55 protein-coding genes, 4 tRNA genes and 2 pseudogenes (2 of these 61 running past the window's edge) are annotated in these 54,391 nt (G+C 63.5%); 47 read left to right on the top strand and 14 right to left on the bottom strand.

Translation table 11 applies throughout. The features are described 5' to 3' along the window. From aruF to J7655_RS13630, 14 genes are all read left to right on the top strand, one after another. Window positions 1-813, top strand: partial view of an arginine/ornithine succinyltransferase subunit alpha gene (gene aruF, locus J7655_RS13695; RefSeq protein ID WP_230924918.1) — the 3' portion only. Its footprint begins 204 nt before the window's first position; only the last 813 of its 1,017 coding nucleotides appear in the window; its start codon lies beyond the left edge, outside the window; it ends in the stop codon at window positions 811-813. A gap of 82 nt (window positions 814-895) precedes the next feature. Continuing rightward, entirely contained in the window at window positions 896-1,912 is a 1,017-nt protein-coding gene (astA, locus tag J7655_RS13690; protein ID WP_230924917.1) for an arginine N-succinyltransferase, read from the top strand. Between the two features lie 62 nt (window positions 1,913-1,974). Continuing rightward, window positions 1,975-3,438, top strand: coding sequence for a succinylglutamate-semialdehyde dehydrogenase (astD, locus tag J7655_RS13685; protein WP_230924916.1), 1,464 nt, complete (start codon window positions 1,975-1,977; stop codon window positions 3,436-3,438). Next, complete coding sequence (astB, locus tag J7655_RS13680; RefSeq protein ID WP_230924915.1) at window positions 3,438-4,784, top strand: N-succinylarginine dihydrolase; 1,347 nt, start codon at window positions 3,438-3,440, stop codon at window positions 4,782-4,784. Before astD ends, astB begins: the two co-directional genes overlap by 1 nt. A gap of 26 nt (window positions 4,785-4,810) precedes the next feature. Further along, the gene (locus tag J7655_RS13675) at window positions 4,811-5,089 is read left to right on the top strand and encodes a topoisomerase II (RefSeq protein WP_230924914.1); all 279 of its coding nucleotides are present in this window, start codon (window positions 4,811-4,813) and stop codon (window positions 5,087-5,089) included. A gap of 64 nt (window positions 5,090-5,153) precedes the next feature. Next, window positions 5,154-6,167, top strand: a complete 1,014-nt coding sequence (astE, locus tag J7655_RS13670) for a succinylglutamate desuccinylase (RefSeq protein ID WP_230924913.1) — start codon at window positions 5,154-5,156, stop codon at window positions 6,165-6,167. Window positions 6,168-6,319: 152 nt separating this feature from the next. After that, on the top strand, window positions 6,320-7,324 hold the full coding sequence (ltaE, locus tag J7655_RS13665; protein ID WP_230924912.1) for a low-specificity L-threonine aldolase: 1,005 nt from the start codon (window positions 6,320-6,322) through the stop codon (window positions 7,322-7,324). 123 nt (window positions 7,325-7,447) lie between these two features. Continuing rightward, window positions 7,448-10,072, top strand: a complete 2,625-nt coding sequence (alaS, locus tag J7655_RS13660) for an alanine--tRNA ligase (protein WP_230924911.1) — start codon at window positions 7,448-7,450, stop codon at window positions 10,070-10,072. A 102-nt stretch (window positions 10,073-10,174) separates the two neighbouring features. Then, entirely contained in the window at window positions 10,175-11,413 is a 1,239-nt protein-coding gene (locus J7655_RS13655) for an aspartate kinase (RefSeq protein WP_230924910.1), read from the top strand. 190 nt (window positions 11,414-11,603) lie between these two features. Further along, the gene (gene csrA, locus J7655_RS13650) at window positions 11,604-11,789 is read left to right on the top strand and encodes a carbon storage regulator CsrA (protein WP_069517029.1); all 186 of its coding nucleotides are present in this window, start codon (window positions 11,604-11,606) and stop codon (window positions 11,787-11,789) included. Window positions 11,790-11,850: 61 nt separating this feature from the next. After that, window positions 11,851-11,941 (top strand) — tRNA-Ser (locus J7655_RS13645). A 73-nt stretch (window positions 11,942-12,014) separates the two neighbouring features. Then, window positions 12,015-12,091: transfer RNA gene (locus tag J7655_RS13640), tRNA-Arg, on the top strand. 213 nt (window positions 12,092-12,304) lie between these two features. Beyond that, window positions 12,305-12,381, top strand: a tRNA-Arg gene (locus J7655_RS13635). Window positions 12,382-12,451: 70 nt separating this feature from the next. Next, window positions 12,452-12,528, top strand: a tRNA-Arg gene (locus tag J7655_RS13630). 44 nt (window positions 12,529-12,572) lie between these two features. Here the strand turns inward: J7655_RS13630 and J7655_RS13625 are convergent. Then, window positions 12,573-13,067, bottom strand: coding sequence for a DUF4124 domain-containing protein (locus tag J7655_RS13625; RefSeq protein WP_230924909.1), 495 nt, complete (start codon window positions 13,065-13,067; stop codon window positions 12,573-12,575). A 321-nt stretch (window positions 13,068-13,388) separates the two neighbouring features. On the opposite strand from J7655_RS13625, the gene mgtE reads away from it, so the two are divergent. Beyond that, a complete protein-coding gene (mgtE, locus tag J7655_RS13620; protein ID WP_230924908.1) occupies window positions 13,389-14,831 on the top strand; it encodes a magnesium transporter in 1,443 nt (480 codons plus the stop codon). Here the strand turns inward: mgtE and J7655_RS13615 are convergent, their stop codons facing one another. Next, a complete protein-coding gene (locus tag J7655_RS13615; RefSeq protein ID WP_230924907.1) occupies window positions 14,832-15,293 on the bottom strand; it encodes a nuclear transport factor 2 family protein in 462 nt (153 codons plus the stop codon). Window positions 15,294-15,307: 14 nt separating this feature from the next. Beyond that, on the bottom strand, window positions 15,308-16,030 hold the full coding sequence (locus J7655_RS13610; RefSeq protein ID WP_230924906.1) for an SDR family oxidoreductase: 723 nt from the start codon (window positions 16,028-16,030) through the stop codon (window positions 15,308-15,310). 169 nt (window positions 16,031-16,199) lie between these two features. On the opposite strand from J7655_RS13610, the gene J7655_RS13605 reads away from it, so the two are divergent. The 4 genes from J7655_RS13605 to J7655_RS13590 all read left to right on the top strand — a co-directional run bounded on the left by J7655_RS13605 (window position 16,200) and on the right by J7655_RS13590 (window position 20,505). Next, complete coding sequence (locus J7655_RS13605; RefSeq protein ID WP_420850952.1) at window positions 16,200-17,096, top strand: AraC family transcriptional regulator; 897 nt, start codon at window positions 16,200-16,202, stop codon at window positions 17,094-17,096. Window positions 17,097-17,296: 200 nt separating this feature from the next. Continuing rightward, complete coding sequence (locus J7655_RS13600) at window positions 17,297-17,554, top strand: OadG family protein (RefSeq protein WP_230924904.1); 258 nt, start codon at window positions 17,297-17,299, stop codon at window positions 17,552-17,554. 23 nt (window positions 17,555-17,577) lie between these two features. Continuing rightward, a complete protein-coding gene (oadA, locus tag J7655_RS13595; protein ID WP_230924903.1) occupies window positions 17,578-19,356 on the top strand; it encodes a sodium-extruding oxaloacetate decarboxylase subunit alpha in 1,779 nt (592 codons plus the stop codon). A gap of 12 nt (window positions 19,357-19,368) precedes the next feature. Further along, window positions 19,369-20,505: a sodium ion-translocating decarboxylase subunit beta gene (locus J7655_RS13590; protein ID WP_230924902.1), complete on the top strand. Its 1,137-nt coding sequence runs from the start codon at window positions 19,369-19,371 to the stop codon at window positions 20,503-20,505. Between the two features lie 82 nt (window positions 20,506-20,587). On the opposite strand, the gene J7655_RS13585 is transcribed toward J7655_RS13590, so the two are convergent. Further along, window positions 20,588-20,914 carry an Arc family DNA-binding protein gene (locus tag J7655_RS13585; protein ID WP_147811074.1) on the bottom strand — a complete coding sequence of 109 codons (327 nt, stop codon included), beginning with the start codon at window positions 20,912-20,914 and terminating at the stop codon, window positions 20,588-20,590. 381 nt (window positions 20,915-21,295) lie between these two features. On the opposite strand from J7655_RS13585, the pseudogene phnC reads away from it, so the two are divergent. The 13 genes and pseudogenes from phnC to phnP all read left to right on the top strand — a co-directional run bounded on the left by phnC (window position 21,296) and on the right by phnP (window position 31,929). Further along, window positions 21,296-22,119, top strand: a pseudogene (gene phnC / locus J7655_RS13580) (phosphonate ABC transporter ATP-binding protein). A gap of 57 nt (window positions 22,120-22,176) precedes the next feature. Continuing rightward, window positions 22,177-23,178 (top strand): phosphonate ABC transporter substrate-binding protein, encoded by a 1,002-nt coding sequence (gene phnD / locus J7655_RS13575; protein ID WP_230924901.1) that lies wholly within the window; start codon window positions 22,177-22,179, stop codon window positions 23,176-23,178. A gap of 63 nt (window positions 23,179-23,241) precedes the next feature. Further along, window positions 23,242-24,033, top strand: coding sequence for a phosphonate ABC transporter, permease protein PhnE (gene phnE, locus J7655_RS13570; RefSeq protein ID WP_230924900.1), 792 nt, complete (start codon window positions 23,242-23,244; stop codon window positions 24,031-24,033). Window positions 24,034-24,053: 20 nt separating this feature from the next. Further along, window positions 24,054-24,776, top strand: coding sequence for a phosphonate metabolism transcriptional regulator PhnF (gene phnF / locus J7655_RS13565; RefSeq protein ID WP_230924899.1), 723 nt, complete (start codon window positions 24,054-24,056; stop codon window positions 24,774-24,776). Between the two features lie 11 nt (window positions 24,777-24,787). Then, window positions 24,788-25,237, top strand: a complete 450-nt coding sequence (gene phnG, locus J7655_RS13560) for a phosphonate C-P lyase system protein PhnG (protein ID WP_230924898.1) — start codon at window positions 24,788-24,790, stop codon at window positions 25,235-25,237. After that, window positions 25,237-25,848, top strand: coding sequence for a phosphonate C-P lyase system protein PhnH (phnH, locus tag J7655_RS13555; RefSeq protein ID WP_230924897.1), 612 nt, complete (start codon window positions 25,237-25,239; stop codon window positions 25,846-25,848). The genes phnG and phnH overlap by 1 nt, the downstream gene beginning before the upstream one ends. After that, window positions 25,848-26,924, top strand: a complete 1,077-nt coding sequence (locus J7655_RS13550; RefSeq protein ID WP_230924896.1) for a carbon-phosphorus lyase complex subunit — start codon at window positions 25,848-25,850, stop codon at window positions 26,922-26,924. The genes phnH and J7655_RS13550 overlap by 1 nt, the downstream gene beginning before the upstream one ends. Then, window positions 26,924-27,793 carry an alpha-D-ribose 1-methylphosphonate 5-phosphate C-P-lyase PhnJ gene (locus tag J7655_RS13545; RefSeq protein ID WP_230924895.1) on the top strand — a complete coding sequence of 290 codons (870 nt, stop codon included), beginning with the start codon at window positions 26,924-26,926 and terminating at the stop codon, window positions 27,791-27,793. Before J7655_RS13550 ends, J7655_RS13545 begins: the two co-directional genes overlap by 1 nt. Further along, window positions 27,790-28,599: a phosphonate C-P lyase system protein PhnK gene (gene phnK / locus J7655_RS13540; RefSeq protein ID WP_230924894.1), complete on the top strand. Its 810-nt coding sequence runs from the start codon at window positions 27,790-27,792 to the stop codon at window positions 28,597-28,599. The genes J7655_RS13545 and phnK overlap by 4 nt, the downstream gene beginning before the upstream one ends. 82 nt (window positions 28,600-28,681) lie before the next feature. Beyond that, window positions 28,682-29,398, top strand: a complete 717-nt coding sequence (phnL, locus tag J7655_RS13535) for a phosphonate C-P lyase system protein PhnL (protein ID WP_230924893.1) — start codon at window positions 28,682-28,684, stop codon at window positions 29,396-29,398. Then, a complete protein-coding gene (locus J7655_RS13530; protein ID WP_230924892.1) occupies window positions 29,388-30,533 on the top strand; it encodes an alpha-D-ribose 1-methylphosphonate 5-triphosphate diphosphatase in 1,146 nt (381 codons plus the stop codon). Before phnL ends, J7655_RS13530 begins: the two co-directional genes overlap by 11 nt. Next, the gene (gene phnN, locus J7655_RS13525) at window positions 30,533-31,189 is read left to right on the top strand and encodes a phosphonate metabolism protein/1,5-bisphosphokinase (PRPP-forming) PhnN (RefSeq protein ID WP_230924891.1); all 657 of its coding nucleotides are present in this window, start codon (window positions 30,533-30,535) and stop codon (window positions 31,187-31,189) included. Before J7655_RS13530 ends, phnN begins: the two co-directional genes overlap by 1 nt. Further along, a complete protein-coding gene (gene phnP, locus J7655_RS13520) occupies window positions 31,180-31,929 on the top strand; it encodes a phosphonate metabolism protein PhnP (RefSeq protein ID WP_230924890.1) in 750 nt (249 codons plus the stop codon). The genes phnN and phnP overlap by 10 nt, the downstream gene beginning before the upstream one ends. Before the next feature lie 57 nt (window positions 31,930-31,986). On the opposite strand, the gene J7655_RS13515 is transcribed toward phnP, so the two are convergent. The 3 genes from J7655_RS13515 to J7655_RS13505 all read right to left on the bottom strand — a co-directional run bounded on the left by J7655_RS13515 (window position 31,987) and on the right by J7655_RS13505 (window position 35,086). Then, on the bottom strand, window positions 31,987-32,604 hold the full coding sequence (locus J7655_RS13515) for an NAD(P)H-dependent oxidoreductase (protein ID WP_230924889.1): 618 nt from the start codon (window positions 32,602-32,604) through the stop codon (window positions 31,987-31,989). Beyond that, window positions 32,597-33,991: a class II fumarate hydratase gene (locus tag J7655_RS13510; RefSeq protein ID WP_230924888.1), complete on the bottom strand. Its 1,395-nt coding sequence runs from the start codon at window positions 33,989-33,991 to the stop codon at window positions 32,597-32,599. Before J7655_RS13510 ends, J7655_RS13515 begins: the two co-directional genes overlap by 8 nt. 84 nt (window positions 33,992-34,075) lie before the next feature. Further along, complete coding sequence (locus J7655_RS13505; protein WP_230924887.1) at window positions 34,076-35,086, bottom strand: DUF2804 domain-containing protein; 1,011 nt, start codon at window positions 35,084-35,086, stop codon at window positions 34,076-34,078. A 266-nt stretch (window positions 35,087-35,352) separates the two neighbouring features. Between J7655_RS13505 and J7655_RS13500 the strand changes: the two genes are divergently transcribed. The 5 genes from J7655_RS13500 (at window position 35,353) to J7655_RS13480 (ending at window position 39,709) form a co-directional block, all read left to right on the top strand. Further along, window positions 35,353-35,850, top strand: a complete 498-nt coding sequence (locus tag J7655_RS13500) for a DUF2059 domain-containing protein (RefSeq protein WP_230924886.1) — start codon at window positions 35,353-35,355, stop codon at window positions 35,848-35,850. An 11-nt stretch (window positions 35,851-35,861) separates the two neighbouring features. After that, window positions 35,862-36,155, top strand: a complete 294-nt coding sequence (locus tag J7655_RS13495; RefSeq protein ID WP_003461815.1) for a BolA family protein — start codon at window positions 35,862-35,864, stop codon at window positions 36,153-36,155. A gap of 205 nt (window positions 36,156-36,360) precedes the next feature. Beyond that, on the top strand, window positions 36,361-37,299 hold the full coding sequence (gene trhO, locus J7655_RS13490) for an oxygen-dependent tRNA uridine(34) hydroxylase TrhO (protein ID WP_230924885.1): 939 nt from the start codon (window positions 36,361-36,363) through the stop codon (window positions 37,297-37,299). 3 nt (window positions 37,300-37,302) lie between these two features. Beyond that, window positions 37,303-37,935: a DsbA family protein gene (locus J7655_RS13485; protein WP_230924884.1), complete on the top strand. Its 633-nt coding sequence runs from the start codon at window positions 37,303-37,305 to the stop codon at window positions 37,933-37,935. Then, window positions 37,928-39,709 (top strand): ABC transporter ATP-binding protein, encoded by a 1,782-nt coding sequence (locus J7655_RS13480; RefSeq protein WP_230924883.1) that lies wholly within the window; start codon window positions 37,928-37,930, stop codon window positions 39,707-39,709. The genes J7655_RS13485 and J7655_RS13480 overlap by 8 nt, the downstream gene beginning before the upstream one ends. A gap of 198 nt (window positions 39,710-39,907) precedes the next feature. On the opposite strand, the gene J7655_RS13475 is transcribed toward J7655_RS13480, so the two are convergent. Next, window positions 39,908-40,771 (bottom strand): LysR family transcriptional regulator, encoded by an 864-nt coding sequence (locus J7655_RS13475; RefSeq protein ID WP_230924882.1) that lies wholly within the window; start codon window positions 40,769-40,771, stop codon window positions 39,908-39,910. A gap of 95 nt (window positions 40,772-40,866) precedes the next feature. Here J7655_RS13475 and J7655_RS13470 point away from each other — a divergent pair, with 95 nt between their 5' ends. The 9 genes and pseudogenes from J7655_RS13470 (at window position 40,867) to J7655_RS21105 (ending at window position 50,039) form a co-directional block, all read left to right on the top strand. After that, window positions 40,867-41,604 (top strand): CTP synthase C-terminal region-related (seleno)protein, encoded by a 738-nt coding sequence (locus tag J7655_RS13470; RefSeq protein ID WP_230924881.1) that lies wholly within the window; start codon window positions 40,867-40,869, stop codon window positions 41,602-41,604. Beyond that, window positions 41,601-41,927 (top strand): antibiotic biosynthesis monooxygenase family protein, encoded by a 327-nt coding sequence (locus J7655_RS13465; RefSeq protein ID WP_230924880.1) that lies wholly within the window; start codon window positions 41,601-41,603, stop codon window positions 41,925-41,927. The genes J7655_RS13470 and J7655_RS13465 overlap by 4 nt, the downstream gene beginning before the upstream one ends. 224 nt (window positions 41,928-42,151) lie before the next feature. Next, window positions 42,152-43,234 (top strand): 4-hydroxyphenylpyruvate dioxygenase, encoded by a 1,083-nt coding sequence (gene hppD, locus J7655_RS13460; RefSeq protein ID WP_230924879.1) that lies wholly within the window; start codon window positions 42,152-42,154, stop codon window positions 43,232-43,234. A gap of 4 nt (window positions 43,235-43,238) precedes the next feature. Continuing rightward, entirely contained in the window at window positions 43,239-44,378 is a 1,140-nt protein-coding gene (locus J7655_RS13455; protein WP_230924878.1) for a homogentisate 1,2-dioxygenase, read from the top strand. Between the two features lie 83 nt (window positions 44,379-44,461). Then, on the top strand, window positions 44,462-45,445 hold the full coding sequence (locus J7655_RS13450; RefSeq protein WP_230924877.1) for a fumarylacetoacetate hydrolase family protein: 984 nt from the start codon (window positions 44,462-44,464) through the stop codon (window positions 45,443-45,445). Between the two features lie 90 nt (window positions 45,446-45,535). Beyond that, window positions 45,536-46,186, top strand: coding sequence for a maleylacetoacetate isomerase (gene maiA / locus J7655_RS13445; RefSeq protein ID WP_230924876.1), 651 nt, complete (start codon window positions 45,536-45,538; stop codon window positions 46,184-46,186). A gap of 89 nt (window positions 46,187-46,275) precedes the next feature. After that, entirely contained in the window at window positions 46,276-47,736 is a 1,461-nt protein-coding gene (locus J7655_RS13440) for a sodium-dependent transporter (RefSeq protein ID WP_230924875.1), read from the top strand. A 353-nt stretch (window positions 47,737-48,089) separates the two neighbouring features. Next, window positions 48,090-49,181 (top strand): annotated as a pseudogene (locus J7655_RS21110) (HAMP domain-containing protein); the annotation flags it as partial. Continuing rightward, a complete protein-coding gene (locus J7655_RS21105) occupies window positions 49,167-50,039 on the top strand; it encodes a methyl-accepting chemotaxis protein (protein WP_420850951.1) in 873 nt (290 codons plus the stop codon). The pseudogene J7655_RS21110 and the gene J7655_RS21105, both read left to right, overlap by 15 nt. Before the next feature lie 114 nt (window positions 50,040-50,153). Here the strand turns inward: J7655_RS21105 and J7655_RS13430 are convergent, their stop codons facing one another. Then, window positions 50,154-50,570 (bottom strand): VOC family protein, encoded by a 417-nt coding sequence (locus J7655_RS13430; RefSeq protein WP_230924873.1) that lies wholly within the window; start codon window positions 50,568-50,570, stop codon window positions 50,154-50,156. A 60-nt stretch (window positions 50,571-50,630) separates the two neighbouring features. Between J7655_RS13430 and J7655_RS13425 the strand changes: the two genes are divergently transcribed. Then, window positions 50,631-50,933 (top strand): putative quinol monooxygenase, encoded by a 303-nt coding sequence (locus J7655_RS13425; RefSeq protein ID WP_230924872.1) that lies wholly within the window; start codon window positions 50,631-50,633, stop codon window positions 50,931-50,933. 48 nt (window positions 50,934-50,981) lie between these two features. Here the strand turns inward: J7655_RS13425 and tsaA are convergent, their stop codons facing one another. From tsaA to J7655_RS13400, 5 genes are all read right to left on the bottom strand, one after another. After that, window positions 50,982-51,686, bottom strand: coding sequence for a tRNA (N6-threonylcarbamoyladenosine(37)-N6)-methyltransferase TrmO (gene tsaA, locus J7655_RS13420; RefSeq protein ID WP_230924871.1), 705 nt, complete (start codon window positions 51,684-51,686; stop codon window positions 50,982-50,984). A gap of 10 nt (window positions 51,687-51,696) precedes the next feature. Then, complete coding sequence (locus J7655_RS13415; RefSeq protein WP_074860706.1) at window positions 51,697-51,903, bottom strand: hypothetical protein; 207 nt, start codon at window positions 51,901-51,903, stop codon at window positions 51,697-51,699. A 43-nt stretch (window positions 51,904-51,946) separates the two neighbouring features. Beyond that, a complete protein-coding gene (locus J7655_RS13410) occupies window positions 51,947-52,657 on the bottom strand; it encodes an RNA pseudouridine synthase (protein ID WP_230924870.1) in 711 nt (236 codons plus the stop codon). A gap of 102 nt (window positions 52,658-52,759) precedes the next feature. Then, the gene (rimO, locus tag J7655_RS13405; protein WP_147811104.1) at window positions 52,760-54,082 is read right to left on the bottom strand and encodes a 30S ribosomal protein S12 methylthiotransferase RimO; all 1,323 of its coding nucleotides are present in this window, start codon (window positions 54,080-54,082) and stop codon (window positions 52,760-52,762) included. A 96-nt stretch (window positions 54,083-54,178) separates the two neighbouring features. Further along, on the bottom strand, window positions 54,179-54,391 hold the end of the coding sequence (locus J7655_RS13400) for a cytochrome b (protein ID WP_230924869.1). Its footprint extends 336 nt past the window's final position; only the last 213 of its 549 coding nucleotides appear in the window; its start codon lies off the right edge, out of view; its stop codon occupies window positions 54,179-54,181.

Below are 54,391 nucleotides of genomic sequence, written 5' to 3'. Positions count from 1 at the left end.
GGGCGGCTCGTCGGTTGCTCCGGCATCGTCGCCTCGGCTGGTTATTCCGAGCCGTTCTACAGCTTTCGCAACGAAACCTTCGTGCATCATTCGCGCGAGCTGAAGATCCATAACAAGATTCACGTCTTGTCGCTGTGTCATGACCTCACCGGCAACAGCCTGCTCACCAGTTTCTATGTCGAGCGACCGCTGGTCTCGACCGTGTTCGCCGAACTCAACTCGCGCGGTCGTCTGCTGTTCATGGCCAGTCATCCTGAGCGTTTCGCCGATGCCGTGGTGGTGGAAATCGTCGGCCATAGCGACGAGAACGGTGATTCGCCGTTCTGGGATGCGGTGGGGCGCAATTTCTTCGACATGAACTATGCCGAGGCCGAGCGTCTGTGTGGGCTGAAGAGTCGCACCTTCCTCGCCGAGTTGATGCCGCATTATCCGATCTATGTGCCGCTGCTCTCGGACGAGGCGCAGGAGGCCATGGGCCAGGTGCACCCGCGTGCGCAGATCACCTTCGACATCCTCATGCGCGAAGGCTTCGAGACCGATCACTACATCGACATCTTCGACGGTGGCCCGACCCTGCATGCGCGTACTTCGGGTATCCGCAGCATCGCGCAGAGCCGTCTGGTGCCGGTGAGAATCGGCGAGGCCGAAGCCGGTGGTCGTCAGTATCTGGTCAGCAACGGCCAACTGCAGGATTTTCGCGCCATCGTCGCCGATCTCGACTGGGTGCCGGGCAAGCCCGTGACCCTCAGCGTCGAAGCCGCCGAAGTGCTCGGCGTGGGCGAAGGCGGCAGTGTCAGGTTGGTGGCGGTTTGAATCCAGGCGACACGCTGCACGTTACAAGCCTTTGTGGCTGCTGACCTGTGGCTTGTGGCTAATAGCTGATCCGGAGGATCACATGATTGTTCGTCCCGTGCGCAGTGCCGACTTGCCGGCGCTGATCGATCTGGCTCGCAGCACCGGCGCCGGCCTGACCACCTTGCCGGCCAACGAAGAGCGTCTGGCGCAGCGGGTTGGCTGGGCGGAAAAGGCGTTTCGCGGTGAGGCTGTGCGTGCCGATGCCGACTACCTGTTCGTGCTCGAAGACGATGCCGGCAAGGTGGTGGGCATTTCTGCCGTGGCTGGTGCTGTCGGCCTGCGTGAGCCCTGGTACAACTACCGGGTCGGTTTGACCGTGACCGCCTCGCAGGAACTGGATATCCATCGGACGATTCCGACCCTGTTCATGGCCAATGACCTGACCGGCAACTCCGAGTTGTGCTCGCTGTTCCTGCATGCCGATCATCGCAGCGGGCTCAATGGTCGCCTGCTGTCCAAGGCGCGTTTTCTGTTCATCGCCGAGTTTCGTGAACTGTTTGGCGACAAGGTGATCGCTGAGATGCGCGGCATGTCCGACGAGCGTGGCCGTTCACCGTTCTGGGAAAGCCTCGGCCGGCATTTCTTCAAGATGGAATTTTCCCAGGCCGACTACCTCACCGGCGTTGGCAACAAGGCCTTCATCGCCGAGCTGATGCCCAAGTTCCCGCTCTATACCTGCTTCCTCTCCGACGATGCGCGGGCGGTGATCGGTCGCGTGCACCCGGACACCGAGCCGGCGCTGGCCATGCTCAAGGCCGAGGGCTTCAGTTATCAGGGCTACGTCGACATCTTCGATGCCGGCCCGGCCATCGAGGCACAAACCGCGAAGATTCGCGCCGTGCGTGATAGCCAGCATCTGGTGCTGGCCATCGGCACGCCGGGCGATGACGCCGAGCCGTTTCTGGTGCACAACCGCAAGCGGCAGGACTGCCGCATCACGGCTGCGCCGGCGCGCCTTGCGGCTGGCACCCTGGTGGTCGCCCCGGAGACAGCCAAGCGTCTGCGCCTGACCGTCGGCGATGTGGTGCGTGCCGTGCCGCTGGCGGCACACGGCTGAATCATGAGTTTTGCGCGGCGGCCCGAGTGGCTGTCGTTGAATGCTGGGAGTGGTAGAACAAGATGAACACTCATTACATCGCCGGGCAGTGGCAGCCGGGGCAGGGCGAGCTGCTGCAATCGCTCGACCCGGTTGCTCAGAGCGTGCTGTGGCAGGGCCAGAGCGCCACGGCGGCGCAGGTCGATGCGGCCGTTGCCGCTGCACGTGGCGCCTTCTCGCAGTGGGCTGCCTACTCGCTGGATGGCCGTATCGCCGTACTGGAGCGTTTCGCCGCCTGCCTGAAGGCGCGTGCCGACGAAGTGGCCCGAACCATTGGCGAGGAGACCGGCAAGCCGCTGTGGGAAGCGGCCACCGAAGTGAACAGCATGGTCGGCAAGGTGGCCATTTCCATCCAGAGCTACCGTGAACGCACCGGTGAAAAGAGCGGCCCATTGGGCGACGCCACCGCTGTGTTGCGGCACAAACCACATGGCGTGGTGGCGGTATTCGGCCCCTACAACTTCCCCGGTCACCTGCCCAACGGCCATATCGTGCCGGCACTGCTGGCGGGCAATTGCGTGCTGTTCAAACCCAGCGAGCTGACGCCGAAGGTGGCCGAGCTGACCGTGCAATGCTGGATCGAGGCCGGGCTGCCGGCAGGCGTACTCAGCCTGCTGCAGGGCGGTCGTGAAACCGGCATCGCCCTGGCTGGCCACCCTGGTATCGACGGGGTGTTCTTCACGGGTTCCAGTCGCACCGGCAACCTGTTGCACGCCCAGTTCGCCGGGCGCCCGGACAAGATCCTGGCGCTGGAGATGGGCGGCAACAACCCGCTGATCGTCGATCAGGTGGCTGATGTCGACGCTGCCGTGTACACCATCATCCAGTCTGCGTTTATCTCGGCTGGTCAGCGCTGTACCTGCGCACGGCGCCTGCTGGTGCCGCAAGGGGCGTGGGGTGATGCGCTGCTGGCGCGCCTGGTGCAGGTCGCCGGACAGCTCAGGGTGGGGCGTTTCGATGAGCAGCCGGCGCCGTTCATGGGTTCGGTGATTTCCCTGCAGGCCGCCGCGCAGTTGATGCAGGCGCAGCAGCAGTTGCTCGCCAAGGGCGCCACGGCCTTGCTGGCGATGACCCAACCGCAGGCAGGTGCTGCGCTGCTGACGCCCGGCATCCTCGATGTCACGGCCGTGCATGAGCGTGCCGATGAGGAGTTTTTCGGCCCGCTGTTGCAGGTGATCCGCTACGACCATTTCGAGTCGGCCATCGCCGAAGCCAACGCCACGGTTTACGGGCTGGCGGCGGGGCTGTTGTCCGACTCGCGGGCGCGCTTCGAGCAGTTCTGGCTGCATAGCCGTGCTGGCATCGTCAACTGGAACAAGCAGCTCACCGGCGCTGCCAGCACCGCGCCGTTCGGTGGTATCGGCGCGTCCGGCAACCACCGCGCCAGCGCCTACTACGCAGCGGATTACTGTGCCTACCCGGTGGCCGGGCTGGAAAGCGAAAGCCTGGTCCTGCCCGCGACCCTGACGCCGGGAGTGACCCTGTGATGACTGCCTATGAAATGAATTTCGATGGCCTGGTCGGGCCGACGCATAACTACGGCGGCCTGTCCTACGGCAACGTCGCCTCGCAGAGCAACAGCCAGGCCGTGTCGAACCCCCAGGAAGCGGCCAGGCAGGGTTTGGCGAAGATGAAAGCGTTGATGGACATGGGCTTCAAGCAGGGCGTATTGGCCCCGCAGGAGCGTCCCGCCGTCGCTGAGCTGCGTCGCCTGGGGTTTGCCGGCAGCGATGCCGAGGTGATCCAGCGCGCCGCCCGCGAGGCCATGCCGCTGCTCGTGGCGAGTTGCTCGGCCTCGAGCATGTGGACAGCCAACGCCTGCACCGTCAGCCCCAGCGCCGATACGGCCGATAGGCGCGTGCATTTCACCGCCGCCAACCTCAATTGCAAGTTCCACCGCAGCATCGAGCACCCGACCACCAGCCGCGTGTTGCAGGCGATGTTCGCCAGTCAGGCGCACTTTGCCCATCATCCGGCGCTGCCGGCGGTGATGCAGTTCGGTGACGAAGGGGCGGCCAACCACACGCGCTTCTGCAAGGGTTATGGCGATGCCGGCGTGGAGTTTTTCGTCTACGGGCGCAGCGCCTTCGATACCCGCTACCCGGCGCCGGCGCGCTATCCCGCGCGACAGACTTTGGAGGCCAGCCAGGCCGTCGCCCGCTTGCACGGGCTGAGCGAAGCGGGTGTGGTCTATGCCCAGCAGAACCCGGCAGTGATCGATCAGGGCGTGTTCCACAACGACGTGATCGCCGTGGGTAACGGTGAGGTGCTGTTCTATCACCAGGACGCCTTCCTGAATACTGACAAGGTTTTGGCCGAACTGGGCGACAAGCTGGCGCGGCGTGGCGGTAATTTCCAGGCGGTGTGCGTGCCGGGCTCGGCTGTCAGCGTGCAGGATGCGGTGCGCTCCTATCTGTTCAACAGCCAGCTGCTGACGCGTGCCGATGGCAGCATGTTGCTGATCGTGCCGGAAGAGTGCCGCAACAACGCCAGCGTCTGGCGTTACCTGCAGCAATTGACCGCCAGCGGCGGGCCTATCCGCGAGGTGCGTGTGTTTGACCTCAAGCAGAGCATGCAGAACGGCGGTGGCCCGGCCTGCCTGCGACTGCGCGTGGCACTCAATGAGCAGGAGCTGGCGGCGGTCAATCCAGGCGTGGTGATAAGCGACGCGTTGCACGACACCCTGGTAGCCTGGGTCGACAAGCACTACCGCGATCGTTTGAGCGAAGCCGACCTGGCTGACCCGCAATTGCTCAATGAATGCCGCACGGCATTGGATGAACTGACACAGATCCTTAAACTGGGCTCGGTCTATCCTTTCCAGATAGCCTGAACCTGACCGCGATTCCCGGAGATTGTATGAGCGACGCGCTGCAACTGATTCTTGAAGACACCGACGGCACCCAACTGGAAACGTCCTGCACCCGCTTTGCCGTGGTCTGGCAGGGCAAGGAATTGTGGGTACAGGCCGTTGGCGATCAGTTGCTGATCGGCGTCGATGTCGAGGAGGGCGATACCGAGTACGCCAACCTGCTGCTGCGTCCGCAGGCCACCAACCTGGTCAGCCTGCAACTGGAGATGGAGCCGGTGGAGCAGGACGAGGATGATCATGTTCACGGCCCGGACTGCAACCACTGATCAGGCCCTGTAGGGTGGGCCGCCCGGCCCACCCCACCAAGAGGCTGCGAACCAAGGAGTGCCCATGCTTGCCCTTGGCAAACTGCTTGAGCTGACCCTGGCCGGCCACGAGCCGTCGGCGAAGATTCAACTGACCCCCGATGGCACGCGCTTGCGCTGGCTCGATGAAGGCGCGCTGGAGGTGACCCCGCCAGCTGCGCGCGACAATGGCCTAGACCTGCTGCTGTCGGCCGGTATCCACGGTAACGAAACCGCGCCTATCGAGCTGCTCGACCGGCTGCTGCGCGGTATCGCGCGCAACGAGCTGCACCCGGCAGCGCGCATTCTTTTTCTGTTCGGCAACCCCGAGGCCATGCGCCGGGGCGAGCGTTACGTCGAACAGGACCTCAATCGCCTGTTCAGCGGTCGTCATGAGCAGTCCAGCGGTTTCGAGGCCATCCGTGCCTGCGACCTGGAACACCTGTGCGTCAACTTCTTTGGCAAGGATAGCGGCCGCACACGCCTGCACTACGACCTGCATACCGCCATTCGCGCCTCGAAGATCGAGCAGTTCGCCCTCTATCCGTGGCAGGAAGGTCGCGCCCACTCGCGCCGCGAGCTGCAGCGTCTGCGCGCTGCCGGTATCGAGGCAGTGCTGCTGCAGAACAAGGCATCGACCACCTTCAGTGCCTACACCTATGCGAAACTCGGCGCCGAGGCCTTCACCCTGGAGCTGGGCAAGGCGCGTGCCTTCGGCCAGAACGAGCTGGTCAATCTCGACCTGTTGGAAAACACGCTGCAGGCGTTGATCGAAGGGCGTGAAGTGATCCCTGCTGAGCCGGCGCTCGACGGCATGCAGTTGTTCGCTGTGTCGCGCGAAGTGATCAAGCACAGCGACAGCTTCCAGTTGCACCTGCCGGCGGATATCGAGAACTTCACCGAGCTGGCGCCCGGCTACCTGCTCGCCGAGGATATCGCCGATACCCGCTGGATCGTGGAGGAGCGGGGCGCGCGGATCATTTTCCCCAATCCCAAGGTCAAGAACGGCCTGCGCGCCGCCATCCTGATCGTGCCCGACGATGGCGCCGGTCTGGCGTAGCCCGGATGCAATCCGGGGATGACCGGCACATTTTCCCCGGATTGCATCCGGGCTACGGTGTCGACAAGTGGCTTTATCGCGCAACTGTATCTTTCACCGCCCGAGCGACCTCATTAGCATGAGCCTTTCGCCAATTGCCGGGAAAGCCTGTCATGCACCTGATCGACCTGCGTAGCGACACCGTCACTCAACCTACCGCCGCCATGCGCGAGGCCATGCTGACGGCTGAACTGGGCGATGACGTGTATGGCGAAGACCCCACGGCCAATCATCTGGAATCCTGGCTGGCCAATGAGCTGGGTTTCGCGGCGGCGCTATTCGTGCCCACCGGCACCATGAGCAACCTACTCGGCCTGATGGCCCACTGCGAGCGCGGTGACGAGTACATCGTCGGCCAGCAGGCGCACACCTATAAATACGAAGGTGGCGGTGCCGCCGTGCTCGGTTCCATCCAGCCACAGCCAATCGAAGGCGAGGTCGACGGCTCGCTGGATCTGGCCAAGGTCGAAGCGGCGATCAAACAGGACGACTTTCACTTCGCCCGTACTCGCCTGCTGGCCCTGGAAAACACCATGCAGGGCAAGGTGCTGCCGCTCGATTATCTGGCCGCTGCGCGTGAGCTGACGCACCGTCGTGGCTTGAGCCTGCATCTGGATGGCGCCCGCCTGTACAACGCGGCAGTCAAGCTTGGGGTGCCGGCTCGCGAAATCACCCGGCACTTCGACTCGGTGTCGGTGTGCCTGTCCAAGGGGCTCGGCGCACCGGTCGGCTCGGTGCTCTGTGGCAGCGCGGCGCTGATCGCCAAGGCGCGCCGTCTGCGCAAGATGGTCGGTGGCGGCATGCGTCAGGCTGGCGTTCTGGCGGCGGCGGGGCTGTATGCGCTGCAGTATCAGGTCGAGCGCCTAGCAGAGGATCACGCCAAGGCCGCGCATCTGGGCGAGGCGCTCAGTGAGCTGGGCTACAGCGTCGAGCCGGTACAGACCAATATGGTCTATGTGCAGCTCGGTGAGCGTGCTGGCGCGATCAAGGCCTTTATGGCTGAGCGCGGCATCGCCGTCACGGCGGCGCCGCGCCTGCGCCTGGTGACCCACCTGGGTGTGGGCAGCGCAGGTATCGAGCAGGTGATCGAGGCATTCGCCGCTTTCCGCTCTCATTGAGCAAGATGCCGACAGTTCATAGCTGTCGGCTATCAACAAGGTACTAGCCGCAGGCGACAGGCCCGATATAATGCGGCCCTTTGCCGGCTTTTGCCGTGGCCGCCTGATTCCGTGGATATCCCTATGAAAAGCGCAGAAATCCGTGAAGCCTTCCTGAGCTTCTTCGAAGAAAAAGGGCACACCCGTGTCGCTTCCAGCTCGCTGATTCCGGCGAACGACCCGACCCTGCTGTTCACCAATGCGGGCATGAACCAGTTCAAGGACTGCTTCCTGGGCCTGGAGAAGCGCGCCTACACCCGCGCCACCACCAGCCAGAAGTGCGTGCGTGCCGGCGGCAAGCACAACGACCTGGAAAACGTCGGCTACACCGCACGTCACCACACTTTCTTCGAAATGCTGGGCAACTTCAGCTTCGGCGACTATTTCAAGCGTGATGCCATCCATTACGCCTGGGAATTCCTGACCTCCGACAAGTGGCTGAACCTGCCCAAGGAAAAGCTCTGGGTCACCGTCTACGCCACCGATGACGAAGCCTACGACATCTGGAACAAGGAAATTGGTGTTCCACCCGAGCGCATGATCCGCATCGGCGACAACAAGGGCGCGCCATACGCTTCCGACAACTTCTGGGCGATGGGCGACACCGGCCCGTGCGGCCCTTGCACCGAGATTTTCTTCGACCACGGCGAGCACATTTGGGGTGGCCCACCCGGCAGCCCGGAAGAAGATGGCGACCGCTACATCGAGATCTGGAACAACGTGTTCATGCAGTTCAACCGCACTGCAGACGGCGTGCTGCACCCGCTGCCGGCACCGAGCGTGGACACCGGCATGGGCCTGGAGCGCATCAGCGCCGTGCTGCAGCACGTCAACTCGAACTACGAGATCGACCTGTTCCAGAGCCTGCTGAACGCTTCGGCCAAGGCCATCGGCTGCGCCAACGAAGGCCAGGCTTCGCTGAAGGTGGTGGCGGATCACATCCGCTCCTGCGGCTTCCTGATTGCCGACGGCGTCACGCCGTCCAACGAAGGTCGTGGCTACGTGCTGCGCCGCATCGTTCGTCGCGCCTGCCGTCACGGTAACAAGCTGGGCGCCAAGGGCAGCTTCTTCTACCAGATCGTCGCCGCGCTGGTGGCTGAGATGGGCGAAGCCTTCCCCGAACTCAAGCAGCAGCAGGCGCACATCGAACGCGTGCTGAAGACCGAAGAAGAGCAGTTCGCCAAGACCCTGGAGCAGGGCCTGAAGATCCTCGAGCAGGATCTGGCCGAGCTCAAGGGCAATGTCATTCCTGGCGACGTGGTGTTCAAGCTGTACGATACCTACGGTTTCCCGGTTGACCTGACCGCCGATATCGCCCGCGAGCGTGAGCTGTCGGTGGACGAAGAAGGTTTCGAGCGCGAGATGGAAGCGCAGCGCGAGCGCGCCCGTTCCGCCAGTGCCTTCGGCATGGATTACAACTCGCTGGTCAAGGTCGACGCCGACACCCGCTTCCTCGGTTACGAAGGCACCAGCGGCAGCGGCAAGATCATCGCCCTGTTCAAGGCTGGCACTGCCGTCGACAGCCTCGCCGAAGGCGAGGAGGGCGTGGTGGTGCTGGATCAGACCCCGTTCTACGCTGAGTCCGGTGGTCAGGTTGGCGACTGCGGCTACCTGGAAAGTGCTGGCGTACGCTTCGACGTACGCGACACCACCAAGGCCGGTGGCGCCTTCCTGCACCATGGTGTAGTGGCCAAGGGCGGCCTGAGTGTCGGCACCAGCGTCAAGGCTGAAGCCGAAGCCGGCGTGCGCCAGGCTACCGCGCTGAACCACTCTGCTACCCACCTGTTGCACGCCGCGTTGCGTCAGGTGCTGGGCGAGCACGTGCAGCAGAAGGGCTCGCTGGTCGACAGTCAGCGCCTGCGTTTCGACTTCAGCCACTTCGAGGCGATCAAGCCCGAGCAGATCAAACAGCTGGAAGACATCGTCAACGCCGAGATTCGCAAGAACTCCGAGGTCGAGACCGAAGAAACCGATATCGAAACCGCCAAGGCCAAGGGCGCCATGGCGCTGTTCGGCGAGAAGTACGGTGATCAGGTGCGTGTGCTGAGCATGGGCGACGACTTCTCCGTCGAGCTGTGCGGCGGTACCCACGTATCGCGTACCGGCGACATCGGCCTGTTCAAGATCACCAGCGAAGGCGGCGTGGCCGCTGGCGTACGGCGTATCGAAGCGGTCACCGGCGCGCAAGCGCTGGCCTGGCTCAATGGCGCCGAGGAGCAGCTCAAGGAAGCCGCCTCTCTGGTCAAGGGCAGCCGCGACAACGTGCTGGACAAGCTCTCGGCGCTGATTGAGCGCAACCGTCAGCTGGAAAAGGAGCTGGAGCAGCTCAAGGCCAAGGCCGCCAGCGCGGCCGGTAACGACCTGGCCGGCTCGGCCGTGGACGTGAAGGGCACCAAGGTGCTGGCTGCGCGTCTCGATGGCATGGATGGCAAGGCGCTGCTGGCGCTGGTCGATCAACTGAAGAACAAGCTGGGCAGCGCTGTGATTCTGCTCGGCGGCGTGTTCGACGAGAAGGTGGTGCTGGTCGCCGGTGTGACCCAGGATCTGACCGCCAAGCTCAAGGCAGGTGACCTGATGCGTCAGGCCGCTGCGGTCGTGGGCGGCAAGGGCGGTGGTCGCCCGGACATGGCTCAGGGCGGCGGCGTCGATGCCAGCAAACTGGATGAAGCCCTGGCCCTGGCCGCCACCCTGGTCGAGCAGGCTTCGTAACGAGCGAGAAAGCGAGGCCCGCAGTGCGTCCGGCGGGCCTTGGCAGTATGACCCGATGCGGGTTTAATGGGCGCCCTTCGAGGATTCAGGCGGCTTTTTGAAATGGCTTTGATCGTACAGAAGTTTGGGGGCACATCCGTCGGCACCATCGAGCGCATCGCGCAGGTCGCCGACAAGGTGAAGAAGTTCCGCGAGAACGGTGACGACATCGTCGTCGTGGTTTCCGCCATGAGCGGCGAAACCAACCGCCTGATCGATCTGGCCAAACAGATCACCGATGGCGAGCCGGTTGCACGTGAGCTGGATGTGATGGTGTCTACCGGTGAGCAGGTGACCATTGCCCTGTTGGCCATGGCGCTGATCAAGCGCGGCGTGCCGGCGGTGTCCTACACCGGCAACCAGGTGCGTATCCTCACCGACAGTTCGCACAACAAGGCGCGCATTCTGCAGATCGATGATCAGAAGATTCGCGCCGACCTCAAGGCTGGTCGCGTCGTCGTGGTTGCTGGCTTCCAGGGCGTCGACGAGCACGGCAATATCACCACCCTCGGGCGCGGCGGCTCCGACACCACCGGCGTGGCTCTGGCGGCGGCGCTGAAAGCCGACGAGTGCCAGATCTACACCGATGTCGATGGCGTTTACACCACTGACCCGCGTGTGGTGCCCAAGGCTCAGCGCCTGGAAAAGATCACCTTCGAAGAGATGCTGGAAATGGCCAGTCTCGGCTCCAAGGTGTTGCAGATTCGTTCGGTCGAGTTTGCCGGCAAGTACAATGTCCCGCTGCGCGTCCTGCATAGCTTTCAGGAGGGGCCGGGCACCCTCATTACCCTTGATGAAGAGGAATCCATGGAACAGCCGATCATTTCCGGCATCGCTTTCAACCGCGACGAAGCCAAGCTGACCATCCGTGGGGTACCGGATATCCCCGGCATCGCCTTCAAGATTCTCGGCCCGATCAGCGCCGCGAATATCGAAGTGGACATGATCGTGCAGAACGTCTCGCACGATAACACCACTGATTTCACCTTCACCGTACACCGCAACGACTACAACAACGCCCTGGGCGTGCTGCAGAAGACTGCTGACGAGCTGGGTGCCCGTGAAGTCGTGGGTGATACCAACATCGCCAAGGTGTCCATCGTCGGTGTCGGCATGCGTTCCCACGCCGGTGTCGCCAGCCGCATGTTCGAAGCGCTGGCCAAGGAGACCATCAATATCCAGATGATCTCCACCTCCGAGATCAAGGTGTCCGTGGTCATCGAAGAGAAGTATCTGGAGCTGGCGGTGCGCGCACTGCATACTGCCTTCGAGCTGGATGCCCCGGCCCGACAGGGCGACTGATTCGACTGATCCGAAAGGCGCGGCAGGTTCCGCGCCTTTCGTCTTTTTGACTGGTTGGCGGGAACTTTCTTTCTGCGCGGGCTGGTCAATACTTGGGTGGAGGCCTGTGGGCTTGATAAAGGCGCAGGTCGGCACCATTTTCTTTTTGCAGACTGTTGTCCTGAAAATGTAATCCGTTGAGGAGAAAGGAATGCTGATTCTGACTCGCCGGGTCGGAGAGACCCTGATGGTCGGTGATGAAGTGACTGTCACCGTGTTGGGTGTGAAAGGTAACCAGGTGCGCATTGGCGTCAATGCGCCGAAAGAGGTTGCCGTACACCGTGAAGAAATCTACCAGCGCATCCAGAAAGAGAAGGGTGACGAACCAAGCCACTAATTTTTCTACAAATTTTTGTTTGCAAACGGGGAAAACATGGTTATCATGCGCCCCGTGTTGCGGAGAGGTGGCCGAGAGGCTGAAGGCGCTCCCCTGCTAAGGGAGTACACCTCAAAAGGGTGTCGGGGGTTCGAATCCCCCCTTCTCCGCCATTATTCAGCGAGCCGGGCTTAGCCAGGTTTGCGAATCAACCAGAGGTGATCTGGTCTAAAAGCACCAAAGAGTGGACTCATAGCTCAGCTGGATAGAGTACTCGGCTACGAACCGAGCGGTCGGAGGTTCGAATCCTCCTGAGTCCGCCATATTCAAATGGCTTGCATCGCTGCAAGCCATTTTGTTTCAATCAGTGGTGATCTGGTCTAAAAGCGCCATAAGGTCGCACGAAAGCGTAGCGAGCGAAGGGTAGGCGAGGCGAAAGCGAACGAAGAAGCGCAGTTTAGTTTTCTAAATGAGCATTCTGAGTTCGGTTTCAACGAAGCATAACCAAGCGCAGTAGTTTTCGGGTGATCTGTAACGGACTCATAGCTCAGCTGGATAGAGTACTCGGCTACGAACCGAGCGGTCGGAGGTTCGAATCCTCCTGAGTCCGCCATATCAAATGGCACTGCAGCGATGCAAGGTCATGTTTCAGCCAGCGGTGATCTGGTCAAAAAGCGCCAAACGGACTCATAGCTCAGCTGGATAGAGTACTCGGCTACGAACCGAGCGGTCGGAGGTTCGAATCCTCCTGAGTCCGCCATACCAAAAGGGCCTGCAGTGATGCAGGCCCTTTTTCTTTATGGTTCATTTCTTCACGCAGCCGGCTGCGTCGAAGCTGATCTGCCGGCTGCTGCCGCCTTTGCGTTTTTCGCGGTAGTGATAGCGCTGTTGGCCGTTGCTGCTCGTGACTCTGTCCGGTTTGCCCAGGCTGCTTTCCACGTCGGCGCGGCTGAGGCCTGCGCGGATTTCCTTGCGGATGATCGCCTGGCGTTTCTCGCTGCTGCTGAGCAGATTGCCGCAACCATCGTCCCGCTGGCCGACTATCACCAGTTCCGCCGCGCCCGCAGGTGCCGTTGCCCTGCGTCTGTCAGGGTTGGCCAGTGGGATGACCTTGCCGCTGCTGGGGGTGTGGTTGCGTGCGTCCTGCAGGTGCTGTTGCTGATCGCTGGGGCAGCCGTGACGGGTGAAAGTGACATGACCTGTGCCATCCACGCAGCGGAACACACTGCTGGCCGAGCTGTCCTGAATGGGGGGCAGCAGTATGGCGGCGCATAGTGCTGTGAAGTGCAGTCCTCGCATGAGTCGTCCTCCGTGACGGTGCATGTCTCAGGTTAGACCGTTTTTTCTCATGTGCCAGGGTGTCCTGGCGCACATGGCTGGCGTCGCATGATCAGGTTGCATGCGGGATTGAAGTTTGCGATGCAAGCAGTTGTTCTTGCCGCGCTTTTGTCACGTACAAAGCTGTTTTGCGGTGTTATCATTCGCCGCGTCAGCCCCGCCGGGGCTTGTGGAATACCACCATGGACTTACCCAGTAGTTACTCAATACTCCCCTCGCACAATCGTGTAAGACCTGATTGATCCCCTTTGGCGTGCCCGCCAACTGGGGGTGGAGCGCGCTATGACTGAAGTAGAAGCCAAGAAGCCGCAAGAAAGCTTGCAGGATCGCCTGGCCCAGGTGATCGAACTGCTGCATCGGCAAAGGCTGGTCGAAGACCTGACCCATCGTCAGGAAGGCCAGCATCACGACCGGGTCGAAAGCCTGGTACACCGACAGAATCTGGTCGAGCTGCAGCGCAAGCTCGAGGATCTGCACCCCGCTGACATCGCCCATATCCTCGAAGCCTTGCCGCTCGACGAGCGTCTGACCGTCTGGCAGCTGGTCAAGGCCGAGCGTGACGGCGACATCCTGCTGGAAGTCTCCGACGCAGTACGCGAAACCCTGATCGCCGACATGGACGATCACGAGATTCTCGCTGCGGCCAAGGACCTGGATGCCGACGAACTCGCCGACCTGGCGCCGGAACTGCCGCGCGACGTCGTGCATGAGCTGATGGAATCGCTCGACGCTCAGCAGCGCGAGCGTGTGCGCTCGGCCCTGTCCTACGAGGAGGATCAGGTCGGTGCGCTGATGGACTTCGAGATGGTCACCATCCGCGAAGACGTCAGCCTGGAAGTGGTGCTGCGTTACCTGCGCCGCCTGAAAGAGCTGCCGGGGCATACCGACAAACTGTTCGTGGTCGATTACGACGGCGTGCTCAAGGGCGTGCTACCGATCAAGCGGCTGTTGGTCAACGACCCGGACAAGCAGGTCGGCGAAGTCATGGCCGACGATCCGGTGAGCTTCCATCCGGACGAGGACGGCTACGACGCCGCGCAGGCGTTCGAACGTTACGACCTGATTTCCGCTCCGGTGGTGGACAAGAACGGCAAGCTGATCGGCCGTCTGACCATCGACGAGATGGTCGACCTGATCCGCGAGGAAAGCGAAAGCGAAGTGCTGAACATGGCCGGTCTGCGCGAGGAGGAAGACATCTTCGCCTCGGTGTGGAAGTCGGTGCGTAACCGCTGGGCGTGGCTGGCGATCAACCTGGTCACCGCATTCCTCGCTTCGCGGGTGATCGGCCTGTTCGAAGGCTCGATCGAGAAACTGGTGGCGCTGGCGGCGCTGATGCCCATCGTTGCCGGTATTGGCGGTAACTCGGGCAACCAGACCATCACCATGATCGTACGCGCCATGGCGCTGGATCAGGTCAGCACCGGCAATACCAAGCGCCTGCTGCGCAAGGAACTTGGCGTCTCGCTGATCAACGGCATCCTCTGGGGTGGTGTGATCGGCGCCGTTGCCTATGGCTTGTATGGCAGTTGGTCGTTGGGTGTGGTGATGACGGCGGCCATGACCCTCAACCTGTTGCTGGCGGCGTTGATGGGGGTGCTGATCCCCATGACCCTGGCACGCCTAGGGCGCGACCCGGCCATGGGGGCCAGCGTGATGATCACCGCCATGACCGACAGCGGCGGCTTCTTCATCTTCCTGGGGTTGGCGTCGATCTTCCTGATGTAATCAATTCATCAGTTCGGCCAGCCGCCAGGTGTCGAGAAAGGCCGTGACGTGGGTAATCCGGCCATTTTCCAGCTGCATGTGCCAGGAGTAGCTGTTCGTGTAGCGGCTGCCGTCCCTGGCAGTCGCCTGGCCATCCCAGTAGGCGACGACAAGCGAGCCCTGCGCCACGATCTGGCGGACGCTGGGCACGATGGGCGTGGCCAGTTTGTCGGTGATGGGTTTGACCGCTTCTGCCATGAACTGCTCGCGGCTGCGATAGGTGCCCGATACCGGGCTGTTGCCAGCCACGACCCACACCACATCGTCGGCCAGCAGTTGGAAAATGCCGCCCTGGCCTGCGCGCCAGTCATTGAAGGCATTCTGGATCAGTGCGGCGTTTTCCTGGGTGACATCGTCGGCCAGGGTCGAACAGCTGAGCAGGCTGGCAAGCAGAAAGGCGATCATCGGTTGCGATGTTTTCATCGGGAGCCTCCTGTTCAGTAAGGGCTGGCGGTAGGGCGCACGATCAGCTCGCTGACGTCGACGTCGTCAGGCTGTTCCACGGCATAGGCGACGGCGCGGGCAATGGCGTCCGGTGTGATGGCGATGCGGCGGAAGGCCTTCATCGTCTCGCGCGCAGTGGCATCGGAGATGCTCTCGGCCAGTTCGGACTCGACCACGCCGGGGCATAGGGTGGTGACGCGGATACGCTCGCTTTCCTGGCGCAGGCCGTCGGAAATCGCCCACACGGCATATTTGGTCGCGCAGTAGACCGCTGCTGTCGGCGATACGGCGTGAGCGCCGATGGAGGCGATGTTGATGACCTGGCCACGCCCACGTTCCTCCATGCCTGGCAGTACGGCGGCAATACCGTGCAGCACGCCCCGGATGTTGACGTCGATCATGCGATTCCACTCATCCACCTTCAGGGCATTGAGCGGCGACAGCGGCATGACCCCGGCATTGTTGATGATCACGTCGACGGGGCCGTGCTGCTTCTCGGCATGCTCGACGAAGGCTTGCATGTCCTGCAATTGGCTGACGTCCAGGGCGCGATAGGAGGCGTGCAGACCTTGTGCCTGCAGTTCTGCTACCAGTGCCTGCAAGCGCTCGATGCGGCGGGCGCCGAGTACCACGTGATGGCCCAGGCTGGCCAGGTGTCTGGCGGTGGCTTCGCCGATGCCACTGCTGGCGCCGGTGATGAGGATGACTTTGCTCATGTCGGTCTCCATTGCGTTATGGAGCGTTCATGCTAGGCAGGGGCGGGTCGGCTGCTAAGTCTCGTTACTCTTTGGATATTGCCTGTTTCTATCGAATGCTTCCTACAATGCCGGGGTACTGCCAACGAGTCCGCGCATGAGCATGAGAGCTGAACGCATCAAAAGACGTATGGTTGAGCTGATGCTGCGCCTGGCTCCGCAAGAGGGCTACACCGCAGCGCAACTCGACGGGGTGACCTTCATGCGTGCGGATCGGCCATTGCCGGTCACGCCGGCGCTGTATGAGCCGAGCATCGTGATCGTGATCCAGGGCCGCAAGCGCGGCCTGCATGATGGCAACCTGTACGTTTACGATGCCCAGCAGTACCTAGTGCTGGCGTTGCCACTGCCGTTCTCCATCGAAACCGAGGCCAGTGCCGCAGAGCCCATGCTGGGGGTGGCGCTGCGGGTCGACCCGCTGTTGCTGGCCGAGCTGGTCATGGATCTGCAGGCGCCCCAGCCAGTCCGACCGGCAACGCTTTATTCCAGCCCGATGGATGCGCGCCTGAGTGATGCCACGTTGCGTTTGCTGGAGGCGCTGGCCGACCCTGACGAGGTGCGTCTGCTCGGTCCCTCGATTGTGCGCGAGATCCTCTTGCGCGTGCTGCAGGGCGAGCAGGGCAATGGCTTGCGCGCGGCCCTGGCGCAGAACAGTCACTTCGGCCGCATCGCGCGCGTGCTGCAGCGCATTCACCGGGATTACCAGCAAGCGCTCGATGTGCCCTCACTGGCTGAAATCGCCAGCATGAGCGTGCCGGCCTTCCATGTGCATTTCAAGGCGATGACCAGCCGCTCGCCGTTGCAGTATCTCAAGGCCATTCGCCTACATCAGGCGCGGCTGCTGATGATTCGCAACGACATGAGCGCGCTGAGTGCGGCGCAATGCGTCGGCTATGAAAGCCCGTCGCAGTTCAATCGGGAGTTCAAGCGTCTGTTCGGGCGCACGCCGGGCGATGAGACGCGCCACTTCAAGCAGCTTCTGGCGCTGGCGCCTGCCGTTGATACCCGTGTGCGTTCGGCCTCCTGAGATTACGCGCAAAGCTTTTCTCCTGCTTCGGTAGTGGGTACGCAAAAAACACTACATCAACGACCAGTCCAGCCCTTTTGGCGTTTGCTTCAAACGCTCGTTTCAGGCTAAGGTTCGGCAGCTTTGCCCGGGCGCTGATCCTGGGCGCTCCTGAATCAATAATAAATGCAGCCGCGAGCTGCTGGCCAAAAGGAGCCAAGATGACCCCCAGTGAACTGCTGCTTGAGGGTGTCGAACTCATGCTGTTCGGCATGGGTTTCGTGTTTATCTTTCTGGTGTTGCTGGTGGGGGTGGTCAGCCTGATGTCGCGGCTGATCGCGACCTTCGCGGCGCCTGTGCCGGCTCCTGCAGTCTCCTCTCCCGCGTCCAGTACCAGGCCGGCCAACCATGAGCCGGATGCAGACACACTGGCCGCCATCCAATCCGCCATTGCCCAGCACCGCGCCCGTCGCGGTTGATCAGGTTCAGAGGGAGTACCTGTATGACTGCCGTTAAACAAGCACTCGGTATTACCGATGTGGTGCTGCGTGACGCCCACCAATCGATCCTGGCCACCCGTGTGCGCCTGGAAGACATGCTGCCGATCGCGCCCAAGCTCGATCAGGTTGGTTTCTGGTCGGTGGAGTCCTGGGGCGGGGCGACCTTCGACGCCTGTATTCGCTACCTGGGTGAAGACCCCTGGCATCGTATCCGTGAGCTGAAAAAGGCCATGCCCAACACCCGCCAGCAGATGCTGCTGCGCGGTCAGAACCTGCTGGGCTATCGGCATTACGCCGATGATGTAGTGGAGAAGTTCGTCGAACGCGCCGCCATCAATGGTGTGGATGTGTTCCGCGTATTCGATGCGATGAACGATCCGCGCAACCTGCAAACCGCGCTCAAGGCCGTCAAGCAGCAGGGCAAGCATGCCCAGGGCACCATCTCCTACACCACCAGCCCGGTGCACACCCTGGACATGTGGGTGGACCTGGCCAAGCAGATCGAAGACATGGGTGCGGACTCGGTGGCGATCAAGGACATGGCCGGCATTCTCACGCCCTATACCGCCTTCGAGCTGGTGTCGCGCCTGAAGACCAGCCTGTCCATTCCGATTCATATGCAGTGCCACGCCACGGCGGGCCTTTCTTCAGTGGCCATCCTCAAGGCCGTGGAAGCGGGCATCGACAACGTCGATACCGCGATTTCTTCCCTGTCGATGACCTATGGCCATTCGCCGACCGAGTCCGTGGTGGCGATGTTCCAGGGCACCGAGCGCGATACCGGCCTGAACCTGGAGCTGCTGGAAGAAATCGCCGCCTATTTCCGTGAAGTACGGAAGAAGTACGCGAAGTTCGAGGGCAATCTCAAGGGCGTGGATTCGCGCATTCTGGTGGCCCAGGTGCCCGGTGGCATGCTCACCAATATGGAAAGCCAGCTGAAAGAGCAGGGCGCCCAGGATAGGTTCGACCAGGTGCTGGCCGAGATCCCGCGGGTGCGCGAAGACCTCGGCTTTATCCCGCTGGTGACCCCGACCTCGCAGATCGTCGGCACGCAGGCGGTGATCAACGTGCTGACCGGTGAGCGCTACAAGTCCATCACCAAGGAGACGGCTGGCGTGCTGAAAGGTGAATACGGCGCTGCGCCGGCACCGTTCAACAAGGCGCTGCAGGCCCGCGTGTTGGATGGGGCCGAGGCCATTACCTGTCGCCCGGCCGATCTGCTCGAAGCCGAGATGGACAAGCTGACCGCCGAGCTCAAGGGCATCGCCAAAGAGAAGGGCATCAAGCTGGCTGCCGATGCAATCGACGACGTGCTGACCTATGCGCTGTTCCCGCAGATCGGCCTGAAGTTCCTGGAAAATCGCGGTAACCCGGCGGCCTTCGAACCGGCTCCGACCGGCAAGGAAGTACCGGCCCGCGAGGCTGGCAAGCCCGAGGTCTACACCGTTGAAGTGAACGGCAAGTCCTTTGTGGTGCAGGTGAATGAAGGTGGCGATATCGAAGGCCTCAAGCCTGTCGGGGCTGCGGGCGGTGCGGCGCCTGCTGCAGCACCGGTTGCCGCTGGCGGTGGCGAGCCGCAGGCGGCGCCGCTGGCCGGCAATATCTTCAAGGTGCTGGTGCAGCCAGGCCAGGTCGTAGAGGAGGGCCAATTGGTCATCATCCTCGAAGCCATGAAGATGGAAACCGAAATTCGTGCCTTTAAGGCTGGCACCATTGGTGCGGTCAACGTCAAGGTGGGTGATGCGGTGGCGGTGGGCGACAGCCTGCTGACCATCGGTTAAGGGAGCGCGGCCATGGAAAAGCTCCTGAAACTCTGGCAAAGCACCGGTCTGTATCACCTTGAGCCTGGCCAGGCCTTCATGATTGCCGTGTGTGTGCTGCTGATCTACCTGGCCATCAAAAAGGGCTTCGAGCCGCTGTTGCTGCTGCCCATTGGTTTTGGTGGGCTGTTGGCGAACATTCCGGTGGCCAATATGGCTGAGGGTGCGGGCTTCCTGCACCTGATCTACGAGGTGGGCCTGCCGACCAGTATCTTCCCGCTGCTGATCTTCCTTGGCGTTGGGGCCATGACCGACTTCGGGCCGATGCTGGCCAACCCCAAGACGCTGCTGCTCGGTGCTGCTGCGCAGTTCGGTATCTTCGGTACGCTGCTCGGCGCCCTGGCGCTGACTGCGCTGGGTATCCCAGGTATGGAGTTCACCCTGAAAGAGGCGGCTTCCATCGCCATCATCGGTGGTGCTGACGGCCCGACCTCGATCTTCGTGACCTCAAAGCTGGCGCCGCATCTGCTCGGCCCCATTGCAGTCGCCGCCTATGCCTATATGGCGCTGGTGCCGTTGATTCAGCCGCCGATCATGCGCGCCCTGACCACCAAGGAAGAGCGCGCCATCGTCATGCAGCAGCTGCGTCCGGTGGGGCAGACCGAGAAGATCATCTTTCCCATCGTGCTGTGCATTCTGATTGGCTTGCTGCTACCGGACGCCGCGCCGCTGATTGGCATGTTCGCCCTCGGCAACCTGCTGCGTGAAGCGGGTGTGGTCGAGCGCCTGGCCGATACCTCGCGCAATGCGCTGATCAATATCGTCACCATCTTCCTTGGCCTGACCGTGGGCTCCAAACTCTCGGCTGACTCCTTCCTGCAACTCAAGACTCTGGGGATTCTCGGTCTCGGCATGCTGGCTTTCTGTGCCGGCACGGCGGCTGGCGTGCTGATGGCCAAGCTGATGAACGTATTCAGCAGCAACAAGATCAACCCACTGATCGGCTCGGCGGGGGTATCGGCGGTACCGATGGCGGCCCGGGTATCGAACAAGGTCGGCCTGGAGGCCAACCCGCAGAACTTCCTGCTGATGCATGCCATGGGCCCGAACGTGGCCGGGGTGATCGGCTCGGCAGTGGCGGCGGGGGTGCTGCTCAGCTTTGTTGGCTGACCTAAGGGCGCGGAGTGTGCTCCGCGTCTTTTCATTGCCCATAAAAAAACCGGCGCAAGGCCGGTTTTTTTATGGGCGCGCTTCAGGCTTCTTCAGCGGCCATTTCCACGTCGTGGGCAATCAGTGCCACCAGCGCATTTTGCTGGCGGCGCGACAGCTGACGGAAACGCTGCAGCAGCTCACGCTCGTGCAGGCTCAGCTCGGGGCTGTCGAGGCGCATGCTGAGATCTTCATCCAGAGCGCCTTCCTGCAGCATGCTCTGCTCCAGGCGGGCGATGATTTCAGAGTTCATGCTGCGGTGATGGTTGCGTGCTACGTCAGCGATACGCTCACGCATGCCATCTGGCAAGCGAACGACGAATTTGTCAGCCGTGCGGCTGGAATAGGTAGCCTGTTTCATAGGGCGCATACATTACCGGTTAGTTCAGGGAGCGATACTGGTAGTCAGTGTCGAGATTGTCACCGGTTTGACCGTGTTTCGCACTAGCCGTTCAACCGGTATCGCGTTCTGCGTCATTGTGACCTTGCGGTCATCTGAACAGTTCCTTGACGCCAAATACGTGTCGAAGTGTGGGGCAAGTGGCGGCTTTGTGCCAGCACCGATTGTCAGAAATGCGCAGTATTCGTCATAAGTCCTGTTGGTTCGCCTCCAGCCGCGAAAGTTCAGGCTTTGGTCACTCAATTGTCATCTCCGTTTCATGGGGCTGACACAGCTTGCGCCTAACGTGGTCTACACCAGAAGGCGCGTGTAACAGCCTTCGCATCGACAACGGTAGTAGAGGGCCAGTACATGAGCGCAGCGATTCGAGTCGACCGTCTGAACAAGAGCTTCGGCCGTAAACAGGCGTTGTTCGACCTGGCGTTGTCGGTACAGCCGGGTGAAATGGTCGCGCTGATCGGTGCCTCTGGCTCGGGCAAATCCACACTGCTGCGCCATCTCGCCGGGCTGGCTCGCGGCGATGCCGGCAGCATCGAGGTGCTCGGGCGCCAGGTTCAGGCCGATGGTCGCCTCAATGGCGATGTGCGTCGCCAGCGCGCCGATATCGGCTACATCTTCCAGCAATTCAACCTCGTAGGGCGGCTGAGTGTGCTGCAGAACGTCCTGCTCGGCGGCCTGGGGCGCATGCCGCGCTGGCGCGGTAGCCTCAGCCTGTTCAATGCCGGGGAGAAGCAGCGCGCCATGCAGGCGCTGGAGCGGGTCGGCTGGCCGATTTCGCGGCGCAGCGTGCTTCGACCCTGTCCGGCGGCCAGCAGCAGCGCGTGGCCATCGCCCGAGCCTTGTGCCAACAGGCCGAGGTGATTCTCGCCGACGAGCCGATCGCTTCGCTCGACCCCGAGTCAGCGCGCAAGGTGATGGAGATTCTCGCCGACATCAATCGTCGCGACGGCAAGACCGTGGTGGTGACCCTGCATCAGGTCGATTACGCGGTGCGCTACTGCCAGCGCGCCGTTGCGCTCAAGGGTGGGCGCATTCATTTCGACGGCTCCACTGACGAGCTCAATCCCGATTTTCTCAACGATCTCTATGGCGGCGATCTCGATGTCAGCCTGCTGCTGCCGCAGAGCCATCGTCCACGTGCGGTCGAACGTCCGCTGGCGCTGGCCAAGGCCTGACGCCGTTCATTCCCGGTTCACTTCAACAACGCCCATCTGCAACAGGAGTGCTTTGCCATGTTCAAACGCATCGGCCAGGTTCTGGCTGCCTCTGCGCTCGTTACCGGTTCCCTGCTGGGCTCGGCCCAGGCCGCCGAGGAACTCAACTTCGGCATTATTTCCACCGAGTCTTCGCAGAACCTCAAGGAAATGTGGGACCCCTTCCTGGCTGATATGAGCAAGCAGACCGGGATCAAGATCAACGCCTTCTTCGCCCCTGACTATGCCGGCATCATCCAGGGCATGCGCTTCGACAAGGTCGATGTGGCCTGGTACGGCAACAAGTCAGCCATGGAAGCGGTGGATCGCGCCGGCGGCGAGATCTTCGCCCAGACCGTCGCGGCCAATGGTTCGCAGGGTTACTACAGCCTGCTGGTGGCGCACAAGGACAGCCCGATCAACTCGGTCGAGGACATGCTGAAGAACGCTTCGAGCCTGACCTTCGCCAATGGTGATCCCAACTCCACCTCCGGCTATCTGGTGCCGGGCTACTACGTGTTCGCCCAGAACAACGTCGACGCCAACAAGCTTTTCAAGCGTTCGCTCAACGGCAGCCATGAAGTCAACGCCCTGTCGGTGGCCAACAAGCAGGTCGATATCGGCACCTTCAACAGCGAAGGCATGGAGCGCCTGGAAGTGACTGCGCCGGATAAGGCCGCGCAGCTCAAGGTGATCTGGACTTCGCCGCTGATCCCGTCCGACCCGATGGTCTGGCGCAAGAACCTGCCGCAGGAAACCCGCGACAAGCTGCGTGAGTTCTTCATGACCTACGGCGACCAGCCGCAGGAGCTGAAAGTCCTGGAAGGCCTGCAGTGGGGCAAATTCCGCGCCTCGAATGACGATCAGCTGCTGCCGATTCGCCAGCTCGAGCTGTTCAAGAAGCGCACCGAAGTGGCTAACAACGACAAGCTCAAGGACGCCGACAAGCAGGCCCAGCTCAAGGCGCTCGACGCCGAACTGGCCAAGTTGGAACAGCGCATGGCCGAGCTCGAGAAGCAGAACGGCGCCAGCGCCGGTTGATCCTGGCAGCCCCTCGGTCAACGCCGGGGGGCTGACTGCAATGGTTTTCCCCGAGATACCTTGATGACCACTCTGACTACCCTAAATCCGGTTGCCGATAGCAAGCGCAGCTGGTTGCAGTTGATCGGCTGGGGGCTGTTCCTGGCCGTACTCGCCTGGTCCTGGCAGGGCGCGGAAATGAATCCGATGGCCCTGGTTCGCGACAGCGGCAACATGGCCACCTTCGCCGCCGATTTCTTCCCACCGGATTTCAGCAATTGGGAGTTCTATCTCAAGGAAATGCTCGTCACCGTGCAGATCGCTCTGTGGGGCACGGTGCTGGCCATCCTGTGCGCCATTCCGCTGGGCATTCTCTGTGCCGAGAACATCGTGCCCTGGTGGGTGTACCAGCCGGTACGCCGGGTGATGGATGCCTGTCGTTCGATCAATGAAATGGTCTTCGCCATGCTCTTCGTCGTTGCGGTCGGGCTCGGCCCCTTCGCCGGCGTGCTGGCGCTGTTCATCAGCACCACCGGGGTGCTGGCCAAGCTGTTCGCCGAGGCGGTCGAGGCCATCGATCCCGGCCCGGTCGAAGGCGTGCGTGCCACTGGTGCCAGCGCCCTGCAGGAGGTGATTTTCGGCGTCATCCCGCAGGTGTTGCCGCTGTGGATTTCCTTCTCGCTTTATCGCTTCGAGTCCAACGTGCGCTCGGCCACGGTGGTCGGCATGGTCGGCGCCGGGGGTATTGGGGTGATGCTCTGGGAGTCGATTCGTGGCTTCCAGTTTGCCCAGACCTGCGCCCTGCTGATCGTGATCATCCTGGTGGTAAGCGCCATCGACATCCTGTCCCAGCGCCTGCGCAAGCTTTTTATCTGAAGGAGAGGGAGGGCGCCTGTGTGCGCCCTTTTCAGACCATGCACATGTCTAGACAAGATCAGCCGCTGTACCTGGAGCTGGCTGGCGTGCTGCGCGAAGAGTTGCAGCGCATGAGCCCGGGCGATTACCTGCCGGGCGAGATGCAACTGGCCGCACGTTTTACCGTCAACCGCCACACCCTGCGCCGCGCGGTGGACGAGCTGGTGCTCGAAGGCCACCTGCTGCGGCGCCAGGGCAAGGGCACTCAGGTGCTGGCCAGGCCGCTGGTGTATCCGGTGGAGGCGGGCAGTGCCTTCAGTCAGTCGCTGTCGGCGCTGGGTCACCGCGTCGAGGCCAGGCTGATCGAACGTCAGCATCGCCCTGGCAGCAGCGAAGAGTGCCGTCACCTGCAACTGCCCGAGGGCAGCGAACTGATCGAGCTGGCCACGCTGCGTCTGCTCGACGGCCAGCCGCTGAGCCTGATTCGCCACCGTTTCTGCGCCAGCCTGGCGCCACTGTTGGCCGACTACCAGGGTGGTTCGTTGCGCCAGTACCTGGCCGAGCGCGACCTGCCGCTGGCGCGCACCTTCAGCCTGATCGGCGCGCGCCTGCCCAGCCGCGAGGAGGCCGCGCACCTGCTGATGCCACGCCATGCGCCGCTGCTCAGCGTGCTCACTTTGTCCCGCGATCCCGCTGGCCGGGCGGTGGAGCTGGCGCAGTCCAGCAGCCGCGCCGACCGCTTCCAGTACCAGGTAGCGACCTGATGGAGACCCGCATGAACGAAATCGACCCGAACATTGCCGCGCGCCAGCGCTGGATGGGGGTGCTGGCCCGTGCCGGCAGCGCCCTCGACGCCCATGAAGCGGCGCTCAAGGACAGCGCCTACCAGCTGATCCGCGCCCCCGAGGTGGGCATGACCCTGGTGCGCGGGCGTATGGGCGGCACCGGTAGCGCCTTCAACCTGGGCGAGATGACCGTGACCCGCTGCGTGGCGCGTCTGGCCGACGGGCGCACCGGCTACAGCTACCTGGCCGGTCGCGACAAGCGCCGTGCCGAACTGGCGGCGCTGGCCGACGCCCACCTGCAGGGCAGCGACCAGGCGCGCTGGCTGCGTGACCTGATCGAACCCCTGGCTCGCCAGCAACGCGAACAGCGCCTGGCCCGTGCCGCACAGACTGCCACCACCCAGGTGGAGTTCTTCACCTTGGTCAGAGGAGAGGATTGATGACTACGCCGCACAGCTCGCACTGGCTGCAACCGGCTTTCGACGACCCGGTGCTCGATGCCCAGGTCAGCTTCCGCGCCGCCCTCGCTGCCCTGGCCGAACCTGGCCTGCCACGCGCCATGGAGCGCGCCCATGCTTTGGGCGATCTAGCCCCAGCTACTTATGGCCTGTGCCTGGCCTTTCTCGACAGCGATACGCCGCTATGGCTGGCGCCGCGCTTCGATACGCCGTTGATTCGCGCCAACCTGGCCTTCCACTGCGGCTGCCCGATCGTCGCCGAGCGCGAGATTGCCCTGTTCGCCTTGTTCGATGAAAGCGAGCTGGACGATCTGTCGGACTTCGACAACGGCAGCGAGCGTTACCCCGATCAGTCCTGCACGCTGCTGATTCAACTCGACGATCTGCATGCCGGCCCGGCCCTGCGTTGGCGCGGTCCCGGCATCAGGGACGTGCGCAGCGTCAACCTGCCGTTGCCGGCCGCGTTCTGGCAACAGCGTCAGGCACGCAATGCTTTTCCACGCGGCCTGGACTGCTTTTTTGCTGCTGGCCTCGAAGTTATCGGTCTGCCGCGCAGCACCCGCGTGCTGATCGAAACCGAGGAGGCTGCCTGATGTATGTCGCCGTCAAGGGTGGCGAACGCGCCATCGACAATGCCCATCAACTGCTGGCCAGCCGTCGCCGTGGCGATACTGCCGTCGCCGAACTGGGCGTGCAGCAGGTTCGCCAACAGTTGCCACTGGCCGTGGCCCGGGTGATGAGCGAAGGCTCGCTGTACGACGAGGAGCTGGCCGCGCTGGCCATCAAGCAAGCGGCAGGTGACCTGATGGAAGCGATCTTCCTGCTGCGTGCCTACCGCACCACGCTGCCGCGTTTCGGCGCCAGCGAGCCGCTGGATACCACGCAAATGCAGCTGGAGCGGCGCATCTCCGCCACCTTCAAGGACCTGCCCGGTGGTCAGTTACTTGGCCCGACCTTCGACTACACCCATCGCCTGCTGGACTTTGCGCTGCTGGCCGAAGGTGACTATCCGGCGCCGCAAGCGGCGGTGACCGATGAGCCCAAGCCCTGTCCGCGCGTGCTGGATTTTCTCGCCGACGAAGGCCTGATGGCCCGCGAGACGGATGACGGTGCGCCGGTGCCTGACATCACCCGCGAGCCGCTGGCCTTTCCCGCCAACCGCGCCGAGCGCCTGCAGGCGTTGGCCCGTGGCGATGAGGGCTTCCTCCTGGCGCTGGGTTATTCGACCCAGCGCGGTTATGGGCGCAATCACCCCTTTGCCGGGGAAATCCGTATCGGCGCCGTCGAGGTGTGGATGACGCCCGCCGAGCTGGGCTTTGCCGTGCCGCTGGGCGACATCGAAATCACCGAATGCGAGATGGTCAACCAGTTCGTCGGGGAAAGCGCCGAGCAGGCGCAGTTCACTCGCGGCTACGGCCTGGCCTTCGGCTACGCCGAGCGCAAGGCCATGGGCATGGCCCTGGTCGACCGCGCCCTGCGTGCCGGCGAATACGGCGAAGAGGTGCAGGGCCCGGCGCAGGAAGAGGAGTTCGTGCTGATGCACTGCGACAACGTCGAGGCCGCCGGCTTCGTCTCGCACCTCAAGTTGCCGCATTACGTCGACTTCCAGGCCGAACTGGAACTGATCCGCACGCTGCGCCGCCAGGCGCCGGCAGAGGAGAACCGCTGATGAACCTTTGCACTGCAAGCGGCGCCCGCGAGGCGTCGGCCTACAACTTCGCCTACCTGGACGAGCAGACCAAACGCATGATCCGTCGTGGCCTGCTCAAGGCGGTGGCGATCCCTGGCTACCAGGTGCCCTTCGGCGGCCGCGAGATGCCGCTGCCTTATGGCTGGGGCACCGGCGGCATGCAGCTGACCGCTGCCATTCTCGGTGCGGACGACGTGCTCAAGGTGATCGACCAGGGCGCTGACGACACCACCAATGCGGTGTCGATCCGTCGCTTCTTCGCCCGTACGGCAGGCGTCGCCACCACCGAGCGTACAGTGGAAGCCAGCGTAATCCAGACCCGTCACCGCATTCCGGAAACCCCGCTGTCGGCCGGGCAGATCATGGTCTATCAGGTGCCGATTCCCGAGCCGCTGCGCTTCATCGAGCCGAGTGAGCAGGAGACGCGGACCATGCATGCGCTGGAGGACTACGGCGTGATGCACGTGAAGCTGTACGAGGACATCGCCACCTTCGGCCATATCGCCACTGCCTACGCCTACCCGGTGACGGTGGACGAGCGCTACGTGATGGACCCGTCGCCGATTCCCAAATTCGACAACCCCAAACTGGACATGAGCCCGGCGCTGATGCTGTTCGGTGCCGGCCGCGAGAAGCGCCTGTATGCGGTGCCGCCCTTTACCCGGGTGGTCAGCCTGGACTTCGAGGATCACCCCTTCGCCGTGCAGCGCTGGGACGAGTGCTGCGCCTTCTGTGGCAGCAGCGATTCCTTCCTTGACGAGCTGATCGTCGATGACGCCGGCAGCAAGCGCTTCGTCTGCTCCGACACCGACTACTGCCGTCAGCGAACCGAGGAGAACCTGCAATGAGCGCCGCCGAACGTCTGCAACCTGCCGTGACAGCGGCCGATCCGCTGTTCTCGGCGCGCGACCTGACCCGTCTGTATGGCCCGGACAAGGGCTGCCAGGGCGTGAGTTTCGACCTCTATCCCGGTGAAGTGCTGGGCATCGTCGGCGAGTCCGGCTCGGGCAAGTCCACCTTGCTCAGCCTGCTCTCCGGGCGTTGCCCGCCGGATCGCGGCAACGTGAGTTATCGCGGCCGCGACGGCCAGTGGCTCGACCTGTACAGCGCCAGCGAGGCCGAGCGGCGCACGCTGCTGCGCACCGAATGGGGCTTCGTCGAACAGAACCCGCGTGACGGCCTGCGCATGGCGGTATCGGCCGGCGCCAACATCGGCGAGCGGCTGATGGCGCAGGGCGTGCGCCACTATGGCGAACTGCGCGCCGCCGGGCTCGACTGGCTGAGCCAGGTGGAGATCGACCCGGTACGTATCGATGACCTGCCGCGCACCTTTTCCGGCGGCATGCAGCAGCGCCTGCAGATCGCCCGCAACCTGGTTTCATCGCCACGCCTGGTGTTCATGGACGAACCCACCGGCGGATTGGACGTATCGGTGCAGGCGCGTCTGCTCGACCTGCTGCGTGGTCTGGTGCGTGAGCTGGACCTGGCGGTGGTGATCGTCACCCACGACCTGGCGGTGGCGCGCCTGTTGGCCGACCGGCTGATGGTGATGCGCCGCTCGCGCGTGGTGGAGGCGGGGCTGACCGACCAGATTCTCGACGACCCGCAGCATCCCTATTCGCAGCTGCTGGTGTCGTCGGTGTTGCAGCCCTGATTTCGTCCTGTGGGAGGGGCTTTAGCCGCGATCCCTTCTGTCGCGGCTAAAGCCCCTCCCACACACGCAGAGAGTATTGACCATGAACAACCTGATCGAGGTCAGCGGCCTCAGCAAGACCTTCACCCTGCATCAGCAGAACGGCGTCGTCCTGCAGGTGCTGCGTGACCTGAATTTCGCTGTGCGCGGCGGCGAGTGCCTGGTGCTGCATGGCCAGTCCGGCGCCGGCAAGTCGACCCTGCTGCGCACCCTGTACGGCAACTACCTGGCCGCTGGCGGCAGCATCCGCATCCGTCACCAGGGCGCGCCGGTGGAGCTGGTCGGTGCCGAGCCGCGCCAGGTGCTGGCGGTGCGCCGGCAGAGCCTGGGCTACGTCAGCCAGTTCCTGCGGGTGATCCCGCGCGTCTCGACCCTGGACGTGGTGATGGAGCCGGCATTGTCGCGAGGCTGGACGCGTAGCGACGCCGAGGCGCGGGCCAAGGCGCTGTTGGCGCGGCTGAACATCCCCGAAGCGCTGTGGCAACTGGCGCCGGGCACCTTTTCCGGTGGTGAGCAGCAGCGCGTCAATATCGCTCGCGGCTTCATGGTCGAGTGGCCGGTGCTGCTGCTCGACGAACCCACCGCCTCGCTGGACGACGCCAACCGCCAGGTGGTGCTGGAACTGATCAATGAGGCCAAGGCCGCCGGCAGCGCGCTGATTGGCATTTTTCACGACCGCAGCGCCCGCGAGGCAGTAGCCGACCGTTACCTCGACATGAGCGCCGCCGCGGCGCAACCGGAGTACGTCTATGTCGTCTGAACAGATTCTCAGCAACGCCCGTATCGTCACCGCTGAGCGCGAATTTCTCGGCAGTCTGCTGTTGCGCGATGGGCTGATCGCTGCGGTGGACGAGGGCACCTGTCGTTTGCCGCAGGCTCAGGATCTCGGCGGCGATTACCTGCTGCCGGGGCTGGTGGAGCTGCACACCGACAACCTGGAAAAACACATGAGTCCGCGCCCCGGGGTGGACTGGCCGTCGGCCTCGGCGGTGCTGACCCACGACGCGCAGATCGTTGCCGCCGGCATCACCACGGTGTTCGATGCGCTGTCCATCGGTGACATCAATCCGCGTGGCCGGCGCATGCAGCAGCTGCCGGCGATGATCGAGGCCATCGCCGCCGCCGAGGCGGCCGGTCAGACCCGCGCCGAGCACCGCCTGCACCTGCGTTGCGAGCTGTGCCACCCCGATGCCCTGACCATCTACCGCGACCTGGTGGAGCACCCGTTGGTGGCGCTGGTGTCGGTGATGGATCACTCGCCCGGCCAGCGCCAGTTCGCCAAGGTGGAGAAGTACCGCGAGTACTACATGGGCAAGTACCATCTGAGCCCGGCGGAGATGGAGGAATTTCTTCAGGAGCAGATCGCCAATTCGCGCCAGTACAGCGACCGCCAGCGTCGCGCCATCGTCGAGGATTGCCATGGTCGCGGTATCTCGGTGGCCAGCCATGACGACGCGACCCTGGCCCATGTGCAGGAATCGGCCGGCTTTGGCATGGCCATCGCCGAATTTCCCACCACTCTGGAAGCGGCCAGGGCCAGCCACGAGCTGGGCCTCAAGGTGCTGATGGGCGCACCGAATGTGGTGCGTGGCGGTTCGCACTCGGGCAATATCGCCGCCGCCGAGCTGGCTCAGCATGGCGTGCTGGATATCCTTTCCAGTGACTACTACCCGGCCAGCCTGTTGCATGCGGCGTGGCTGCTCGCCGGGCAGGACAACGGCTATGATCTGCCGGCGGCCATCGCCACTGTCAGCCGCGCACCGGCCAGGGCGGCGGGGATGGATGATCGCGGCGAGATTCGCGTCGGTCTGCGCGCCGACCTGGTACAGGCTAGGGCCCATGGCCAGCAGCCGGTGATCCAGCAGGTGTGGCGGCAAGCACGAAGGGTATTCTGATGCAGGGCAGGTTGATCTATCTGATGGGGCCTTCGGGCTCGGGCAAGGACAGCCTGTTGCAAGCCGCGCGCGCGCCGCTGGAGGCGCACGGCTGTCGGTTCGCCCGGCGGGTGATCACCCGCAGCGCCGAGTCGGTGGGCGAAGACGCCGTGGGCGTCACCCCGGATGAATTCGAGCGTCTGCAGGGCGAGGGTGCCTTTGCCCTGAGCTGGCGCGCCAACGGCCTGGCCTACGGCATCCCGCGCGAGATCGATGACTGGTTGAGCGCCGGGCAGGACGTGCTGATCAACGGTTCGCGCGGCCATCTGGCTGCCGCCCGTCAGCGCTATCCAAACCTGCTGGTGATTCTGCTGCAGGTCGACGAAGCGGTGCTGCGTCAGCGCCTGCTGGCCCGTGGCCGCGAGACGCCAGAGCAGATCGAGCAGCGCCTGGCGCGCAGCCGCGAACTGCAGGCCGGCGTTGCTTGTTCCCCTCTCCCAATTATGGGAGACGACTGCGTGGATGCAGGAGGTAGGCAGACGCAGGACGCCAAAGCCGAGGGGCCGGGGGAGAGGGGCGATCAGGCGGACACTATCACCCTGGACAACTCCGGCCCCCTGCAACAGACCGTGAATCGTCTGCTGCACCTGCTCGACGAGATGCGCCGATGCGCCTGACCCTGCTCGGCACCGGCGATGCGCGCCAGGTGCCGGTGTACAACTGCAGTTGCCCGGCCTGCGCTGCGGCGCGCATCTCTCCCGCGCGGCGCCGTGGCCCCTGTTGCGCACTGATCGAATGTGGGGCGCAGCGCTGGCTGATCGACAGCGGCCTGACCGATCTCACCGAGCGCTTCGCGCCGCACAGTCTCAGCGGCATTCTGCAGACCCACTACCACGCCGATCACGCCCAGGGTCTGTTGCACCTGCGTTGGGGGCAGGGGCTGGTGATTCCAGTGCATGGCCCGGACGACCCGGAAGGCCTGGCCGATCTGTACAAGCACCCCGGCATCCTCGATTTCAGCCAGCCGTTTGCCGCTTTCGAGCGCCGCCAGTTGGGCGAGTTGAGAGTCACCGCGTTGCCGCTGAATCATTCCAAGCCGACTTTCGGCTATTTGTTCGAAGGGCAGGGCAGACGCATCGCCTACCTCACCGACACGGTGGGCGTACCCGAGGCCAGTTGCGTCGAGCTTGAGCGCGCGCCGCTGGATCTGCTGGTGCTCGACTGCTCCACCGCGCCGCAGCCAGTGGCGCCGCGCAACCACAACGACCTGATCCGCGCGTTGGAGGTCATCGAGCGCCTGCAGCCGACACAGGCGGTGCTGACCCATATTGGCCATAGCTTCGATGCCTGGCTGCTGGAGCATCCCGACGCCTTGCCGGAAGGCGTCCGCCTGGCCAGCGACGGTCTGCTGCTGTAGCCCGGGGGCATCCGGGGAGGCTTGCTCGAACTCGGGCGGCCCCGAATTGCATCCGGGCTACGCCTTGCTGCCCAGTGCCTCAGCCTTGCGCAGCCAGCCTTGGCGCTGTTCCTCATTGGACGGGCGCACCGGGGCGAACTCAGCCAGGCGGCGGGTCCTGATGCCGCAGAAACCGAGAATGGTACGCACCATCTGCCGATGTGCCGGCGCGCCATAGACCCAGCGGAAGTACCAGCGCGGCGTGTCCAGGGTCACCAGCAGGTCGGCGCTGCGCCCCGTGAGCAGCTTGTCCCAGAGTTGCGAGCGGTTGCGGTACTTGAAAGCGAAACCAGGCAGGAACACCCGGTCGAAGAAGCCCTTGAGCAGCGCTGGAACACCGCCCCACCAGACCGGGTAGACGAACACCAGATGTTCGGCCCAGTGGATCAGGCGCTGGGCCTCGAGCAGATCCAGCTCCAGGCTCTGGCTCTGCTCATAGCCGTCGCGCAGGATCGGGTCGAACTGCATCTCGCCCAGTTTCAACTGGCGGACGACGTGGCCTCTGCTGCGCGCGCCCTGGCTGTAAGCCTCGGCCAGCGCGTGGCAGAAACTGTTCTGTTTCGGTGTGCCGAGAATCAACAGAATGCGTTTGCCATCGCCTTCCAGCGGTGTAGCGCCGCTTTTGCCTTCACTCATGTCGTCCGGCTCCGAGCATGTCCTGCGGTTTGACCCATTGATCGAACTCCTCTTCAGTCAGATAACCGAGTTGCAGCGCGGCCTGACGCAGGGTGCTGCCTTCGGCGTAGGCCTTCTTGGCGATTTCGGCAGCTTTGTCGTAGCCGATATGCGGATTGAGCGCGGTCACCAGCATCAGGCCGTTTTCCAGATGCGCGGCCATCTGCGTGGCATCCGGCTGCAGATCGGCGACGCAGTGCTGCTGGAAGTTGCGGCAGCCGTCGGCGAGCAGACGGATCGATTGCAGCAGGTTATGGATGATCACCGGTTTGAACACGTTCAACTGCAGATGGCCCTGGCTGGCGGCGAAGCCGATGGTGGCGTCGTTGCCCAGCACCTGGCAGGCGAGCATCGACAGCGCTTCGCACTGGGTCGGATTGACCTTGCCGGGCATGATAGAGCTGCCCGGCTCGTTCGCCGGCAGGCGCACCTCGGCGAAACCGGCACGCGGGCCGGAGCCGAGCAGGCGCAGGTCGTTGGCCAGTTTCATAAGGGCCACGGCCAGGGTCTTCAGCGCGCCGGACAGTTGCACCAGCGGCTCATGGCCGGACAGTGCGGCGAATTTGTTCGGTGCGCTGGTCAGCGGCAGGCCGGTGAGCGCCGCCAGCTCGGCAGCGATGGCTTCGGCGAAGCCGGCCGGGGCATTGAGCCCGGTGCCGACGGCGGTACCGCCCTGGGCCAGTTCGCAGACGGCGGGCAAGGCAGCGCGAATCGCCGCTTCGGCATGGCCAAGCTGAGCGACGAAGGCCGACAGCTCCTGGCCAAAGGTAATGGGCGTGGCATCCATCATGTGGGTACGCCCGGTCTTGACCAGCTTGGCATGACGCTGCGCCTGCTCCTGCAGGCCGTCACGCAGCTCGGCCAGTGCCGGCAGCAGGTGATGGCGCACGCCCTGTACGGCGGCGATGTGCATGGCGGTGGGGAAGCAGTCGTTGGAGCTCTGCGCGCGGTTGACGTGGTCGTTGGGGTGTACCGGGCTCTTGCCGCCGCGTTGACCGCTGGCCAGTTCGTTGGCACGGCCGGCGATCACCTCGTTGACGTTCATGTTGCTCTGCGTGCCGCTGCCGGTCTGCCACACCACCAGGGGGAACTGTGTGTCATGTTTGCCTTCGAGCACTTCGTCGGCAGCCTGCTCGATCAGGCGGGCAACGTCCGCCGGCAATTCGCCGCTACGGCTGTTGACCCGTGCGGCGGCTTTCTTGATCAGCGCCAGGGCATGCAGCACGGCCAGCGGCATGCGTTCGGCGCCGATGGCGAAGTTGATCAGCGAGCGCTGGGTCTGCGCGCCCCAGTAGGCGTCGTTGGGGACTTCGATGGGGCCGATGCTGTCGGTTTCGGTACGGCTCATGGCGTTCTCCGGGCATAGTCGGGGTGGCTGGCAGTTTAGGTCGCGCCATCGGAGACTGGTTCCACAACTTCTCTATGGTGTCGATTACCAGCGGGCGTGGGTTTCTCCCAGCCATCCCAGTGCACCGTCCACCGGCACGCGCTCGCCCTTGGGCCCGCGTAGTACGCCATGATAGTGGCCGAAGTGCTGCTGGGTGTCGGCGTAGAAGGGGCCGAACGTGGGACGGGCCTTGTGCAACTGGCGCGGAGTGAAACGCAGGGACACTCGTTCGTCCTCGCTGTCCAGACGCCATGGGGCCAGCACTGCCTGTGAACTGCGGACGATATGCAGCGTGCTGTCGAGCGGTTGTACTTCACCGCCGAACCACAGGGCATTTTCCGAGAGGCCGCTGTGATCGAGCCAGCCGGCACCGAAGTTGCCGGCGATGCCACCTGGTGCAGCGAAGGCTGCTCGCCGCCAGTAAGTGTTCAGCGGCCAGACGCCGCGACCAAAATCCAGTGCGGCGAAGCTTTGCCCAGGTATGCACCCGTACTGTTTGCGACCCAGTTGCAGGCTGCCTGCAGCAGGCAGACCGAGTTGCCGGCTGGTGGCATGAAAGCCGCCATTTGGCAGTGGCGCCACCAGGTTGACCGATTGCAGGTGGGCAGGGCGCTGAATGTCCAGGGCGATCTGCAGCGCTTGCCCACCAATATCCGGTGCCGAGGCGGTAAGCCGCAGGCGGCCTGGGTGTTCGACGACCCTCAGTTGCAGGCGGGCATGGTTGAAGGCGTGGCTGGCAAGTGGCGAATCGGGCAACTGGCAGCCCAGGGCAAAAGGTCGGAACTGTGCGTGGGCAACCGATTGCCCGGTTTGCAGGTCGAGAAAATAGGCAGCGCCATAACCGAGGTAGTCGAGATCGGCCAGGGTCAGTGCGAGCATCCACTGTGGCGTGGTAATGCACCAGTGATTCCAGCGTTTGCGCCGTCCCGGATGGCCGTGCAGGGCGCAGTTGACCTGTGGGCGGCTGGACCAGCCAATGGCTGCATCGAGCAAACGGCCCTTGCTGTCGCACAGAGGCTGCAGGGCAACGGGAGCATGTGAAGCGAGACTGGTCATCGGGCACGTCCGTGTGTGCGCAGGCTGGCGATCAATTGCCGAATCGGATGATGCGCATGCCTTGAAAGTAATGGTGCGCACAATGCCGAGTTCGTTCACGGATGGGCAAGTACTGGCAATTTGGCAACTGAGCGTTAGCTGCGCCGGTCGGCAGCTTGTCTGTGAGCTGGCGCACAACTCGTCTCCCTTGAGGGATTTTGGCGCAGGGCACAAAATGCCGCCTTTGCAGTCTACCCAGACTCGCTCATAACCTCTGGACGCTCTCCATGCTTCGTTTTAGCAAACTCTGCACCGCCGTTCTGCTCAGCGCGAGCGCCTCCATGGCCATGGCCGATGCTGCCAGTCACGCTGCTGATGCCGAGCGTTTTCTCAAACTGGCCAATGCCGACAGGCTGACGGTACCGGTCTACGGTCAGGTGCAGCAGATGTTCGCCCAGCGTTTCGCCGAGGCGCCGAATGGCAAGAAGGCCGTGCTGGAAAGCTATCAGGCCAAGGCCAATGCCGCGCTGGACAGGGCAGTGGGTTGGGACAAGCTCAAGCCGGACATGGTCAAGCTCTACACCAGCAACTTCAATGAGCAGGAACTCAAGGATCTGATCGCCTTCTACGAGTCGCCGTTGGGGCAGAAGGTGCTGCAGAAGATGCCGACGCTGACCGCACAATCCGCGCAGATCACCCAGAGCAAGCTGGAAGCTGCCGTACCTGAAGTGAACAAGCTGCTGACCGACATGAGCAACGAGCTCGGTCTGCCGAAACAGCCCTGATGGAGTCCAAGATGTCCAAGCAAGACCTGATCGTCACTGCCCTCGCTGACCTGCAGCCCGAGCATCTCGAGGTGCTGGACGAGAGCCATATGCACAGCCGTGGCCTGGAAACCCACTACAAGGCGGTGATCGTCAGTCCGCTGTTCGCCGGCCTGAACGCAGTCAAGCGGCATCAGAAGGTCTATGCCACGGTGGGCGAGCTGATGGGACAGATCCATGCCCTGGCCCTGCACACCTACACCCCCGAGGAGTGGGCAGCGCAGGGTGTGGCGCCGGCCTCGCCGACCTGCCGCGGCGGTCATTGAGGTAGCCCGGATGCAATTCGGGGGAACCCGCCGGCAATGCCCGGGTTGCATCCGGGCTACAGACAGGCTGTCGCGCCCTGTCGCCAAGCCACCCAGGCGATTGCACGCTTTGCTACAATCGCGCCTGCGCCGGCCAGCTGAGCCGGCGTTTTTCATGTGCCACCAGTCCGCCCTTTACGTGGGCGACTACTGAAGGAAACCCCTCATGACCGACAAGATCGTCGTCGCGGCGTTGTATAAATTCGTCTCCCTGCCGGATTACCAGGCGCTGCGTGAACCTTTGCTGCAAACCCTGCTCGACAACGGCATCAAGGGCACCCTGCTGCTCGCCGAAGAGGGCATCAACGGCACCGTTTCCGGTAGCCGCAGCGCCATCGATGCACTGCTCGCCTGGTTCCGCCAGGATGCCCGTCTGGCCGATATCGATCACAAGGAATCCTATTGCGATGAACAGCCGTTCTATCGCACCAAGGTCAAGCTGAAGAAGGAAATCGTCACCCTCGGCGTGCCCGGTGTCGACCCCAACCAGCGCGTCGGCACCTATGTCGAGCCGCAGGACTGGAATGCGCTGATCTCTGATCCCGAGGTGCTGCTGATCGATACGCGCAACGACTATGAGGTGGCCATTGGCACCTTCGAGGGCGCCATCGACCCGAAGACCAAGTCGTTCCGCGAGTTCCCCGCGTACATCAAGACCCATTTCGACCCCAGCAAGCACAAGAAGGTGGCGATGTTCTGCACCGGTGGCATCCGCTGCGAGAAAGCTTCCAGCTACATGCTTGGTGAGGGCTTCGAGGAGGTCTATCACCTCAAGGGCGGCATCCTCAAATACCTCGAGGAAGTGCCGCAGGAGCAGACCAAGTGGCAGGGCGACTGCTTCGTCTTCGATAACCGTGTGACCGTGCGCCACGACCTCTCCGAAGGTGACTACGATCAGTGCCATGCCTGCCGCAATCCGATTTCCGTGGAAGATCGTCAGTCCGAGTTCTACAGCCCGGGCGTGAGCTGCCCGCATTGCTGGGATTCGCTGCCGGAGAAGACCCGTGAAAGCGCCCGTGAGCGGCAGAAGCAGATCGAACTGGCGCGCCAGCGCAATTTGCCGCACCCGATTGGCCGCAATCCCCGCCAACTGAACGAGGCCTGAGCCATGGCGAGCCGCCTGCTCTACGTGATGGACCCGATGTGCTCCTGGTGCTGGGGGTTCGCTCCGGTGGTCGAAGCACTGGCCGAGCAGGCGGCTGTCGATGGCGTACCACTGCAGATCGTGACGGGCGGGCTACGTCGTGATCAGGTGGCGATAAATGCTGCAGCGCGGGTGCGCTATCTGGGTTACTGGCAGGCGGTCAATGCCAGTACCGGGCAGTTGTTCGACTTCGAGCGTGGTCTGCCGGAGGGCATGGTGTACGACACCGAGCCTGCATGTCGTGCGCTGGTCACCGCGCGCAACCTCGATGCGTCCAGCGCCTGGACGCTGCTCAGGCTGATTCAGCGTGCGTTCTATGCTCAGGGCGCCGATGTCACCCAGGCCAGTGTGCTGGTGGAGCTGGCCGAGCGTGCCGGCATCCCGCGCATCGAGTTCGCCAAAGCCTTCGACAGCCAGGCCATGCATGAAGCCACGGCCACTGATTTCACCTGGGTGCAGGATCTGGGGATTGCCGGCTTTCCCACGCTGCTGGCCGAGCGCGATGGGCAGCTGGCCTTGCTGACCAACGGCTACCAGCCGCTTGATGCGCTTTCACCCTTGCTGAGCCGCTGGCTGGAGCGCGCCGCCCATGCCTGATCGGTTGAGCTGGGCAGAAATCCGTCGCCTGGCCCTGCGTCACAAGAAAGCGCTGATTCTGGCCAACCTGGTCGCCGTGCTGGCGACCCTGTGCAGCGTGCCGATCCCACTGTTGCTGCCGCTGCTGGTGGACGAAGTGCTGCTCAAGGATGGCGATGCAGCGCTCAAGGTGATGGACAACTTCCTGCCCAGCCATTGGGAAACCGCAGCCGGCTACATCGGCCTGATGCTGTTTCTGACCCTGCTGCTGCGCGGTTCCGCACTGATCTTCAACGTCTTGCAGGCGCGCCTGTTCGCCAGGCTGTCGAAGGATCTCGTCTACCGCATCCGCGTCCGTCTGATCGAACGGCTCAAGCGCATCTCGCTTGGCGAGTACGAGAGCTTGGGCGGCGGCACCGTGACGACGCACCTGGTCACCGATCTGGACACCCTGGACAAGTTCGTCGGTGAAACCCTCAGCCGCTTTCTGGTCGCGGTGCTGACCCTGGTCGGCACCTCGGCCATCCTGCTCTGGATGCACTGGCAACTGGCCTTGCTGATCCTGCTGTTCAACCCGCTGGTGATCTACGCCACCGTGCTGCTGGGCAAGAAGGTCAAGCACCTGAAGAAGCTGGAGAACGACAGCACCTCGCGCTTCACCCAGGCGCTGACCGAGACCCTGGAGGCGATTCAGGAAGTGCGCGCCGGCAATCGCCAGGGCTATTTCCTTGGCCGCCTCGGCGGGCGGGCGCGCGAGGTGCGCGATTACGCCGTGGCCTCGCAGTGGAAGAGCGATGCCTCCAACCGTGCCAGCGGCCTGCTGTTCCAGTTCGGCATCGACGTGTTCCGCGCGGCGGCGATGCTCACCGTGCTGTTCTCCGACCTGTCCATCGGCCAGATGCTCGCGGTGTTCAGCTACCTGTGGTTCATGATCGGCCCGGTGGAGCAGTTGCTCAGCCTGCAGTACGCCTTCTACGCTGCCGGAGGCGCCATGACGCGGATCAACGAGCTGCTGGCGCGTCAGGACGAACCGCAGTACGCCGGGCGCGTCGATCCGTTCAAGGGGCGCGACACGGTGGGTATCGAAGTGCGCGGGTTGACCTTCGGCTATGGTGACGAGCCGGTGCTCGATCGGCTCGATCTGTCCATCAGCCCCGGCGAGAAGGTGGCCATCGTCGGTGCTTCCGGCGGCGGCAAGAGCACCCTGGTGCAGCTGTTGCTGGGCCTGTACACGGCGCAGGCCGGCAGCATCCGTTTCGGCGGCAGCACGCTGGAAGAGGTCGGTCTGGACTGCGTGCGCGACAACGTCGCCGTGGTGTTGCAGCACCCGGCATTGTTCAACGACACGGTGCGCGCCAACCTGTGCATGGGCCGTGAACGCAGCGACGAGGCCTGCTGGCAGGCGCTGCGCATCGCCCAGTTGCACGACAGCATTGCGCAACTGCCACAAGGGCTGGACAGCGTGGTCGGGCGCAGTGGCGTGCGCCTGTCCGGCGGCCAGCGCCAGCGCCTGGCCATCGCCCGCATGGTGCTGGCCGAGCCCAAGGTGGTGATTCTCGATGAAGCCACTGCGGCACTGGACGCCGCCACCGAATACGCCCTGCACCAGGCGCTGGCGCAGTTCCTCGAAGGGCGCACCACGCTGATCATCGCCCACCGTCTGAGCGCGGTGAAGCAGGCCGACCGCGTGCTGGTGTTCGACGGCGGCAGCGTCGCCGAGGATGGCGACCATCAGCAACTGATCGCCGAAGGTGGGCTGTACGCCAAGCTGTATGGGCATCTGCAGCAGGGCTGAGGGCGGTTGCGGGCGAAGCGTTGCCACAGAAGGATGCGGTTCGTTGAACCGTGCCGCATTGCCCCGGATTTCATCCGGGCCACGTGATTCGCGTCGCTTCGTAGCCCGGATGAAATCCGCGAAGTGGCATGGCGAGACGCTCCCTGGTTTGCATCCAGGCTACTGAGCAGGCGGGCTTTGCGTCGCAGTAACCTTGCCTCAATCCTCGCTCATCAAGGCTTCGCTCAATTCCTCGAACAACGTCTGCACCGAACGCAAGGCGCGGCAGTCCGGCCGTGTCAGCAGCCAGAGTTCGGTGTCGCAGCCGGTCAGCGGCGGGCCGAGGGCCTTGAGCTCGGGATGGGCGCGCAGGACGAAGTCGGGCAGGGCGGCGACACCCAGCCCGGCGCGGGTCAGTTGCGCCACGGCGTACATGCTGCTGCAGCGGTAATTGGGGGTGACACCCGGCCATTCACGCAGGCGCCAGAGCACCGTGGCGTGATCCGGCATCGCCTCGTCCGGGGCGATCCAGCTCTGTCGGGCCAGGTCGCTGCGATCCTGGCCGTCATCGCGGGCACAGACCCGGTAAGACACCTTGGCCAGGCGCCGGCCGACCAGATGCTCCGGTGGCTGGTTGGTCAGGCGCAGGGCCAGGTCGGCGTCGCGCCGGCTGAGGTTGGCGAAGTCGTTGGAGGTCACCAGCTCCAGCGCCAGGGCCGGGTAGCTGGGCATGAAGCGTGCCAGTGCCGGCAGCAGCAGGCTGCCCAGTACCGCATCGGTGCAGGTCAGGCGTACCGTGCCGCTGACCACCTGCTTGCCCAGTTCCAGCGCTACCCGTGCAGCATCCAGCGCCTGCTCGGCGCGCTCGGCCTGTTCGGCCAGGGCGCGGGCGGTCTCGCTGGGTTCGTAGCCGCGCCGGCTCTTCTCGAACAGGGCCACGCCCAGTGCTGCTTCCAGCCGGCGCACGGCGCGAAATACGGTGGAGACATCCACCTGCAGCAGGTCTGCAGCGCGCGCCAGGGAGCGGCCACGCACCAGGGCGAGTACCAGGGACAGGTCGCTATGGTCGATTTGATATTGCATGGCTGCAATCTCTGCTTGTCTATTCGCCAATTATTATTGCGCGAGCGCCATCTTATAGTGGCAGGGAGACCGCCATGCAAGAGGGGGATAGGCGTATGTACAGCAAGTGTCGAGTCAAGGTCGCTCTGGTGGGTGACTACAATGCGGCGATTGCCGCGCACCGGGCCATTCCCGAGGCGCTGCGCCTGGCCAGCGAGGCACTGGGTGTGGCGGTCGCACATGACTGGCTGGCCACTGACAGTCTCGTCGATGACGCCACCCTGATGGCTTACGACGGCATCTGGTGCGTGCCGGGCAGTCCCTACGCCGCCACCGAAGGTGCGTTGCGCGCCATTCGTTTCGCGCGCGAGCAGGGCGTGCCGTTCCTGGGCACCTGTGGCGGCTTCCAGCACGCGCTGCTGGAGTACGCGCGCAACCGCCTGGGCTGGACGGATGCCGAACACGCCGAGCTGTCGCCGCAAGCGCAGCACCCTCTGATCGCGCCCCTGAGCTGTGCCTTGCTGGACGTCAGCGAGCACGTGCACCTGGTCTCCGGCTCGCGCATTGCCGAGCTCTATGGTGTACGTGAGATCAGCGAGCAGTACCTGTGCCGCTACGGCCTCGCCGATGCCTTCGTCGAGCCGCTGATGGCCCAGGCGCTGAAGGCCTCCGGGCACGACCAGGCGGGCGCGGTGCGTGCCATCGAACTGGAAGATCATCCGTTCTTCATCGCTACCCTGTTCCAGCCCGAGCGTGCGGCGCTGGAGGGGCGTCTGCCGCCGGTGGTTGCCGGTCTGGTCGGCGCCTGTGCGGTGCAGTCGGTGCACGAAGCGCAGCAACAGGCCGTTGCGTGATTGCGGCGACACCGAAGCCTCCCTATTACGTGGTGATCTTTACCTCGCTTCGCAGCGAGGTCGACGCAGGCTATGCCGAGGCGGCGCAGCGCATGCTGGAACTGGCCGCACTGCCGCCCGGCTTTCTCGGCGTGGAGTCGGCACGCAGCGACGGCCTGGGCATCACCCTGTCCTACTGGCAGAGCGAGGAGGCCATTCGCACCTGGCGCGAGCATGCCGAGCACAGCGCCGTGCGCGAGCAGGGACGTGCCGATTGGTACGCTGCCTTCGCCACGCGCGTGGCCAGGGTCGAGCGCGCTTACACATTCTCGCGCCCGGACTGAGTGCAATTGGCAAGTCTGCTGACCACGCTGTAAGGATTATTTTACGTTTGTCGAGGCTTTGCATGCCTTGCCCCAGACTCGTAAAGAAAAGCTTCCAGTGCCAGGCCTGAGCACTGCGTCCAGGCGTCGCACAGCATCTTGAGAGCGGCCCTGCGCTCGGTTGTCATGAGGGTGTCCGCAACGCATTCGTGCGGCTGCCATAACAATGACAATCAGGAGGCGAAATGACCGCCGTGGCCAAGATCGAGCAGCACAACCCTATCGGAACCGACGGTTTCGAGTTCGTCGAATTTACCGCGCCAACCGACGAAGGCATCCAGCAACTGCGCCAGTTGTTCACCGCCATGGGCTTCACCGAAACCGCCAAACACCGCTCGAAAGAGGTGTGGCTGTTCCAGCAGAACGACATCAACATCGTGCTCAACGGCAGCCCCACCGGCCATGTGCGCGCCTTCGGCGAAAAACACGGCCCCAGTGCCTGCGCCATGGCCTTCCGGGTCAAGAATGCGGCCCAGGCTGCGGCCTACGTCGAGCAGCAGGGCGCAACGCTGGTGGGCAGCCACGCCAACTTCGGCGAGCTGAACATCCCCTGCGTCGAAGGCATCGGCGGCTCCCTGCTGTATCTGGTCGACCGCTATGGCGACAAGAGCATCTACGACGTTGACTTCGAGTACATCGAAGGCCGCAGCGCCAATGACAATGCCGTCGGCCTGCAGTGCATCGACCATTTGACCCACAACGTGCGCCGCGGGCAGATGGACGTCTGGTCCGGCTTCTACGCGCGCATCGCCAACTTCCGCGAGATCCGCTACTTCGATATCGAAGGCAAGCTCACCGGCCTGTTCTCCCGCGCCATGACCGCGCCCTGCGGCAAGATCCGCATCCCGATCAACGAGTCGGCCGACGACAAGTCGCAGATCGAGGAATTCATCCGCGAATACCACGGCGAAGGCATCCAGCACATCGCCCTGAGCACCGACGATATCTACGCCACCGTGCGCCAACTGCGCGCCAACGGCGTCGATTTCATGACCACCCCGGACACCTACTACGAGAAAGTCGACAGCCGCGTCGCCGGCCATGGCGAGCCGACCGATGTACTGCGTGAGCTGAATATCCTCATCGATGGTGCGCCCGGTGATGACGGCATCCTGCTGCAGATCTTCACCAACACAGTGATCGGCCCGATCTTCTTCGAGATCATCCAGCGCAAGGGCAACCAGGGTTTCGGCGAGGGCAACTTCAAGGCGCTGTTCGAATCCATCGAGGAAGACCAGCTGCGTCGCGGCGTGATCTCCGAGGAGTGATGCCATGAGCCGTCAATGGATCCGCTTTCCCCTGCGTGAGGGCGAGTGCTCGCGCCAGGCGCACTGCGACCTGCCGCAGGGCACCTATGAGCGCGAGATGGGTCGTGAGGGCTTCTTCGGCCCCACCGCGCACCTGCACCACAAGCATCCGCCCACCGGCTGGATCGACTGGCAGGGGCCGTTGCGTCCGCATGCCTTCAACTTCAACGACATCCCCAGCGAGCGCGACTGTCCGCTGGCGGCGCCGCTGACGTTGCACAATGCCGATGTGAAGTTGCGTGTGTGGCGCACCCACGGCGCCATGCGCCATCTGGTGCGCAATGCCGATGGTGACGAGCTGCTGTTCGTGCATGAAGGCAGCGGGCACCTGTATTGCGACTTCGGCCATCTGCAGTACCGCGACGGCGACTACCTGCTGATCCCACGCGGCACCGCCTGGCGTATCGAGGCCAGCACGCCGAGCTACTTCCTGTTGATCGAGAACAGCGACGGCGCTTACCAGTTGCCAGACAAGGGCCTGCTCGGTCCGCAGGCGATCTTCGATGCGGCGGTGCTGGAGCACCCGCATATCGATGAAGCCTTCAAGGCGCAGCAGGACGAGAGCACCTGGCAGATCAGGATCAAGCGGCGCAATCAGATCAGCACCGTGACCTACCCCTACAACCCGCTGGACGTGGTCGGCTGGCATGGTGACAACACCGTGGTGCGCCTGAACTGGCGCGACATTCGTCCGTTGATCAGCCATCGCTACCACCTGCCGCCATCGGTGCACACCACCTTTGTCGCCAACGGTTTCGTGATCTGCACCTTCACGCCGCGCCCGGTGGAGTCCGATCCCGGCGCGCTCAAGGTGCCGTTCTTCCACAACAACGACGACTACGACGAAGTGCTGTTCTACCACCGTGGCAACTTCTTCAGCCGCGACAACATCGAGCAGGGCATGGTCACCCTGCACCCGTGCGGCTTCCCCCATGGGCCACACCCCAAGGCGCTGAAGAAGAGCCAGGAAGATCCGGCCACCTTCATCGACGAGGTGGCGGTGATGATCGACACCCGCCGTGCGCTGGAAGTAGCCGATGCCGCCAGTGCGGTGGACGTGGCCGAGTACGTCAACTCCTGGCGTGCGCCGGGTACCCAAGGTTGAACCTGTAGGAGCCGGCTTGCCGGCGATCAGCGATCCCCGGATCGTCAGCAAGCCGGCTCCTACGCCAAGAACGGAAAGCACTTATGAAACTCGCATCACTCAATCAAGGCCGCGATGGCGTGCTGATCGTCGTGTCCCGCGATCTCACCCGTGCCGTGCGTGTACCGCAGATCGCCACGACCCTGCAGGCCGCGCTGGACGACTGGGCCATGGCCCGGCCCAGGCTCGAGGCCATCTATCAACGCCTCAATGACGGCCTGGAGGCAGAGGCGTTTGCCTTCGATCAAACCGCCTGCCACAGCCCGCTGCCACGCGCCTATCACTGGGCCGACGGCAGCGCCTACGTCAACCACGTCGAGCTGGTGCGCAAGGCGCGTGGCGCCGAGATGCCGGAAAGCTTCTGGCACGATCCGCTGATGTACCAGGGCGGCGCCGACGCCTTTATCCCGCCGCACAGTCCGATCCGCCTGGCTGATGAAGCCTGGGGCATCGATCTGGAAGCCGAGCTGGCAGTGATCACCGACGACGTGCCGATGGGCGCCACGCCGGCCGAAGCGGGCGGCCATATCCGCCTGCTGATGCTGGTCAACGATGTGTCGCTGCGCAACCTGATTCCCGGCGAGCTGGCCAAGGGCTTCGGCTTCTATCAGAGCAAGCCGTCATCGAGCTTCTCCCCGGTGGCCATCACCCCGGACGAGCTGGGCGAAAGCTGGAAGGACGGCAAGGTGCATCGGCCGCTGGTGTCGCATATCAATGGCGCGCTGTTCGGCCAGCCGGATGCCGGCGTGGACATGACCTTCAACTTCCCGACCCTGGTCGCCCACGCCGCCAAGACCCGTCCGTTGGGCGCCGGCACCATCATCGGCTCCGGCACCGTGTCCAACTACGACCGCAGTGCAGGCTCCAGCTGCCTGGCGGAGAAACGCATGCTGGAAATCGTCGAATCGGGCGAGGCGAAGACGCCGTTCCTCAAGTTCGGCGACCGGGTGCGCATCGAGATGTTCGACGCCGCCGGGCAGAGCATTTTCGGCGCCATCGACCAGGTGGTGGAACGTTATGAGCACTGACGCCAGTCGCAATCGTAGGAGCCGGCTTGCCGGCGATGCCTTGGCGCAGAGTGGATCGTCAGCAAGCTGGCTCCTACAGGACGCGTCGCGATGCTGAAACTCTACGGCTACTGGCGCTCCAGTGCCGCCTACCGCGTGCGCATCGCCCTCAACCTCAAGGGGCTGGCCTATGAGCAGGTGCCGGTGCACCTGGTCAAGGATGGCGGCCAGCAGCACGGCGCCGACTATCGCGCGTTGAACCCGCAGGGGCTGCTGCCGCTGCTGGTGGACGAGGACAACGGCGGCGTGCGCATCGCCCAGTCGCTGGCGATCCTCGAATACCTCGAGGAAATCTTCCCGGTGCCGGCGTTGCTGCCGGCTGACCCAGCCGAGCGTGCGCAGGTGCGGGCGCTGGCGCTGCATATCGCCTGCGATGTGCATCCGCTGAACAACCTGCGCGTGCTGCAGTACCTGTCCAGCGAACTGGGCGTCGCCGATGAGGCGAAAAACACCTGGTACCGGCACTGGGTCGCACTCGGTCTGGCCGCTGTGGAGGAGGGCCTGGCGGTATTCGACGGACGTCTGTCACTCGGTGAGCGCCCCGGATATCTGGAAGCCTGCCTGATTCCGCAGCTGTATAATGCGCGGCGTTTTAACTGTGACCTTGCCGCGTACCCACGCATTGTCGCCATGGCGGCGCGCTGTGAACCCCTGGAGGCCTTTCAACTGGCCGCACCGGAGGTACAAGCCGACGCCCAGTGACACCCCTGGCTTCACCAAGCCTTGCATTCCGCTGCGCCACAAGCGTGGCGGGTCCGATTCCGTCACAGATAAAAACAAACAGGTGACGCATGACCCGTGAAAAACCGAAGAACCTCTGGCTGTCGCGCTGGGGTTTCCTCCTCGCTGCAACCGGCTCGGCCGTCGGGCTGGGCAATATCTGGAAATTTCCCTACATCACCGGCGAATATGGTGGGGGTGCCTTCGTGCTGATGTACCTGGCGTGCATCCTGGCCATCGGCATTCCGGTCATGATGACCGAGATCGCCATTGGCCGCCGTGGCCGTGGTAGCCCCATCGACGCCATTGGCCGCGTGGTGCGCGAGAACAATGGCAACCCGTTGTGGAAAGCGGTGGGCGGCATGGCCATGCTCGCCGGCTTCATGATCCTGTGTTTCTACGTGGTCGTCGCCGGCTGGGCCTTCGCTTACACCTGGAAGATGCTCGACGGCTCGCTGGCTGCCACCAGCGTCGAGCAGCTCGGTGGTGTGTTCGAGGCGCATAACGCCAATCCCTGGCAATTGGGCGGCTGGAGCGTGCTGGTGGCGCTGCTGACCCTGTGGATCGTCGGCAAAGGCGTGCAGGCGGGCGTCGAAAAAGCCTTTCGCTGGATGATGCCGGGCCTGGCGGTAATGCTGCTGGTGTTGGTCGGCTATGCCTTTACCAGCGGCAGTTTCAAAGCCGGTTTCGATTTCCTGTTCCATTTCGATGCTTCGAAGATCACCGGCGAGGCGTTGCTGGCGGCGCTGGGGCATGCCTTCTTCACCCTGAGCCTGGCCTCCGGAGCGATTCTGACCTACGGCTCCTACATTCCCGACGGCCAGTCGATTACCCGCACCACCTTCATGGTGGTGGTCTGTGATACCTGCGTGGCGCTGCTGGCGGGGCTGGCGATCTTCCCGATCATCTTCGCCAACGGCATGAGCCCAAGCGCCGGGCCTGGGCTGATCTTCATGAGCCTGCCGCTGGCCTTCCAGCAAATGCCGTTCGGCACCGTGTTTGGCGTGCTGTTCTTTGCCATGGTGTCGGTCGCAGCGCTGACTTCTGCCATCTCGATGATCGAGGCACTGGTGGCCTACCTCAACGAGAAACATGGCGTTAGCCGGATCAAGGCTGCTGCCGGCTCCGGTGCTGTGCTGCTGGTGATCAGCCTGCTGGCGATGCTGTCGTTCAACCTGTTGGCCGGCTGGACGCCTCTGGGCAAGAACTTCTTCGACTGGCTGGACTACCTCACCTCGCGCTGGATGATGCCGCTCGGTGGCATCTTCATGGTGCTGCTGGCAGGCTATGCGCTGCGCGGCGAGATCATGCGCGATGAACTGGGCCTGCCACCGTTGGGCTACGCACTTTGGCTGTTCATGGTGCGTTACGTCAGCCCGGTTCTGATCATGATGGTCTTCCTGCATGCGCTGGGCTGGCTGCTGTTCGACCCCATCGCGCAGTGGTACTGGATCGCCGGTGCCATCGGGGGGCTGGCGATAGTTGGCGAAATGCTGCGGCCCAGAGTGATGCTGGTAATCGCAGGGCGCTGACGGGCGACACGACAAAGGCGCAGTGGTTGATGCCACTGCGCCTTTTTTCTGCTCCTTCGCATCTTCGCAGCGAGGAATGCTGCGAAAACCTTCTCATTGGTTGCCGCTGGCGGAAAATCGCCAGTTTCCTGCTTTCAGTAAGCGGATAGCTGCTGAATCTTCCCCTGTGTCAGTCATTCGCTGGCTAAGCTGCATGAAAGACAGAAGCGAATGGCCAGCACTCAAGCGCTGCGACTCTCCTGCCGATAGCATTACAGGCGTTCAAGCTGACGTGGCATAGCAGTTGCCTGATCAATCAGCCAAGCCACGCCCTTGAGGTGTGGCTGTATAAGAAGAATTCGGAGTCGTCCCCTATGTTCAAGCCTGCCATACGTTTTTTCGCCAACCTTGCCGTGGGCAAGAAACTCTTCATCGGCTTCGGCTTGGTTCTGTTGCTCACTGCGGCCATGACGGTCAGCGGCTATCTGGCCGTGCAGGCGGTATTGCTGGGGCATGAGCAGGTCGGCCAGTTGGCCCAGGTGAATCAGGAGATCCTCGAAGCACGACGGCTGGAACGTAACTTCGCCATCGAGCAAAGCCCGGAAAACGCCAGCCGGGTGCGTGACAGCCTGCTGCAGGTGCAGAGCCTGCTGGAGAATCTGGACAGGGATGCTGCCGAGGGGACGCGTGTGCAGACCATGCAGCAGGCCACCGGCGAGTATCTGAAACAGTTCGAGAACTATGTCGAGCAGCAAGCCAAGGCACGCGAAGCTCGCCAGGAAATGCGCAATGCTGCGTCGGAGGCGCGTGATCAGTTCGAGGTCATCGAACTGGACATGTATGACGCAGTGCGTGAATTGCGCCTACAGGGCGACCGTCTGCGTGGCAGTGATCCGCTGACCCTAGCCGAAACCGCCTCCGGCCTGAGCAAACGCATGCTCGATCTGCGTGGCCACGAGAGCCTGTACATCATCGACGGCTCAGCCGAAGCGCTGGAGGAGTGGGAGTACGTCAGCGGGGATCTGCAGACCGTTGCCAGCAGCCTGAAGGTCTGGCTCGACGATGATCAGAAGGCCGCCATCGACACCGCCCTGCAGGCGCTGACCCTGTACCAGCGCTCCTTCCTTTATTACCGTCAGCTGCGTGAGCAGAACCAGGCCACGGAAACGGCGATGATCGAGCGTGCGCGCTCGGTCGTCGATCTGGCCGAGTCGGCGCAGGCTGCTGCCGATACCCGTATGCTTGCCGGCTCTCAACGCGCCATGGTGATCCTCGGCATCATGGGCGCCGCTGCCGTGGTGCTGGGGTTGTGCGCTGCGTTGCTGATCACCCGGTTGATCGTGGTGCCGCTGCGTCAGAGCGTGAGCTTTGCCCAGCGCATTGCCGCAGGCGATCTCAGCCAGGACATCACGCAGGCGCGGCGTGACGAAGTCGGGCAATTGCTCGAGGCCATGCAGGCCATGACGGTCAGCTTGCGTAACCTGGTCAGCCGCATTGGCGGCGGTGTCGGGCAGATTGCTGCGGCTGCCGAGCAGTTGTCAGCAATCACCGCGCAGACCAGTGCCGGGGTGCAGACGCAAAAGCTGGAAACCGAACAGACCGCTACCGCCATGCACCAGATGGCAGCCACCGTGCAGGAGGTGGCGCAGAACGCCGAGCAGGCCTCGCTGGCCGCGCGTGATGCGGATCTGGAGGCGCAGCAGGGCAATCGTGTGGTGCAGCAGGCAGTCGATCAGATCGACAGCCTGGCCGGCGAGGTGGAGCAGTCGGCCCAGGCCATCGCCGAGTTGAATCAGGAAAGCGCGCGCATCAGCAGCGTGCTGGAAGTGATTCGTGGCGTCGCCGAGCAGACCAACCTGCTGGCGCTCAACGCGGCCATCGAAGCGGCGCGTGCGGGCGAACAGGGGCGTGGTTTCGCCGTGGTCGCCGACGAAGTACGGGCGCTGGCCAAGCGTGCCCAGGACAGCACCGAAGAGATCGAGAGCCTGATCGCCGGCCTGCAGCGCATGGCCAAGGGCGCCGTGCAGCAGATGGACAGCAGCCGCGACCTGACCCGGCGCACCGTCGAACTGGCGGGCGAGGCTGGGGACGCGCTGGGGCGCATTACCCAGGCGGTGAGCACCATCGAACAGATGAACCAGCAGATCGCCGCCGCTGCCGAAGAGCAGAGCGCCGTGGCTGAGGCGATCAACGAAAGCGTTACCCGTGTGCGCGATATCGGTGAGCAGAGCGCCAGTGCCACGCAACAGACTGCGGCCTCCAGCGCCGAGCTGGCGCGTTTGGGTGTTGAGTTGCAGGAGTTGGTGCGCCAGTTCCGCACCTGAGCCAGACGAGCCGGGACGCTGGCCGCGGAGAGCAGGGCGGACGCGGGCGCATCAGCGAACAGTCCGCCGTGTCCTGCTTCGCGAATATGCCCTACAGCGCTGGCTCCCACAGGTTCAGGTTCGGGCTGGACTGAAGCGCTGGCCCGAGATCGCAGGATGATAGAGCGGCTGCACCTTGTTTCCCGCCGGGTCCAGCAGGTGAAAGCTGCGCGCGCCGTCGCCATGGTCGAAAGGCCTGTCCAGCAGCGTCACCCCCTGTGCCTTGAGGTACTGGTACCAGGCGTCCAGCTCCTCGACGCTGTCGACGATGAAACCGTAATGATCGACCAGCGGTACGCCGTGGTGCTCGGCATAGGCGCGGCCGAGCGACAGGTTGTCGTTGCCGCAGGTCAGGTAGACCAGATCCTCGTTGGCGCGGTGCAGCACCTGCATGCCCAGTACGTTCACGTAGAAACGCTCGCACGCTTCCAGGTTGGGTACCAGCAGGGCCAGATGGCGCAGGCCATTGAGGCGCGATGGACGCTCAAGCATTTTTTACACTCCAATATGTATACAATTATTCTTCGAATATAAAACATAATGGAGGTTACCGTGTACGTGCTATTGCTCAAGACCCAACTCAAGCCCGGCAGTTTCGCGGCGTTCATGGATGCCATGCACGTCAACGCCGCCGCTTCGCTGCGCGATGAGCCGGGCTGCCTGACCTTCGACGTGATGCGTGACCGCAGTGATCCTGACCGGGTGTGGCTGTACGAGGTGTACGTCGACGAGGCGGCTTTCGAGGCGCATACGCAAACCGCGCATTTCCTCGCCAGCCGGCCGCTGGTGGAGCCACTGATCGAAGCGCAGGAGGCTATCGAGGCCGATATGCTGGCATTCAATCCGGCGCGCTGAAGTGAGGCTGCCCAGGGCAGCACCGGCCGCTGCGCAGGCTTGCTTCGGTCAGGCCGTACTCTGTGCCATCTGCATATCCAGCACCCGGATACGCCCCGGTTCGGGATAGTGCCAGTGTACGTCGAGATCCCAGAAGCGCGCGCCATAGCGGCGCTCCGGCTGCGGCTGCTGGTAGGCCGGGCGCGGATCCTGCGCCAGGCACTGCTCGATCAGCGCCACCAGCGGCTCGTTCAGGCGTTGCGCGTGCTGGTGCGCCAGGCGTAGGGCGTCATCCTGCCAATCCACGGCGATCAGGGGTGGTGGCGCGTCGGCCATGTCGTTGCGGGCATCGCTCACGGCGTCGGCGTAGGGCACGTAGGGCTTGATATCCAGCACCGGGGTGCCGTCGAGCAGGTCGATGCCGGACAGGTGCAGGCGGCCTGGTTCCACGCGTTCCAGGCGTACCACGGACTGGCCGATGCCATTGGGGCGATGGGTGGCGCGGGTGCTGAACACGCCTACCGTCTGGTTACCGCCCAGACGCGGCGGGCGTACCTTCAGGCGCGGCTTGTCTTCCAGCGCTTGGTGAAAGAGAAACAGCAGCCAGACATGGCTGACCTGTTCCAGGCCCTGTACGGCCTCGCCCTGGTCGAAGGGCGGCAGCAGCTCCAGCACGCCGCGTGCGGCGGGCGCCAGGTGCGGCTGGCGAGGAATGGCGAATTTCTCCTTGAAGCAGGAGTGAACGATACCGACCGGTGAAACCAGATGCTGCATGGTGGCTTGCCTAGCGTCTGTTGACGGGGGCGTCGTAGGCCACGCGGCAGCCGGCGTCGCGGAACGGGCCGGTGAAGCGAATCCAGCCTTCACCCGGGCTGACCTGAGCGCAGGTCAGGTGGCCATCGATCTTGCTCTGCCAGAGAAAGAACGGCGCCGGTGCGGCGAGGCCGGGCAGGCTCATGGCGAGCAGTGCGGTGAAGAGCAGGGTACGCATGATGGTGGTCTCCAGAGCGTGACAGGCACAGCCTAACATGGCCTCAGAAGCGTTCCTTCTCGCCCAGATAGCGCCATTGCCCGACCGGTAACTTGGCCATGGGCACGCCGCCGATGCGGATGCGCTTCATGCCCAGCACCTTCAGGCCCAGCGCCGTACAGATCTGCCGCAGCAGGTCAGGGGCCGGATTCTTCAGCGCGAAGCGCAGGCGTTGTTCGCTCTGCCAGCTGGCCTTGCACGGCGGGAACTGCGTGCCCTTGTGCAGCCAGCCTTTCTTCAGGCGCTCCAATGTGCTGGCAGGCACTTCGCCGGCGACTTCGACCAGGTATTCCTGCTCCAGCTTGGCCGCATCCTCGCGCAGCTTGCGTTGCGTGCGCCAGTCCTGGCTGAGCACGATCAGGCCGCTGGCCCCGGTTTGCAGTGGCAGGCTCTGCTCCTGGCGCAGGAAGTGGCCATGCAGGATGCGCTGGGCATGCGGGTCTTCTTGCCAGTGCCGTTCGCGTACCAGCAGGTGCTGCAACTGTGCGGTGTTGCAGCCGGTCGAGCCATGTACCAGCAGGGTGACGGGCTCCACGGGATCAAGGCTGGCATCGGGGTGCAACTCGACGCGTTGATCCTCGACCTTGAATTGCGGCGCCTCGACCACCTGGCCGTCCACCGTCACCCAGCCCCCAGCGATGTAAAGATCGGCTTCGCGGCGCGAGCAACCGAACAGCTCGATGACGCGTTTGGACAGACGGGTGGCTTCGCTCATGACGGCGCTCGACAAAAAGAAGGTCATTGTACCGGCAAGGCGTTGCGCTGCCGGAAAGAAAAAGCCCCGCATGCTGCGGGGCCCGTCATGCAGGGGTCTGGCTCAGACCAGCTCGCCCCACATGTCGTATTCGTCGGCATCGACGATGCGCACGCGCACCTTGTCGCCCGGCTTGACGTTGGTGGAGTCGATGAACACGCTGCCGTCGATCTCCGGGGCGTCGGCCCAGGAGCGCGCCACGGCGCCTTCGCCATCCACTTCGTCGACCAGGACGTCCATCTCCAGACCGATCTTGGCCTGCAGACGCGCCGAGCTGATCGCCTGCTGATGCGCCATGAAACGCTCCCAGCGCTCCTGTTTGACCTCATCCGGTACCGGCTCCAGGCCCATGTCGTTGGCCGGTGCGCCTTCGACCGGCGAGTACTGGAAGCAGCCGACGCGGTCGAGCTGCGCCTCGGTCAGCCAGTCCAGCAGGTACTGGAAGTCTTCTTCGGTCTCGCCAGGGAAGCCGACGATGAAGGTGGAGCGAATGGTCAGCTCCGGGCAGATCTCGCGCCATTTCTTGATGCGCGCCAGGGTCTTGTCTTCGAAGGCCGGGCGCTTCATCGACTTGAGCACTTTCGGGCTGGCGTGCTGGAAGGGGATGTCCAGGTACGGCAGCAGCTTACCGGCGGCCATCAGCGGGATCACGTCATCGACGTTGGGGTAGGGGTAGACGTAGTGCAGGCGCACCCACACGCCCATCGACGACAGCGCTTCGCACAGTTCGAGCATGCGCGTTTTCACTGGCTGGCCGTTCCAGAAGTCCAGCTTGTACTTCATGTCGACGCCGTAGGCGCTGGTGTCCTGGCTGATCACCAGCAGCTCCTTGACGCCGGCCTTGACCAGGCGCTCGGCTTCGCTGAGCACATCGCCCACCGGGCGGCTGACCAGCTTGCCGCGCATAGACGGGATGATGCAGAAGCTGCAGGTATGGTTGCAGCCTTCGGAAATCTTCAGGTACGCATAGTGGCGCGGGGTCAGCTTGATGCCTTGCGGCGGCACCAGGTCGATCAGCGGATTGTGCTCGGTCTTCGGCGGGATGACTTCGTGTACGGCGTTGACCACCTGCTCGTACTGCTGCGGGCCGGTTACCGCCAGCACGCTCGGGTGCACGTCGCGGATGCTGTCTTCAGCCACGCCCATGCAACCGGTGACGATCACCTTGCCGTTTTCCGCCAGCGCCTCACCGATGGCGTCTAGCGATTCGGCCTTGGCACTGTCGATGAAACCGCAGGTATTGACCACCACCACGTCGGCATCCTGGTAGGTCGGCACGATTTCGTAACCTTCCATACGCAGTTGGGTCAGGATGCGTTCGGAGTCGACAGTCGCTTTCGGGCATCCGAGCGAGACGAATCCGACTTTTGGGGTGGCGGTGGACATGCGGGCTAACCTCTAAGGGCGCCTGGCTGGCGCCTCTGATCAAAAAGTGCGCAATTCTAGCGGCGCTGCGGGCACTTGACCAGAGGCGTCTTCACCTCAATTGTGCCCGGGTAACATGCGCTTGAGGGTGTTATCGCGCGCCACGTAATGGTGATACAGGCCAGCAGCTGCATGCAGGCCGATCAGCCAGTAGCCGGCGGTGCCGGCCAGCTCGTGCAGTTCCTTGATTTGGCCGGCCAGTTCCTTGTTTGGGCCGATCAGTGCCGGCAGCTCCAGGCCGAAGAAGGGTATGGGCTTGCCGGCGGCGCT

This window comes from Pseudomonas wenzhouensis (assembly GCF_021029445.1).
Taxonomy (GTDB): Bacteria; Pseudomonadota; Gammaproteobacteria; order Pseudomonadales; family Pseudomonadaceae; genus Aquipseudomonas; species Aquipseudomonas wenzhouensis.
The sequence above is the reverse complement of the archived record's forward strand: the minus strand, read 5'-3'. Positions and strand labels throughout refer to the sequence as shown.

What these genes read in the sequence shown, in the direction of transcription:
- astA (WP_230924917.1), top strand. Translation starts at nt 896, where the DNA reads ATGATTGTTCGTCCCGTGCGCAGTGCCGACTTGCCGGCGCTGATCGAT.
- astD (WP_230924916.1), top strand. Translation starts at nt 1,975, where the DNA reads ATGAACACTCATTACATCGCCGGGCAGTGGCAGCCGGGGCAGGGCGAG.
- astB (WP_230924915.1), top strand. Translation starts at nt 3,438, where the DNA reads ATGACTGCCTATGAAATGAATTTCGATGGCCTGGTCGGGCCGACGCAT.
- J7655_RS13675 (WP_230924914.1), top strand. Translation starts at nt 4,811, where the DNA reads ATGAGCGACGCGCTGCAACTGATTCTTGAAGACACCGACGGCACCCAA.
- astE (WP_230924913.1), top strand. Translation starts at nt 5,154, where the DNA reads ATGCTTGCCCTTGGCAAACTGCTTGAGCTGACCCTGGCCGGCCACGAG.
- ltaE (WP_230924912.1), top strand. Translation starts at nt 6,320, where the DNA reads ATGCACCTGATCGACCTGCGTAGCGACACCGTCACTCAACCTACCGCC.
- alaS (WP_230924911.1), top strand. Translation starts at nt 7,448, where the DNA reads ATGAAAAGCGCAGAAATCCGTGAAGCCTTCCTGAGCTTCTTCGAAGAA.
- J7655_RS13655 (WP_230924910.1), top strand. Translation starts at nt 10,175, where the DNA reads ATGGCTTTGATCGTACAGAAGTTTGGGGGCACATCCGTCGGCACCATC.
- csrA (WP_069517029.1), top strand. Translation starts at nt 11,604, where the DNA reads ATGCTGATTCTGACTCGCCGGGTCGGAGAGACCCTGATGGTCGGTGAT.
- J7655_RS13625 (WP_230924909.1), bottom strand. Translation starts at nt 13,067, where the DNA reads ATGCGAGGACTGCACTTCACAGCACTATGCGCCGCCATACTGCTGCCC.
- mgtE (WP_230924908.1), top strand. Translation starts at nt 13,389, where the DNA reads ATGACTGAAGTAGAAGCCAAGAAGCCGCAAGAAAGCTTGCAGGATCGC.
- J7655_RS13615 (WP_230924907.1), bottom strand. Translation starts at nt 15,293, where the DNA reads ATGAAAACATCGCAACCGATGATCGCCTTTCTGCTTGCCAGCCTGCTC.
- J7655_RS13610 (WP_230924906.1), bottom strand. Translation starts at nt 16,030, where the DNA reads ATGAGCAAAGTCATCCTCATCACCGGCGCCAGCAGTGGCATCGGCGAA.
- J7655_RS13605 (WP_420850952.1), top strand. Translation starts at nt 16,200, where the DNA reads ATGGTTGAGCTGATGCTGCGCCTGGCTCCGCAAGAGGGCTACACCGCA.
- J7655_RS13600 (WP_230924904.1), top strand. Translation starts at nt 17,297, where the DNA reads ATGACCCCCAGTGAACTGCTGCTTGAGGGTGTCGAACTCATGCTGTTC.
- oadA (WP_230924903.1), top strand. Translation starts at nt 17,578, where the DNA reads ATGACTGCCGTTAAACAAGCACTCGGTATTACCGATGTGGTGCTGCGT.
- J7655_RS13590 (WP_230924902.1), top strand. Translation starts at nt 19,369, where the DNA reads ATGGAAAAGCTCCTGAAACTCTGGCAAAGCACCGGTCTGTATCACCTT.
- J7655_RS13585 (WP_147811074.1), bottom strand. Translation starts at nt 20,914, where the DNA reads ATGCGCCCTATGAAACAGGCTACCTATTCCAGCCGCACGGCTGACAAA.
- phnD (WP_230924901.1), top strand. Translation starts at nt 22,177, where the DNA reads ATGTTCAAACGCATCGGCCAGGTTCTGGCTGCCTCTGCGCTCGTTACC.
- phnE (WP_230924900.1), top strand. Translation starts at nt 23,242, where the DNA reads ATGACCACTCTGACTACCCTAAATCCGGTTGCCGATAGCAAGCGCAGC.
- phnG (WP_230924898.1), top strand. Translation starts at nt 24,788, where the DNA reads ATGAACGAAATCGACCCGAACATTGCCGCGCGCCAGCGCTGGATGGGG.
- phnH (WP_230924897.1), top strand. Translation starts at nt 25,237, where the DNA reads ATGACTACGCCGCACAGCTCGCACTGGCTGCAACCGGCTTTCGACGAC.
- J7655_RS13550 (WP_230924896.1), top strand. Translation starts at nt 25,848, where the DNA reads ATGTATGTCGCCGTCAAGGGTGGCGAACGCGCCATCGACAATGCCCAT.
- J7655_RS13545 (WP_230924895.1), top strand. Translation starts at nt 26,924, where the DNA reads ATGAACCTTTGCACTGCAAGCGGCGCCCGCGAGGCGTCGGCCTACAAC.
- phnK (WP_230924894.1), top strand. Translation starts at nt 27,790, where the DNA reads ATGAGCGCCGCCGAACGTCTGCAACCTGCCGTGACAGCGGCCGATCCG.
- phnL (WP_230924893.1), top strand. Translation starts at nt 28,682, where the DNA reads ATGAACAACCTGATCGAGGTCAGCGGCCTCAGCAAGACCTTCACCCTG.
- J7655_RS13530 (WP_230924892.1), top strand. Translation starts at nt 29,388, where the DNA reads ATGTCGTCTGAACAGATTCTCAGCAACGCCCGTATCGTCACCGCTGAG.
- phnN (WP_230924891.1), top strand. Translation starts at nt 30,533, where the DNA reads ATGCAGGGCAGGTTGATCTATCTGATGGGGCCTTCGGGCTCGGGCAAG.
- phnP (WP_230924890.1), top strand. Translation starts at nt 31,180, where the DNA reads ATGCGCCTGACCCTGCTCGGCACCGGCGATGCGCGCCAGGTGCCGGTG.
- J7655_RS13515 (WP_230924889.1), bottom strand. Translation starts at nt 32,604, where the DNA reads ATGAGTGAAGGCAAAAGCGGCGCTACACCGCTGGAAGGCGATGGCAAA.
- J7655_RS13510 (WP_230924888.1), bottom strand. Translation starts at nt 33,991, where the DNA reads ATGAGCCGTACCGAAACCGACAGCATCGGCCCCATCGAAGTCCCCAAC.
- J7655_RS13505 (WP_230924887.1), bottom strand. Translation starts at nt 35,086, where the DNA reads ATGACCAGTCTCGCTTCACATGCTCCCGTTGCCCTGCAGCCTCTGTGC.
- J7655_RS13500 (WP_230924886.1), top strand. Translation starts at nt 35,353, where the DNA reads ATGCTTCGTTTTAGCAAACTCTGCACCGCCGTTCTGCTCAGCGCGAGC.
- J7655_RS13495 (WP_003461815.1), top strand. Translation starts at nt 35,862, where the DNA reads ATGTCCAAGCAAGACCTGATCGTCACTGCCCTCGCTGACCTGCAGCCC.
- trhO (WP_230924885.1), top strand. Translation starts at nt 36,361, where the DNA reads ATGACCGACAAGATCGTCGTCGCGGCGTTGTATAAATTCGTCTCCCTG.
- J7655_RS13485 (WP_230924884.1), top strand. Translation starts at nt 37,303, where the DNA reads ATGGCGAGCCGCCTGCTCTACGTGATGGACCCGATGTGCTCCTGGTGC.
- J7655_RS13480 (WP_230924883.1), top strand. Translation starts at nt 37,928, where the DNA reads ATGCCTGATCGGTTGAGCTGGGCAGAAATCCGTCGCCTGGCCCTGCGT.
- J7655_RS13475 (WP_230924882.1), bottom strand. Translation starts at nt 40,771, where the DNA reads ATGCAATATCAAATCGACCATAGCGACCTGTCCCTGGTACTCGCCCTG.
- J7655_RS13470 (WP_230924881.1), top strand. Translation starts at nt 40,867, where the DNA reads ATGTACAGCAAGTGTCGAGTCAAGGTCGCTCTGGTGGGTGACTACAAT.
- hppD (WP_230924879.1), top strand. Translation starts at nt 42,152, where the DNA reads ATGACCGCCGTGGCCAAGATCGAGCAGCACAACCCTATCGGAACCGAC.
- J7655_RS13455 (WP_230924878.1), top strand. Translation starts at nt 43,239, where the DNA reads ATGAGCCGTCAATGGATCCGCTTTCCCCTGCGTGAGGGCGAGTGCTCG.
- J7655_RS13450 (WP_230924877.1), top strand. Translation starts at nt 44,462, where the DNA reads ATGAAACTCGCATCACTCAATCAAGGCCGCGATGGCGTGCTGATCGTC.
- maiA (WP_230924876.1), top strand. Translation starts at nt 45,536, where the DNA reads ATGCTGAAACTCTACGGCTACTGGCGCTCCAGTGCCGCCTACCGCGTG.
- J7655_RS13440 (WP_230924875.1), top strand. Translation starts at nt 46,276, where the DNA reads ATGACCCGTGAAAAACCGAAGAACCTCTGGCTGTCGCGCTGGGGTTTC.
- J7655_RS21105 (WP_420850951.1), top strand. Translation starts at nt 49,167, where the DNA reads ATGCAGGCCATGACGGTCAGCTTGCGTAACCTGGTCAGCCGCATTGGC.
- J7655_RS13430 (WP_230924873.1), bottom strand. Translation starts at nt 50,570, where the DNA reads ATGCTTGAGCGTCCATCGCGCCTCAATGGCCTGCGCCATCTGGCCCTG.
- tsaA (WP_230924871.1), bottom strand. Translation starts at nt 51,686, where the DNA reads ATGCAGCATCTGGTTTCACCGGTCGGTATCGTTCACTCCTGCTTCAAG.
- J7655_RS13415 (WP_074860706.1), bottom strand. Translation starts at nt 51,903, where the DNA reads ATGCGTACCCTGCTCTTCACCGCACTGCTCGCCATGAGCCTGCCCGGC.
- J7655_RS13410 (WP_230924870.1), bottom strand. Translation starts at nt 52,657, where the DNA reads ATGAGCGAAGCCACCCGTCTGTCCAAACGCGTCATCGAGCTGTTCGGT.
- rimO (WP_147811104.1), bottom strand. Translation starts at nt 54,082, where the DNA reads ATGTCCACCGCCACCCCAAAAGTCGGATTCGTCTCGCTCGGATGCCCG.